Source organism: Pumilibacter intestinalis (assembly GCF_943193005.1).
Lineage (GTDB): Bacteria > Bacillota > Clostridia > Christensenellales > Pumilibacteraceae > Pumilibacter > Pumilibacter intestinalis.
This window is the reverse complement of record NZ_CALPCH010000007.1, coordinates 1-57,671: the sequence shown is the minus strand read 5'-3', so window position 1 is coordinate 57,671 and position 57,671 is coordinate 1. Positions and strand designations below refer to the sequence as shown.

Genomic DNA, 57,671 nt, shown 5'->3' with positions numbered 1-57,671 from the left:
GCACTTTTTGCACTGCTGCGCCGATTTTATATCTTTGTTTGGCGCAAAGTGGTCCATTACGAGCGCGATTTTGTCTTTGTCGAACACGCCCGATTTGCCCGCCTTATTTAGCTCGTTGATTGCCACGGGCGACGTTATATCGTTGCCGAGCACTAAGTCGAGTTTGGCGGTGACAAGCTGACCGGGCTTTACTTCTTCGAGTCCGGCTTTATCGGCAAGTATTTTTTGAGAGAGCGTCATTCCCATGATTTTTGTTTCCTTTGGCGATTTTCCTCATGTAGGAGATTGCTTCGTCGGGCTACGCCCTCCTCGCAATGACAATGTAGACGAGGTTTTACTGTCATTGCGAGCGAGCTATGCGAGCGCGGCAATCTCTTGCATGGAACAAGTTTTAATTCCGCGTCAGAATTTTTTCTTTAGCACCGCGCCTTGCGACGCGCTCGTAACGAGGTATTTGTATCTGAGCAACCACCCCGAAGGTTCGTCGTCTTTGGGTCGGTACTTTTTGGTTCGCGCCGTCATTTCTTTGGCGTTTATTTCGAGATTGAGCCTGCCGTTCGGGATATCTATGCTTATCTTGTCGCCGTCTTTAACGAGCGCGATTTTTCCGCCGTCCGCCGCCTCGGGGCAAACGTGACCTATAGCCGCGCCGCGAGTCGCGCCCGAAAATCTGCCGTCGGTAATCAGAGCCACGTCTTCGTCGAGTCCCATGCCGCACAGCGCGGAGGTGGGGGAAAGCATTTCGCGCATGCCCGGTCCGCCTTTTGGCCCTTCGTACCTGATTACTATCACGTCGCCCTTTTGAATTTTGCCGCTCATTATGGCGTGCACGCAATCTTCTTCGCTGTCGAAGCATTTTGCTTTGCCCGTAAACGAAAGCATTTTTTGCGACACCGCGCTACGCTTAACCACCGCGCCGTCTTCGCATATGTTGCCTTTGAGCACCGCAATGCCGCCGCAGGGCGAAATCGGGTTGGTTATGGGATTTATCGCGTCGCCGCATATTTCGGCGTTGGCGTACGCGCGTTTAAGCGATTTGCCCGTAACCGTGAGGCAGTCGCCCTTTATTAAGTTGCGCTCGCTAAGCTCGTGCATTACCGCCGCAACGCCGCCGCTCCGCCCGAAATCTTCCATATCGCGAGAGGTGGAGGGGCTTAATTTGCAAAGGTTGGGGGTGCGGTCGGAAATTTGTTGCACAAAATCCAAATTGAGAGTAATTCCGCATTCCGCGGCAATGGCAAAGAGGTGGAGCACCGTGTTGGTGGAAGCTCCGATTGCCATATCCACCGCGAGCGCGTTGGCAAATGCGTCGCGCGTGAGTATCATGCGGGGGCGGATATCGTTTGAAACGAGGTTCATAACCGCTTCGCCCGCGCGTTTTGCCAGCCGCAAACGCTCCGCTTTAACTGCGGGTATCGTACCGTTTCCGGGCAGAGCCATGCCGAGCGCTTCGCAAAGGCAGTTAATGGAGTTTGCCGTGTACATGCCGCAACAACTGCCGCAACCGGGGCAGGCGCAGTTTTCGAGTTCGGTTAAGTCGCTTGCCGACATTGCGCCCGATTTAACTTTTCCCACCGCTTCGAACATGGTGGAAAGGCTGACCTTTTCGCCGCGGAACACGCCGCTTTCCATAGGTCCGCCCGAAACGAGCACCGCGGGAAGATTTACCCGCGCCGCACCCATGAGCATGCCCGGCACAATCTTGTCGCAGTTGGGAACGAGCACCGCGCCGTCGAACGCGTGCCCTATGAGCATGCTTTCGACGCCGTCGGCAATTAGCTCGCGCGAGGGGAGCGAATATCGCATGCCGTCGTGACCCATGGCTATGCCGTCGCAAATTCCTATGGCAGGCACGACTACGGGAGTGCCGCCCGCGGCGTAAACGCCCGCCTTCACGGCGTCGGTTATAGCGTCGAGATGCAAGTGCCCCGGCACGATTTCGCTCTTTGCCGAGATTATGGCTATAATGGGTTTGGCTATCTCTTCGTCGGTGAGTCCGAGCGCTTTGTAAAGCGAGCGCTGAGGAGCTTTCTCTATTCCCATGCTCAATTCTTTAGACATTGCTTTGTTGTTCCTCTCTTTGAAAATGTATACTCTTATATTATAGCAAAACATAACGGCGTTTGTAAAGTCGATTTGCGTTCGCTTTGGGCTATAATTTACAATTCCGCCGCAAAAATCGCCCTAAACACTTGCTTATTGCCGCAAATTGCGATAAACTTATCTTACCGATAACGAATCGATGGGGTTTAATTATGATATATTACGACGAAAGCGGCAAGATATTTTTGCTAAGCGGCAAAAACTACTCTTACGCCATGTTTGTAAACAAATACGGTTTCTTGCAACATCTCCACTACGGAAGCAAGATATCGGAGAGCGACGCTGTTTGGCTTGCGGGCAGAATAGGCAAGGCGTATCAGCCCGACTGCGAGGGCAACAACACCGACCTCGACATAGACAACATGCCGAGCGAGTGCGGTTTTGCGTATCGCGGCGATTTCCGCGAGCCCACCGTGGTAACCGAGCGGGCGGACGGCGCGTCTATGAGCAGATATCTTTACGCGTCGCATAAAATATCGGAGGGAGTGTTCGAGCCCTCGGGGCTTCCGCACGCCCGCCGCGGCGACAAAACTCTGTACGTAACTTTGCGCGACGGATTTTCGGATACCGAAATAGTTCTTTACTACACCGTGAGCGACGACTCCGACGTGTTGGTGCGCGGCTCGGTGATAAAGAACGCGGGCAAAACCGCGCTCAAGCTCAAAAAGGCGTTTTCGTTTTGCACCGAACTTTTCGCCGCCGACTGGAAACTGCTTAAACTCGAGGGCAATTGGGTTGCCGAGCGCAGTCCCGAAATAACAGACCTCGGGCACGGCGTAACCAAAATACAGTCTTTGCGCGGCGCGTCGTCGCACCAAATGAACCCGTTTGCGGCGCTTCTGCGCGACGGCGCGGACGAGTTTTCGGGTGAGTGCTACGGCTTTCAGCTCATATACAGCGGCTCTTGGGCGATAACCGCCGAACGCAATAACATAAATCAACTGCGCATTCAGGGCGGAGTAAACGATTTCGGATTTTGTTGGAAGCTGGGCGCGGGCGAGTCGTTCCATACTCCGCAAGCCGCGCTGTGCTATTCGTCGGAAGGCATGGGAAAACTTTCGCGCGAATACGCCGATTTCATACGCGAGCGCATAATGCCGCCCGCGCACGCGTTTTCCACCCGCCCCATAGTGGTGAACAATTGGGAAGCTACGTATTTCGATTTTAACAATGAAAAACTTTTCGCCATAATAGACGAGTCGGCAAAGCTCGGCATAGATACTTTTGTGCTCGATGACGGCTGGTTCGGCGTGCGCGACTCCGACCGCTCGGGACTTGGCGACTGGGTTGTTAACGAGAAAAAACTGAAAGGCGGACTTAAAGCCGTTATAGACCGTTGCAAGAGTAAAGGCATGAAATTCGGGCTTTGGTTCGAGCCGGAAATGATATCGCCCGATAGCGACTTGTACCGCGCTCATCCCGATTACGCGATATGCAAAAAAGGCACTACTCCCGTATACGGGCGCAATCAGCTTTGTTTGGACTTAACCCGCAAAGAGGTGCGCGACTGCGTTGTGGAAGCGGTGAGCAAGGTGCTGCGCGAAAACGAAATTTCATACGTGAAATGGGATTATAATCGCGACCTTGCGGATATGTATTCGGAGAGTCTGCCCGCCGACGGAATGGGCGAGTTTACGCATCGCTACATGCTGGGCGCGTACGATTTGTTCGAGCGCATAACCTCGGCTTTTCCGAACATTTTATTCGAGGGGTGCGCGGGCGGCGGCAGGCGTTTCGACGCGGGCATGCTGTACTATTTCCCGCAGATTTGGACGAGCGACAACACCGACGCTGTGGAGCGCACTCGCATACAGTACGGCACGTCGTACTGCTATCCGCTGTCGGCTATGAGCTGTCACGTTTCCGTTTGCCCCAACCACCAAACGGGGCGCACCGTTTCTTTCGATACCCGCGGCGCGGTTGCATCTTTGGGCTCTACGGGTTACGAGTTGGATATTTCCAAACTCTCCGAGCAGGAAAAGCAAAAAGTGAAAAAGCAGGTTGAAGACTACAAAAAAATCTCCGACCTTGTACTGAGCGGAGATTTGTACAGACTTTGCGACCCGTTTGCGGGCGACCGGTTCTGTGAAATGCTTGTGTCGAAAGACAAGTCTAAAGCGTATATTGCGGGCGTTTTGACAAGTTACTTGCCGCGCCGCAATTCGTCGCATTTGCGTATTTACGGACTTGACGAAAACAAAACTTACAAAATTACGGAAACGGGCGAATGCGTGAGCGGCAAAGTTCTTGCTGCGGCGGGAATACCGTTCCGCGAGTTAAGAGAATACGAAAGTTTTGTTTACCATATAGAAGAAGTAAAGAAGAAATAAAACGGAGTTAAAACTCGCCGCGCCCGAGAGCGGTAAGACCGGTGCGCACAAGCTCTATTATGCCGTAGTGCGCAGTAAGATTTATAAACGCGTCTATCTTGTTGGGTTCGCCCGTAAGCTCGGCAATGAGCGAGGAGGGCGAAAGGTCTATTATTTTGGCTTTGTAGATATTGCACGCGCTCTCTAATTCGGGTCTTTGCTCGGGCGAAACGCGCAATTTCAATATGAGCAGTTCGCGGCAAACCGATTTGTCTTGCTCGAGCACGTTCACTTTCTTTACGTCTACGAGCTTGTCGAGTTGCAAAGTTATCTGCCTTATGGTTGCGTCGTCGGCTTCGGAGACGATTGTCATGCGCGATAACTCGGGATTTTCGGTAGACCCTACGTTTAAGCTCCCTATGTTGTAACCCCTGCGGGCGAACAGCCCCGATATGCGGGTGAGCACGCCGCTCTTGTTTGATACAAGGGCGGTTATTATATACTGTTTCATTTTTGTTCCTCCAATTCGGTTATGATATCGTCCGCGCTCTTTCCGGGCGGTATCATGGGCAGAACGAATTCGTCTGATATTATGCGGCAGTCCACTATAACCGTGCCCTCGGTTTCAAACGCCGCTTTTACCGTGCTTTCTATATCCTCGTTTCGTTCGAGCACAAATCCTTTGGCGCCGAAAGCCTTTGCGAGCATAACGTAGTCGGTGGGTAAGTTTAGAGTGGTGGAAGAATAGCGTTTGCCGTAAAACAAAGTTTGCCACTGCCGCACCATGCCGAGCACGTTGTTGTCGAGCACGAATATTTTTATATTCAGCTTGTTTTTAACCGCGGTGGGGATTTCGTTGAGGTTCATGTGAAACGAGCCGTCGCCCGTTATCATGGTTACCGTGTCGTTTGTAGCTACCGCCGCGCCTATCGCCGCGCCCAAGCCGTAGCCCATTGTGCCCAGTCCGCCGCTCGTAAGAAAGGTGCGCGGCGCGGAAAAGGGATACGACTGCGCCGTCCACATTTGGTGCTGTCCTACGTCGGTGGTTACGATGCGATTATCGGGCGACGCCGCCGCAATTCCGCGTATGAGCTTTCGCGGGCAAAGCGGCTTGTCCGAGTCGCGGAGCGTGTGAATTTTTCGCAACTCGCGGCAACGCTCCGACCACGCTTTGTTGCTTTTGCGCTTAACCGCGCCCAAAAGGTAATCGAGAGCGGGGCAAAGGTCGGATATTATGTGCGCCGCCGAGCGCACCACTTTGTCTACCTCCGCCGCGTCGGCGTCTATGTGCACTATTTTCGCGTTGTGCGCGAACTTATTCGGGTTGCCCGCAACGCGGTCGGAAAAACGCGCCCCGAGAGCTATTATCGCGTCGGCTTCGCCGAGAGCTTTGGCAACCGCCGCCGAGCCGTGCATGCCTATCATGCCCATAAACAGCGGGTGAGGAGAGGGGATTGCGCCTAATGCCATCATGGAACTTGCCACGGGGATATCGTTTTGTTCGGCAAACTCGCGCAGTTTTTCGCACGCGCCCGAAATTATCACGCCGCCGCCCGCGTATATCAAAGGACGCTTTGCGTTCGATATTATTTCCGCCGCCTTTTCGGCGTTACCGTCGGGCGTGAATTCGCGCGGCTCTCTTTTTACTTGCGGCGCGGGAGTAAACTCGTAAACCGCTTGCTGTACGTTTTTGGGAACGTCTATCAGCACCGGTCCGGGTCTGCCGCTCAAGGCGATTTTGAACGCTTCGCGTATCGTGTCGGCAAGCTCGCTCACGTCGGTAACTATAAAGTTGTGCTTTGTAACGGGCATTGTAACGCCCTTTATGTCAACCTCTTGAAAGCTGTCTTTTCCAAGCGACGAAATGGGCACGTTGCCCGTTATGGCAACGAGCGGCACGCTGTCCATATTTGCGGTTGCTATGCCCGTAACGAGGTTTGTCGCGCCCGGTCCGGAGGTGGACATAACTACGCCTACCTTGCCCGTCGCTCTCGCGTAGCCGTCGGCGGCGTGGCACGCGCCCTGTTCGTGACTGGTGAGAATTTGCTTTATTTTGTCGCGGTAGAGGTAGAGCGCGTCGAACGTGTCTATAATATAGCCGCCGGGATATCCGAATACGTGCGTAACGCCCTGTTCTATGAGCGTTTCGGCTATTATTTCCGCGCCGCGCAAAGTTTTTGTTGTGCTCTCTTGCATGTCGTTCGTTGACCTCCTCGCAAAAATTATAAAAGAAATCCCCGAAATTCTATAGCTTTCGGGGCTTCCCGATTTTCAAAAAATGCTGTACATCCGCCTTTGACGTATCATACCGTAGCGTTTTCCCGCCGGTAAACTCCTTCGAAGCTACCTTGTGGCACACATTATGGTCTACTTAGTGCTGCTGCCGTCAAGCCCTGACACGGTTCATAGTATAACATTGCACAAGACCCCGATATCAACATTCCGCGAACGGGGACCGACCTACCATACGATACGCCGGGGGCGGCTTTCTGCCTCGCTGTAGCGGATTGCGAGTATAGGGCACCGCTGGCTCCCCACATAGTACAGCATGCTAAGTATATCAAAATTCGCGGGCTTTGGCAAGTAATTTTACGCCGCATGCGGATTTTATGAAAAACTTTCAAATTTCGACCGCTTTACCTCTAATTCTCCGCTTTGCGTATGTTACAATGGAGCGGATTACAAATAAGGCGGCACTTTAGGTGATAAAACGCGCTATAATTAAGTACATATTCGTAATACTGTCGCTCGCCGCGCTGTGCGGCGCGGAGTTCTCCGGATTGCGCCCTTGCGGCGCGGGCTTTGCCGCCGCGCTCGTTTACTGCGGCATTCCCGCCGTTGCGGTTTTGCCCGCGTTCGGCGCGTTTACTCTCGCGTTCGATTTTACTCTGGCGTCGCTCGCGTACGCGCTTTCGGTGTGCGGCGGGATATTCGTAGCCGCGCTGTTTTCTTTGCGCAAGAAGAAAGCAAAAAAACCGATATTCGCGGCGGTGTTCGCGCTGTCGCAATTTTCGCTCGTTGCCCAAAGCGGAAAGCTCGGTTATCTCGGCGCGCTCGCCTGGGGTCTTATGGCTCTCGGCTTGTTTGCGGCGGCGGTGTGCTTTCTCGTGCCCGTTTTGGTGCGGCGCATGCGCTACAAATTTTTGGAAACCGAACTTGTCTGCGGCGGAATACTGCTCATTTGCGCGTCGGCGGGGCTTTCGCGCATGAGCGCGGGCGGGTTTGACGCGGCGTATCTTATTGCGCCCTTTTTCGTGTGCTTTGCCGCGGGCGCGGGCTCGCTCTCGGGCGCGGTTGCGGTTGCGATGTGTTTCGGGAGCGGCATTGCGATTACCTCGGCAACTGCCGCGCCCATAGCTTTTATGGCGTTTTCCGCACTCGTCGCGGCGGTGTTCGCCGCCGCGCCCCGTCCGCTTCCGTCTCTTTCCGCGGCGGCGGGTTACGTGCTCGCCTCGTATATGTTTTCCGCGCCGCCCTCGTGGCAACAAACGCTGTGTTTCGCGGCGGGTGCGCTCGCATTCGCCCTCGTTTCGCCCGACGCTCTCGCCAAAGTGCGAGATATGCTGTTTTCGCCCGCAACCGCCGTTGCCGCCCGCGGAGTGATAGGCAGAGCCGCGAACGAAACGGGCAACGACCTGTTGAGCGCGTCGCGCATATTCGACGATATGAAAATCGCCATGGAGCAAGTCCCCGAAACCGTAGAGCCGAGCGTGCTCGAACGACGCGTTTGCGCCGACTGCGACAGATATCGCGAGTGCGCCGCGGGGAGCGGCTTTAAGGACGCTCTCGCCAAAATGGAACGCAGTTCGGCGGCTAAGGGCAGGGCGAGCGTGTCCGAAGTGCCCGCTCTACTGTCGGCGTGCAAAAATCTGCCCGCGCTCGTATCGTGCGCAACCGAGGCGGCGCAGTCGCGACACGAGCAAATGATAGTGAGCGAGGCTCGCAAAGAAGGGCGCAAGATTGTGGCGCAACAGCTCGGGCTAATGTCGAACGTGCTCAAAAGCATGGGCGAACGGGTGAAAACTCCCGCGCATTTCGACACGGCGAGCGAAAAAAAGATAGCGGTGGAACTTTCGTATCGCGGCGCGGCGGTGCCCGAAGTTATCGTTACCGCGGATACCGTTTCGGTGGTGCTTCAGAGCGATTCGCTAAGGCGCGAAGACGTTGCCGCCGTGATAGGCAAGATAATGAAAACGCCGTACAAGTTCGTGCGCGGCGGGGCTGACGTGCTTCCCGGCTACACGCTCATGCTGTTTACGCGCGCCCCGCGTTACGACGTGGCGTTTTCTGTTGCGGCGAGCGCGAAAGAGGGAGTGAGCGGCGACAACCACTCGTTTGTGCACCTCGGCGGCGACCGCTTTATGATGGCGCTGTGCGACGGCATGGGGAGCGGGGAAGCGGCGGAAAAGGCGAGCGAAACGGCTATAGAGCTTGTGGAAAGTTTCTTCAAGGCGGGTCTTGACTCCATGAGCGCGGTGGAGTGCGTGAACAGGTTCTTGGCTCTAAACGAGTGCGAACGCTTTTCCACTTTGGATATAACGGTTATAGACTTAAACAGCGGCAACGCCGAGATTATAAAACTGTCGAGTCCCGCAACGGTGATAAAATCGCGCGACGGCGTGAGCGCGGTGTCGGGCGCGTCGCTTCCCATGGGGGTGTTCGAAAAGGTGAACTGCGGGCACGTTTCCCGCAAGCTCGCGGCGGGCGACGAAATTGTTATGGCTACCGACGGCATAACCGACGCGCTCGGCTCTACCGAAAGGTTTGTGGCGGCGGTGTCGGCGCAAAAGACAGCCGACCCGCACGTGGAGGCTCAAAACCTTTTGGAGTGCGCGGTTGCGTCGTCGCGCGGCAGACTGAGAGACGACGCTACGGTGCTTTGCGCCCGTATTTTCGAGAAAATCGGTTGACGGCACGCGGTTTATCTTGACAAACACACGCGCCTATCGTATAATTATTGTGATGTCAGCGGTGAAATTTACGGCGAATATTGTGTTTTATACGGTTGCGGCGGCTATCGCGCTATTGTTCGCAGTCGTGTTTTTGACGTCGCTGTTTAGAAGAAAGCGCAAGCGCAACGCTTTTGACGTGATTGTGATTATATTCGGAACGCTCGTGTTGCTCGGCTCTCTCGCAGTGTGCGCGTTCGCCGTGATAAACGCATACGCTCCGTTCGGACTGTCGGCGAGCGGCGAGAGCGGCAAGCTCGAAATACTGTATAACGGTAACGCGCTGTTTGCCGTTCCGTATATAAGCGGCGCGGCGGGCTTGTTTGCCGAGCTTGGACTTATAAGCGTAGTCGCGCCCGCGGCAATATTCGTAATGTGCCTAATATCGCTAATCACGCTCGGTGCGAAAACGTACAGGCTCAAAAAGATTAAAGACGGCATCGCGGATAATATAGACCTTCCTTTGAAAGCGGACGAGTCTGCGGAGAACGACTCTGTAAAAGAGGAGAGCAAAGCCGATATAGAGGAAACCGCCGAAAACAATCCGCTCGAGCTCGCCATGCGAGAGGAAGAGCTTTTGCCCGCGCCCGAGCAGTCGGAAATAGAGCCGAGAGCGGTTCGCAACATTTTCGACGAGATAGACAAGCTCGTTACCGGTTCGGAGGGTGGAAGCGAGAGCAGGCGCATAGACGACCAACTGAAAAAGGCTATAGAAGAGGGGTATGCGCTTCGCGACGCGTTGGAAAACGCCGCCGAAGAAGAGCCGCCTAAAGAGGAAGAACCCGAAGAGGAAGAAGAACCCGAAACGGAAGAAAAATTTCAAGAAGAAGAGCGCGAAGAGGAAGAAATTACCGAAGAGCCGTTGCCCGAAATCGTGCCGGAGAGCGGCAGAGTTACCGCCCGCCGCCGTATAGCCGCAAACACGGTTATAGCGGTGGACGAACCCGAAGCGATATCCGAAGATACGGAGCGGCATGTTGCGCCCTCCTCGCAAGAACTGCCGGCGGCTCGAGTTCGCACCATAATCCGCCACACCGATAAGAAAGAGGAGCAAAAGAAAGCTCCCGACAAAACTGTGGAAGCGCAAAGCGGCGGACTTCCGCTAACGCGAAAATACATAATACTGAACAGGCGCAACGCCGCCGCGGTGTTTAACGACTATCTCAACAGCAAGCGCGAAAGCGAAAAAGCGGAATTGAAAGACTCGCTGAACACTATTATAATGAAGTAGGTACTAACGCACGTAAGACAAACAAAAGCGTGCGTTTTATCTTATAAATATAAGTAAAGGAGAATTGCTTAAATGAAGACTTTGAAAGGAACTAAAACCGAAGCCAATCTTATGGAGGCGTTTGCGGGCGAGAGCATGGCTCGCAACAAGTACGACTACTACGCGTCTAAGGCGCAAAAAGACGGATACGAGCAGATAGCCGCGTTTTTCCGCGAAACCGCTCTCAACGAAAAGGAGCACGCCAAAATATGGTTCAAACTGTTGCACAACGGCGTAGCCGATACCGAGGTTAACCTTACCGACGCCGCCAACGGCGAAAATTTCGAATGGACGGATATGTACAAGAAATTCGCCGCCGACGCCGAAGCGGAGGGTTTTTCGGATATAGCCAAACTTTTCTCGCTTGTGGCGGAAATAGAAAAGAGCCACGAAGAGCGTTATTTGCAACTCGTGGCAAACATAAAGAGCGGCGACGTGTTCGAACGCAAGGAAACCGTTGTGTGGGTGTGCCGCAACTGCGGGCATTTGCACACAGGCGTTGCCGCGCCCGACGTTTGCCCCGTATGCAATCACCCCAAGAGCTATTTCATGCTCGAACAGGAGAATTACTGAACGGTATCACACGGACACCCTGTCATTGCGAGGGCGCTTGTGCCCGAAGCAATCCCATTCATTAGAAACTAAATCAAATCGAAAAAATCGTGTTGGCGTAACGCCTCGTATAATACGAGCGCAACGCTGTTAGACAAATTGAGCGAGCGCAAATTTCTTCCCATGGGAATACGCAACGCTTTGTCGGGGTTGCCGAAAACAAGGTTTTCGGGCAACCCTTTTGTTTCTTTCCCGAAAATCAGATAGCAACCGTCGGGAAACTTTTCGTCGGTATAACGCTTTTTGGCTTTGGTGGAGAAATAGTAAAATTCGCCGCCCTTGTTGCGAACGAAGAAATCTTCAATACTATCGTATTCGGTAACGTCGAGCTTGTCCCAGTAATCCAGCCCGGCGCGTTTTACAGTGCGGTCGCTCAGTTCGAAACCGTAGGGGCGCACGAGGTGAAGCCGCGTTTCGGTGCACGCGCAAGTGCGCGATATGTTTCCCGTGTTTTGCGGTATTTCGGGTTCTATCAAAACTATATTGAACATAACGCAATGAGTATAACACACAATGCTCGCAAAATCAAGCCGCGCGAAAAATTTTTCCGATTTTATATGCGAAAACCGTTGACAAATTCGTTTTACGGGTATATACTGATATCACAGTTGAACAATTGTTCAAGTGTAATACACAACAAGGAGAAACACATGGACGAGTTGAGAGAAGAATGCGAAGCGAGGGTAGTGCATCTCGACGCGCTCGACAGGGTGAGGGAGAAAATGCCCGACGAAGACACGCTGCTCAATATCGCCGAGCTTTTCAAAGTGTTCGGCGACTCCACCCGAACGCGCATACTTTCGGCACTTAGCATAGAGGAGTTGTGCGTGTGCGATATATCCGCTCTTTTGAACATGAGTATGTCGGCGGTGTCGCACCAACTGCGCATACTTCGGCAAACAAAGATAGTTAAATCGCGCAGAAACGGAAAGGAAATAGTTTACTCGCTCGACGACGAGCACATAAGCAAGTTATACGCTCTCGCGCTCGCTCACCTCAGCGAAGAAGAATAGAGAGCAAATCAAAAAGGAGAAAAACAATGAAAAAAACTTACAAAACAGTAGACCTCGACTGCGCCAACTGCGCGGCGAAAATGGAAGAAGCAATCAAAAATATTAACGGCGTAACTTTTGCGTCGGTGAGTTTCGTTGCAAGCAAGATAGTGCTGGAGGCGGCGGACGAAGACTTTGCGGAAATCGAAAAAAAGATGATAAAGGTGTGCCGCAAAATCGAACCGGATTGCCGTATAATACTATGAGTGCGCGGGTAAAACGCAGGCTGTGGCGCGTGATTGCCGCCATAGTGCTGTTTGTTGCGGCGTTCGTAACTTTTCGCGCAATCACCTTGCCGCAAAACCTGTGGTACATAGAGCTTATAGTGTACGCGTGCGTTTACGCCGTTGCGGCTTACGACGTGCTTATAAAAGCGTTTCGCGGAATTTTCGGCGGGCAGGTTTTCGACGAAAATCTTTTGATGACGATTGCCACCGTGGGCGCGTTTTGCGTGCGCGAATATCCCGAAGCGGCGGCTGTAATGCTGTTTTATCAGGTGGGCGAACTGTTCCAATCCATAGCGGTGGGGCGTTCGCGCAAGTCTATATCCGAACTCATGGATATCCGTCCCGACACCGCCGTAGCGATACGCGACGGCGAACGCGTAACTGTATCGCCCTACGAGGTTGCCGTGGGCGAAATTATAGAGGTGCGGGCGGGCGAGCGCGTGGCTCTCGACGGCGTTGTGGTTAAAGGGAGCGGAAGTATAGATACCGCCGCGCTCACGGGCGAGTCTATGCCCGTAAGCGTTTGCGAGGGCAGTCCGGTGCTGAGCGGCAGTATAAATCTTTCGGGCGTTTTGGAAATAGAGGTGCAAAAGGAGTTTTCGGAGTCTACGGCGAGCAAGATACTCGACCTCGTGGAAAACGCCGCGAGTAAGAAAGCCAAGGCGGAAAATTTCATTACCGCGTTTGCTAAAATTTACACGCCGGTAGTGGTTGCGCTCGCGGTACTGCTCGCAGTCGTGCCCTCGGTAATAACGGGCAATTTCGGCGAGTGGATACACCGCGCTCTCATGTTCCTCGTTGTGTCGTGCCCCTGTGCGCTCGTAATAAGCGTGCCGCTCGCATTCTTCGGCGGCATAGGCGCGGCGTCCGCCCGAGGCGTGCTCATTAAGGGCGGCAATTATCTCGAACTGCTCGGAAAGCTCGACGCCGTGGTGTTCGATAAAACGGGCACTCTCACGCTCGGGAAATTCTCGGTTGCGGGCGTGTATCCCGAAAGCCGCCGCAACGAAATACTTTCCGCCGCCGCTATCGCCGAAAGCGGAAGCAATCACCCCATAGCGTTATCCATAGTCGCCGCCGCGAACGACAACGGCTTAAACGTCAATGCGAGCGACAACGGCTTAAATGTCATTGCGAACGACAAAGAGTTATCCGTCATTGCGAACGACAACGGCTTAAATGTCATTGCGAGCGAGCGAAGCGAGCGCGGCAATCCCCTCCATGAGAACATAACGCTTACCGAAATCGCGGGCAAGGGCGTGGAGGCGCGAGCGGACGGCAAAGTAATACTTGCGGGCAACGCCGAACTTATGGCGGAGCGCGGCATAGAGTTTACCGAGTGCGCTCAATTCGGCACTCTCGTGTACGTTGCCGTAAACGGCGAGTATCTCGGCGTAATAGTTATCGCCGATACGGTAAAGGAAGACGCGCCGCAGGTGATAGCGTCGCTCAAGCGCGACGGCATTCGCACCGTAATGCTCACGGGCGACAATTTCCAAACGGCTTCGGCGGTGGCGGAAAAGGTGGGAATAGACGAGTTTTCCGCGTCGCTTTTACCCGCCGACAAAGTGGAAAAACTGGAAGAAATCATTGCCCGAAAGTCGGCGAAATCGGTGGTTGCGTTCGTGGGCGACGGCATAAACGACGCGCCCGTGCTCTCGCGGGCGGACGTGGGCATAGCCATGGGTGCGCTCGGGAGCGACTCCGCCATAGAGGCTGCCGACGTGGTTCTCATGCACGACGGTTTGGGCGCGATATCCGAGGCAAAGACCGTTGCAAAAAAAACAATGAGCATAGCCGCGCAAAACATAGCGTTCGCGCTGATTGTAAAAGTCGCGGTGCTCGTGCTGTCCGCTCTCGGCGTAACCGATATGTGGCTTGCCATATTCGCCGACGTGGGCGTTACCGTGCTTGCCGTTCTCAACTCGGTGCGCATAATAGCTTTCGGCAAAAAGAACAAAAAGGGAGATTTTGCAAAAAACTTTCCCAAAACGCAAGACAAATCGGCTGTATAGTGGTATACTTACCGAGAAGCATAAAAATTTCGGAGGTAATGTATGGCTGAATGCAGTCACAACTGTGAAAGTTGCTCGAGTAAGTGCGACGAGCGCGAATCGGAAAGTTTGAAAGCCAAACCGCACGAGGGCAGTAAAGTAGGCAAGGTGATAGCCGTGGTGAGCGGCAAGGGCGGAGTAGGCAAATCTCTCGTTACGGGTTTGTGCGCCGTTGCGAGCGAGCGGCTCGGTTATCGCACCGCAGTGCTCGACGCCGACGTTACCGGTCCGTCCGTTCCCAAAATGTTCGGCATTACCGATAAAGCGATGGGGAGCGAACTCGGACTGTTTCCCGCGGTGAGCCGCGGCGGGGCGCGAGTGATGTCGCTTAACCTGTTGCTCGACGACGAAACCAGCCCCGTGGTGTGGCGCGGTCCTATAATATCGGGCGCGGTAAAACAGTTTTGGACTGACGTTATCTGGGACGACGTGGACTACATGTTTATAGACATGCCGCCGGGAACGGGCGACGTTCCTCTCACCGTATTTCAAAGTTTGCCGATAGACGGCATAATAATAGTTACGTCGCCGCAGGAACTTGTTTCCATGATTGTGGAAAAAGCGGTGAACATGGCTAAAATGATGAAAGTGCCCGTGCTCGGCATGGTGGAGAACATGAGCTACTACACTTGCCCGGACTGCGGCAAGAAGATAGAAATATTCGGAAAGAGCAATTTCGAAGCTACCGCGGCGCGGCTTAATATAAAGCCTATAATGCGCGTGCCCATAGATTCGCGACTTGCCGAACTTGCCGACTCGGGGCGCATAGAGGAACTCGACTCGCTCGACCTCTCGCCGCTTCAAAATCTCATGAATTAAAACCGAACTTAAAAACGCGTAAGGAAAAAATTTTTTCCTTACGCATATAAAAACATTTGATTTTTATTCCGCTATAGTGTATAATTAATTCTGCTGTGTTAAAGTAGCATAGCAAACGCACTCATCGTTTGCTGTTGTGGCTCAGCAGGTAGAGCACGTCCTTGGTAAGGACGAGGTCACGGGTTCAAATCCCGTCAACAGCTCCATAGCGAAAAACCGCCGAATACGGTGGTTTTTTCTTTATTTTACCCCATATTTAGTATGTTTTTATGAATTTTCGTTTTTGGATTTCGTGTGCCGCCGAACATAAAAATGTGTCATTATGTGCCAAAGGGTATTTTTAAGTGTTTTTTACCTTATTAGTATTGTATCAAATCGAATAAAAAAAAGCAACCGCCGAAAGGCGGTTTAAATCGTTCTAAATGTGCCAAATTCTGCCCTCGTGGCACACGCGTGGCACATAACCGCGCTTGTGGCACACACCATTACACTATAATAACGGTAGAATGTTTTGAAATAAAAAATGGGCGGTTAAACCAACCGCCCATTTTTTAGAGTTTTAGTTTGCTTTAAGACAAGAACTCGGCATATCGATTAAGAAGATATTCGATTTTTTCGTAACTAAGTAATCCTTTACCGATAGCAACTTTCAAGTATTGCGCTTGGAAAGCGTCAAAAACTTCTATGGACACGGGGAAGCGTGCGTTGAATTCTTCGTAAGTAAATAATCCATACTCTTCAATATCGGCTAAAAATGCTTCGTTATTGATTGTGAGAGTTTCTGAATCTACATCGAAGATATTGAATAGTCCTGCAATGCCACCGGGCATGGAAAGCATTCCGTTTACATAATAACACAAATGTCCATATGTTACGGGACTCCAAGTACTTATATAATCCTTGCTGCTCGTTACATCAACTAATTGGACTTTAGTCCATGCTAGGCTTCCATCTGAATTTACGACCTGCTTATTAAACCAATGCCCTATATAGTTTGAGGCATTTTTATCTAAGTACACGAATTGATTAAGATCAAAGTCCCAGAAGCCATGTTCGAATATTACTTTTATGTTAGTGCCATCAGAAAATTGTAAATTAATCACATTATTTATTTGTTCAAGTTCGCTATCTATGAATACAATCGGCGCAGTATCAAAAGTACCAGTATATAAATTCCAAACAAGTAACTGTTCATTGCCTGTTAGTTGTTCTACGAGTTTTTGACTACCATCAGATAAAGTTATTAAAGTTCCGTTAGCCACACATCCCCCTGTAGGACGATATAATGCTCCGATATATATTGTTTTACCTATTAGGTCGGAACTTTTTGTAAGAGTTATAGTGCGATCATTTATAGAGTAATATGTTTTTGATAAAGAATCGCCCTGAGATGACAAAAAGCTATCCTTGCGAACATCAAATATACCCTGAAAATCAACTGGCTCAGTTGCGAGTGTGGAATTGGAAAACAAATGTGTGGCTGAGTATGTAAATGAGAATCCTTCATCCCATTTTACAGTAAACTGTTCTTGGTCTTGTCCCCATATGTATTGGTCAAATCGCGCATCATCATAGCCATAGTGTATGACTACATTATATGTTTTAGCTATCCAATATGCATATAATACTGTGTCGCTTGAAATGTGCCAATCTTTAACGCTACTCATTGTGTTAGAATAATATTGTGTGCCTGTACCATTCGAGCCTGTCCAATAACCCCCAAAGTCATATCCTGTGCGAGTAGGTGCAGTTGCGTACGGCATGGACTCATTGTATTTGACCGTGACTGAATCTGTGCCGCCAGTTCCGTTTTGCTTATTAAATCCGACTCTATATTCTTTGGGAGTCCAATGCGCATATAATGTTGTTGAATAAGCAATGTTCCATTTACTGTTGAATACTTGCCGCGCTATTTTGTCAAAGAAACCTTGTTTGCTTTTGCCAATTTCGGCGAATATGAAGAAAAAATCCTTAAATCGATTGATTTGGAAGGCGATGATATTTATTCAAATTTGATACGTACGGTTACATTTGACGAGAATGGTTTTATTGCGTCAAAAATGTTTTTAATAGACAAGGAACAGAGCGATATTGACGGAGTTTATTTAGAGAGCGGGAAATGCTTGCACACTGTTTTGTATACCGATGACCATGATGAATTGATAATGAACAAGTTGTTGGATGCTTGCAAAAAATGGGCGAAAGAAAATGATGCTGAGTTCCGTGGTGTATTATATATATTCATTAAGTTCGTTGTACCTAATGCTAAAAGTTCTATGTTCTATTACGATGTATGGTTACCGTTAAGATGAAAAAAATTTTTTGAAAGAAGTATTCAATCTCTTGACTTGGGTGTTACCCCCAACCTTATATTTACTATGTATGATGGATGCAGAAGCTCGCGCCTGTCATATCAGTAATAATTTTCAGAATGGAGCAATAATATGTCATACAAATTTAATAGCGTAACAATACGCACAGACAATTCCGAAATAGGAATGGCAAAAATCAAAGAACTTTGGGCGGATATTATGCAAGGAAAAATTTCGCTTGAATTTGTTGAAAACGGGAAACCCGTTAATGGTCTTTTTCCCATATCGTCTTATAGCGATTATGAAAACAATGAGAACGGAAAATACAATCTCTCGATTATAAGCGTTACCGCCGATTTCTTTGCAAAAATGGAAAGTCTGGTTGAACAAGGAAAGTATACCAAAATCGACGAAAGCGGCAAGACCATTGCCGAATGCGCCGACAAAGCGTGGTCGAAAGTTTGGGAACTCTCGTTAAACGGCGAACTTAAACGTGCTTTTACTATCGACTACGAAAGCACAGTGCCCTCCGAATATACGAAAGACGGCAAAACACATTGCTGTTTGTACATTGCGGTAAAGTGAGAACTTAAAATGGCGTTCGATTATAAGAAAGAATACAAAGAATTTTATATGCCGGCAAGCAAACCGACAATAATAACCGTACCGAAAATGAATTACATAGCGGTACGCGGCAAGGGTAATCCCAACGATGAGAACGGCGAGTATAAAAAATCTATCGGGTTTTTATATGCCATAGCCTTTACTATCAAAATGAGTTACAAGGGTAGTCACAAAATCGACGGATATTTCGAATACGTCGTGCCGCCGCTCGAAGGTTTTTGGTGGCAAGACGGCGGTGAAATAGACTACGCGAATAAGGAAGGCTTTAACTTTATATCGCTTATACGCTTGCCCGATTTCGTTGCGAAAGCCGACTTCGATTGGGCGATAGAGCAAGCTACAAAAAAGAAAAAAGACGACTTTTCAAGGGTGGAGTTTTTAACTTACGACGAAGGCGTTTGCGTACAGTGTATGCACATAGGCAGTTATGACGATGAACCGAAGACAGTTGCACTAATGCACGAATATATGAAAGTAAACGGTTATGACTTGGATATAACCGAAAGTCGCTATCATCACGAAATTTACTTATCCGACCCGCGTAAATGCGCCGTTGATAAACTGAAAACCGTTGTAAGACATCCTATAAAGAGGATATAAAGGAATACATATTATGAAAAAACTAATTGCATATTGCGGACTTGATTGCGAAAAGTGCGACGCACGAAAAGCAACTCTAAACGACGATAACGCTTTGCGTGAAAAAGTCGCAAAAGAATGGTCGGAATTGAACGGCGTTGAAATTACGCCCGAAATGATAAACTGCGAAGGTTGCCGTTCGGACGGACTGAAAACGCCCTATTGCGACAGTCTATGCCCTATACGGCAATGCGCGCTCGGTAAGTCTGTCGAAACCTGCGGCGACTGTACGGCAATGGGCTGCTGTCAAACCATCGGTATGATAATATCCAATAACGCCGAAGCGTTGAATAATTTGAAACCCAATAAAAAGTAAACTTTTTTAAGGTATAAATATGATAGGTATTTATTTTAGTGGCACAGGGAACACAAAACATTGCTCGGAATATTTGTTGCGGTTGCTTGATGAAAATGCACCGTCGTATTCTATCGAAAACGGAAACGCAATAGACGCTATACGGTCGAGCGACGAGATAATTTTTGCTTATCCCGTGTACTATTCCTATCTGCCCAAAATCGTTTATGACTTTATCGTAAATAACTCTGCGGCTTGGAAAGACAAAAATATTTTCGTTGTAGCGACTATGGGCTTGTTCAGCGGCGACGGCGCGGGTTGTGCGGCAAGACTTTTCAAAAAGTACGGCGCAAAAATCTTAGGCGGCTTGCACATAAAAATGCCCGACTGTATCGGCGACGTTAAATTACTGAAAAAGTCGTTCGAAGAAAACAAAGAACTCGTTAAGCGAGCCGATGTAAAAATCGAAAATTGGGCAACGAAAATCAATGTCGGTAAATATCCGCAAGACGGATTGAATTTAATTGATAGAATAGTCGGGTGTATCGGTCAACGATTATGGTTTCGAGGAAAAACAAAAAACTATTCCGACAAATTAAAAATAAGTAATAATTGCATAGGTTGCGGGCTATGTGCAAAACAATGCCCTATGGGAAATATCATTTTGAAAAATAATAAAGCTTTTGCCGGTAATCGCTGTACTATGTGTTATCGTTGTATCGGTTTATGCCCTAAACAAGCAATTACATTATTGGGTAATAGCGTAATTGAGCAATGTCGTTTTGACAAATATAAAAACGAGTAAATTATGGCAATACATAAAGAAGAACATAAAAGCGTCATAATCGGTTATTTTTATGAAATATATTAACTCAGGGCAAGTTGCGGATTGTGTTTTTCCGCGCTCCAAGTAAAGGGATTTACGCCCGAGTCTATGAACGAGTGCAACTCGGGAAATACGAACGTGCGCTCGAAATTTATAACGAGTCGGTCGTAAGCCGAGTCGGAATTTTCGAGAGCTATGTAATAATCGACGTTTGGTGCTCTTTCATGGCTATATTATATCATTGCACAAATCCGCTTTACCGCAAAATGCGCGAGCTTGTAAAGGACGGCGTTGTGGGCGATATCAAGCGCGTAAACTGGCTCATAACCGACTGGTACCGTTCGCAAAATTATTACGACTCGGGCTCGTGGCACGCCACCTGGGCGGGCGAGGGCGGCGGAGTGCTTTTCAATCAGTGCCCGCACCAACTCGACCTTTTGCAGCGGTACGCCGTTTTTACAGAGGTTTGTTGTCGCTAAGGCGTTTTTTGTATTCGTTGGGCGAGTATAAGCGGTACTTTTTGAAAACCTTTCCGAAATAGAGAGGGTCGGAGAAGCCGACGGCAAAGCCTATGTTTTTGATGTAGAGGTTGGAGGTTTCCATTAGTTCGGTGGCTTTTTTCACGCGCTCGTAGTTCACGTAGGATTTGAACGATACGTTCATGTGCTTTTTGAACAGTCGGGAAAAATATGCGGGGCTGATGAAAAAGAGGGCGGCGGTGTCGTTTGCCGACAGGTCTTTGTCGCACAGGTGAACGGTTACGTATTCGAGTATTTGCGAAAACAGCAGTTTTTCGTTGTTTGCCGTTTTGGGCGGGATTTTGCGGTTGGTTTCGGCTATTAGCGCGAACACGCCGAACAAACAGCTTTGCACGGTGAATACGCGCGAGGCGAGGTTGTTTTGGGCTTGCATTGCCGCTGCGAAGTATTTTTTTGCCGCGGGCAAACCTTTGGAAACGTAATATACGGTATCGTCTATACCGAGTTGAGAGAGAATGTTTTTGGCAACCGCGCCGTTGAAATTTATCCAGTAGTTTTCCCACGGGTCGACGGGGTCTGGATAATAAGTTATATCCGTATTGGGCGGAAGCACGAACACGTCGTTTTTTGCAAACGCGTGTTTTTTGCCGTTAATCTCTATTCCGCCTTTTCCTTTAGCCACGAAATGCAGCAAATAATAGGGATATTTGTTGGAGAAAGGCTTGTGATTTACGGTAAAAGCCTGATGCCCCACGTCTACGGGAAACACGTCGGTGGTGACGGTTGCGTTTATGTGGTAGTAGTCGTAATCGTAATCGGGAGTTTCCGCATGCGGAGCGGAGTGTTTCTTTTCCATACCCGAATTGTAACGCCGATTGAGCGAGTTGTCAAGCGATTGTGCAAAAAATTCCATGTTTGAGTAAAAAAAATCTATTTACATTTACGGGCTTGTGTGTTATGCTTTAAGCGTAAACGATAACTCTGACGAAAAAGGCGGAACTATGAGAAAGACGGAAGCGGTTGCGGTAGGATGCGGCGACAGAACCACGGTGTATTGCGAAGAAGGCGCACACAATTTGGGTTTAATGAAAATAGTGGCTGCGGTAGACCCCGACGAGGTAAGACTGAAATATATGCGCGACCGTTTCGGCGTGCCGCCGCAAATGTGTTTTAAACACATAGACGACGTATTGAAGATGGGCAAAATCGCCGATTGCGTGATTAACGGCACAATGGACGAATTGCACAAGCAAACCGCAATACCGTTTTTGCGCCGAGGCTACGACATGCTGCTCGAAAAGCCCATAGTGAACAACAGGCAAGACCTCGCCGAAATTTTGGCGGAGTCGGAGCGGAACAAAAGCAAGCTGATGATATGCCATGTTTTAAGGTACGCGCCATTTTACAAGAAAATAAAACGGCTCATATCCGACGGCGAGATAGGCGAAATAGTGAATATCAACACGAGCGAGCGGGTGGGCGTGTTCCACTCTTCGGTGTCTTACATACGCGGCAAGTGGAACAGCGAGGAGAAATGCGGTTCGTCGCTGTTGCTCGCAAAATGTTGCCATGACATAGACTTGCTGTGTTGGTTGAATAATAATACGGTGCCCGAATACGTGTACAGCGAGGGCGGCAGAAACTTTATAGTGCCCGAAAAAGCGCCCGAGGGCGCGGGCACGCGCTGTTTGGTGGACTGCCCCGAAGAGGTGCGCCGCAACTGCATTTTCGACGTGCAGTCTATGTATCTCGATAATTGCAAGTTGCCCTGGTATCCGTGGCAGTGCACTGGAAAGGATTGGCGCGAGGTTACTCACGAGGAAAAAGTGGACTCGCTCAAAACCTACAATCCGCACGGCGCGTGCGCTTATAAGATAGAGAGCGACCTTGCAGACCACCAGCAAGTAACGATACGTTTTGCAAACGGCTCTACGGCAAACCACACGCTGTTGCTCGCTTGCATGAAAGCGGGGCGGCGCATTTGGGTAACGGGCACGCGCGGCGAACTCGAGGGCAACGCCGACGACGGCAAACTGTATTTGCGAAAGTACGACAAAGCCACTTCGGGTTATACCGAGCAAGTATTCGATTTCGCCGATACTCGCGGCGAAACGGGCGGGCATTTCGGCGGCGACAAAGGACTCGTGCAAGACTTTTGCGCACTGCTTCGCGGCGAGAAACCGAGCGTGTCTTGCACGGCTATAAGCGACTCGGTGAACGGTCACCTCGCGGTGTATTGCGCCGACGAGTCGCTCAAAACCAAACGGCCGGTAGTTTTCAGGAAATTGGAGGAAATATGAGAAAATCAAACCGTTTGATATCCGTTATAACGCTGTTGCTCGCTTTGTTCGCATGCGCGGGCGCGGCTACGGTTTTTGCCGACGGCGGCGCGACGGAAGAAAACAAAACCCGTCCGCTTACCTTTTCCGCCGTAAATAAGTGGGAGTATGAAAACGATTTGTATTACTACTGCGAATTTGTTTTCGACGAAAACGTATTTTTGGGCGGCGACGGCAATCCGCTCGGATACGGCATTATAGACAAAAAAGAGTTCGAATATTTGCAAGAATATATTTCCGTGGGGCTTGACGGCGGAGAGCATAAAACTCTCGCCGAGCTTTACGCGCAAGCCGACAGGAGCTTGTATACGGGCGGCGAAAATAAAGTTTGGCCGTTCGGAATAGGGGAAACTTATCAAGTGCCCGTTGCTACCTATTGTCACAAAGGCAACATATTGCGGCTCATCATGCACAAAAACTTTTTGGGCGACGCGCAAAAAGCGTCGGTGAAATTGCACGAGGGCATGCATATCTCGGGGGGGGGTACTGATTACGTATTACCCGAAACGGTAAGCGCGGAACATACCTCGAGCGGTTGGAAAGTGCTCTTCGACGAAAGAGAGGAGCAAGTCGGATTTTCCGCGGTGCAAAACTGGGCAACCGACGGCACCGGCATGTACAAGGTGTTTTCGGTGTGTTTCTCTAGGCCCATACTCAGGCTTGCGGGCGGCGAGAGCATAGGCTGGAAGGTGCTCGACGACTACGGCACCGACTATCCGCAGATACAAAATTACGTTTCCTTTAACGGAAAAACGGTAAAAGAAATAAATCAAAACACCTCGGTTAAGGGGTGGGATTTCGGCAACGACGCAACCAACTTTCCGCTCGGCATTCGCGACGGCGACGACTACAAAAAGTACGACGGCGAGCATTACGTATACCGTGTGCCTATTATGGTGTATTCGCCCGACGGCAATCAATTGCAGTTCCGCGTGCACTCCGAGTGGCTCGCAAGTCAGCCGCGCACGCTCACCGTTAAATTCGATTCCGCGGTGTACGCCGTAAGGCTGCAAAGCAAGCCCGAGGGCGGGCGGGAATCGGTGAGCTACAAACTCGGCGAGGCAGTGACTTTCACCAAGGGGAGCGACAACGCGTGGCACTCGTCGGCGCCGTTTGAAAAGTACGAAGACCCCGACGACGTGATAGACCGCAAGGATATAGACTTTTCGGCGATAGATTACGAACCGATATACGTGCAAACGGTAACGCCCATAACAGAGTACGGCAACTACAAGCTGTACGAGGGACTTGCGGTGAAAGATTGCTACTTTATGGTGTATTTCGATAAGCCGATATGCAATCAGTATATACCTTACGCGTCGGGTCGAAAAAACAAACTGCTCGCCATGGCGAAAGACCCTAATTCCGAGGTTAAGCTCACGCAAGAGCAAGTTGACGCGCATTACGACTACCGCATAGACGAGTCGCTCAACAACAATATAAAGATAGACGGCAAAACCATAGCCGAACACAAAGAAGGAGAGGTGCTCGACGCCGACTCCAAGATACGCGTCGCGCTCTCGGGCGTGTCCGCCGCGCCCAACGGACTCACCGTTTATATAGACGGCGATACTTTGGCTCGGCTGGATAAATACGTTTCGCACACGCTCGAAATAACTGCGGGTTTCCGCACTCCGCTTATGGGCGAGCTTAAACGCTCGATAACCTATTATTACGACCCCGTTACGCTCGGTTGGTCGGTTACCGACTACGGGGCTTCGCAGGAGTGGGAATATATAGACTCGGCGCAAAACGAAACCGACTCGGGCTGCGGATGCGGCTCGGCGACGGACGGCGCGAGCTACGCGGCGGCGCTCATAATAGGCGCGGCGGCAATCGCGCTGTATGTGCGCGGCAAAAAGAGGGGAACGGGGGAGAAAAGATGAAAAACACGATACGCAAAATTTTACTCGCGGCACTGTGCCTTACGCTTTCGGTTTATACGTTTGCGGCGTGCGGCTATTCCGACAAGGGCTATACGCCCCCTCGCGCCGAACGCTCCGACTTGCTTACGTTTTCGTCGTCGGACAGCGGGTTCGATAATTTTATAAACGACTATGCGCACAGGCATTTGCGCTATGACGAGGACTCCGTGGCGGATATAAACTTTCCGGGCTTTCCGCTCGGCTCGGGGTCGGGCTTTGCGAAAAACTGGGAAACCATGGGGCTTGTGTGGCATAACTCGGTGGGCGCGGCTCTCGGCTCGGATAAGCAAGCCGCCATACGCGAGTTTTTGGCAACGATAACGCAAGACGGGCTGGGCATGGTATATAACTCGCACAACATATTTTTGGGTGCGCGCAGTACCGTGGGCGACGGAATTTCGCAGGGCTGGCCCATTCCCAACTCGCGCTTCAGCGGCGGCAAATCCACCTCGTTCGAATTCAACGATACGCAAGAGAGCGTTATGTGGAGTGCGTCGAACGGCGTGCAATTCAAAATCCACGATAAAAACGAACGCAACAGCGGATACGCGAGTTTCTCTTATGCGGGGCAAGAACCTTTGCGCATTTACACGGTGAAACCCTTTGCGATAGACTCCGAGCACGCGCCCGTGGTGGAAATGGAGCTGTGCTACGACGACGCCCGCCACGCCATAGGAAGCGGCACGGACGTAGCGGATATTTCGATAATATGGCAGACCAAAGAGGGCGGCAACGAATGGTATAACGCGCCGCAGAGTTTGTATTGCACCTCGCCGCATAAGCTCGGATATTCGTATGCCGAACGCTCTTACTACTCCATGTATCTTCACGAGAATTGGAACGGCAAGACGGTAACGGCGATAGGCATAGAGATTACGCCCAAAGAAAACGCGACTTTGGATATTCGCAACGGCAGAATAAATTACATTCGCCCCGACTACGACACGCGGCAGAGCAATCCCACTTATCAGTGGCTACTCGCGCTCGGCAACTATATAGCCGCCACGAACGACGCTTCGTTTTTGGAAGATATGTTGCCCAAAGCCCGCCGCGCGACTCTCTTTCTCACGCACGCGCTCGAGGGCGAAAGCGGACTTTTGAGCGTGGAATACCTGTACGGTCACGACGGCATAGGCTACGATATGTCGGGCGGCAAAAAGACTCGCAGCGCGGCGAACGGAATAGGGAACGGGTACTGGGATATACTTTGTACTCCCGATAAAAACTTGGAAGCGAATATATATTTTTATCAGGCTTTGAAAGTAATGGCGGACCTTGAAAAGAGAGCCGCCGACGCGGGGATAGAGAGCGAGCCGCCCAAAGTTAAAAATCGAGCGGTGGGCGAGCGGGAAATAACCTACGACTACACCGAAGCCAAATTGCGCGAGCTTGCGGCGACGGTGAAGAGCAGTATAGAGAAAAACATTCGCCCCGTGCTTCGCGCCGACGGCACTTACGGCAACGACGGCGGGTTTTACAATCCGCTCACTGCGCGGTTTGCGAGCGGAGTCGCGCGCGACAGCGGGGAAATACTCGACTACGGATACGTTATGTGGAACGAAGAGGCGTTGGCGGCGGGCATAGGCAACGCCACTCAGCGCAAACGCATAATGGAGTGGATAAACGGCGACCGCACTGTGGCGGGCGACGACTCGAGCGGCGGCGATATTTACGTTTACGAGTTCGGACCTCGCACCTCCACAAAGCAAAATTCGAGGCACTACGCGGGATTTTACGACGGCACTACCGAGTGGGCGCACTCGGTGCAAAACGGCGGCTCGGTAATGTGCTGGTCATATTACGACCTGATATCGCGCAAGGACTACTACGGCGCGGACGATATGTTTGCTCGTTTTAAGGGCATACAAAGCTGGTACGAAAAAGTGCTCGAGGCGGGCGGAAGCGGCGAAAATTTCTACAACGATTACTACTTGCAGTTGCGCATGTACAATCTTCCCGAAGGGAAATTTCCCGAAGAATTCATGCTTCAGCAAACCACGGGCACAAACGGCTCTATAGGGCTTGACGCGGAGTTTTTGGAAAGCATAATGCTTGTCGCGGCAATGCCTTACGGATTTTTCGGATTTGACGGCAACACGCACAACACGCTCGGATTTACGCCCTGTCTGCCGTCTGCTCTCGAGTTCATGCAGATAGACAACATGGTGTACGGCGGCACGTTCAAGTATTCGGTGCGCATGGAAAACGGTTCGCTCGAAATACTCAACGCGCAGGGCACAATTCCCGCGGGCGCGAGTTTGCGCGTAACCCTTCCCAAAACGGGCAAAGTTACGGTAAACGGCAAAGCCGCGGAGAACGCAGTGGAGCATGACGGCAAAGTTACCGTCACCGTTCCGCTCGGCAACGTGCGCGTTTCGGTTAGATGAGGAGAAAGGATATGAAAAGGACGGGTACGGTTATTTTGGCGATTTTCATGGCTTTGAGCGCGGGGTGTCTTATGGGTTGCGGTGCGAGCGATAAAGTGGCGGTGCAGTGTCCTGCGGGCACGGTGTGGCTTTGCGACGACGGCATAGCCGAGTATCTCCGCGCGGACGCGGGCGTTGACGTGAGCGGTTACTACGTAAACGGCGAAACCGCGGGCAAGCCTGTGGAAATACTGTGGGGCAGTACGCTGAAGGGGCTGCTCGGCTACACGCTCGAATACGCCACTGACAAAGATTATAAAAATTCGGTAAAGATAGAATTGCCCAAAGAGCAAACTTGGTACGACCTTACCAACTTATACAAAGACACTACGTATTACGTGCGGGTGTGGGCGCACAACGGCGACAAAAAGTATTACAACGAAGGCTCGTTTACCACCTCGGCGGTAGGGCCGCGGGTGATGACGATTGACGGCATATACAACACCCGCGATATAGGCGGCTCTAAAACTGCGGGCGGCAAACGGTTCAAGCAAGGCATGGTGTATCGCGGGAGTGCGCTCAACGACGAGGAGTTCGGCATTTATATAACCCGCGCGGGCAAAAAGTATATGAAAGAAACGCTCGGAATACGTTCCGAACTCAGCTTGCTCGGCGGACCCGACGGCGTGAGCGCGATTGACTCTTCCGTGCCCATGTACAGTTTTACGGTGAGCGGATACGCCGACGCGTTCGTGCCAAAAGAGGACGGCAAGCAAGACTTTACCTCGGAATACCGCGCGTTGTTCTCGCGGCTCGCAAAGCCCGAAACGTATCCCACGTATATACACTGCCAAGGCGGGGCGGACCGCACGGGCACGGCGTGCTACCTTTTGGCGGCGTTGCTCGGCGTCGGAGAACGCGACCTTGTGCACGACTACGAGTTTACCACGTTTTCCATGATTTCCATGGTGGGCGCGCGCAGTACGGTGAGCGGACTGTACGCCGACTACTACAAGTCGCTCGTGGATAACCTGCAAGCGTTCGAGGGCGACTCGCTCATGAAAAAGACGGAAAACTATCTTTTGAGCATAGGCGTTACGGCGGAAGAAATAGCTTCCATACGTTCGATATTGCTTGCGTAACTTTGCGCAAATAAACAAAACAAGGAGAAAGAAAATGAAAGCGTTCGGAAAGATTGCGGCTATTATGCTCGCGGCGGTAATGGCGACCGTGATATTCATGGCGGCGGGTTGCGGCGGCGCAACGGTGGGAGTGCGCGGCGACAACGCCAAAGACGACGTGCTCACCGTTGGCATAGCGGGCGACAGCGGAGAAAGCGTTATAATAGAAACTCTGCGCCGTCCGTTCGAAAAAATGTATAAAGAAAAGACGGGCAAAACAATAACCGTTTCGTCTACGCGTATCAACGGCGAGTATATAAACGGCATACAAACGCGCAAAAACGCCAATAACTTGCCTAACATAGTACAGGTTTACGACTACGCGGCGGAGTTTTTGACCTATCGCGAAGTGCTCGAGCCTATATCCGGCTTTATGGAGCGCGACGGCGTGAACGATACCGACTTCGTGCCGAGCGTTGTTTCGTTTATGAAGAGCGGCGGCACGACCGACGACAAAGTGTATTGGGCGGCTCGCGACTACAACCGCGTAGTGGTGATGTACAACAAGGATATCTTCGACGCGGCGGGCGTTTCCTATCCGCAAAACGGCTGGACGTGGGACGAATTCACTGCGGCGTGCAAGAACCTTTCCGACGCGTCGGAAACCATAAAGGCGGCGACAAATCGCAGCGTGTTTTATCCCGTTGACGCAAACCTGAATTTCGAGGCGGTGTATTATCCCGCGATACGCTCGTTCGGCGGCGATATATACGATACGGCGGCGGGCAGTGCGTTTAAGAACGAGCAGGGAGTAAAGCGCGGACTCACCGAATTATACAACCTCGTAGACAAGGGCTATTCGGTTGCGCCCGGTCAGAGCGGCACGGCGTTTTCGGTAAAGGAAGCGGCAATGTATTTCTGCGTTCGCCCCAACATAGTTTCGGCGGCAACGCACCTACGTAAACCCGACGGAACAAGTCCCATAGATTTCGTAACTATGCCTACTTTTACCGATAACGAAAAGTCTTACGTGGGCATGGGGTGCACCGGCTACGGCATTACGGTGTCTTGCCCCGAGAACAAGCGCGAGCTTGCGTGGGAGTTTTTGAAATTCGTTATGTCGGAAGAGGGGCAAACGCTTCTCAGCTCGTCGGGCTCGGGCTTTCCCATGAGAAAGGATATGCTCAACGAAGAGGCGGCGTTTAACGACTTTTTGCCGGAAGCCGACCACAGCGCGTTTTATACCGACCCTTCGGGGAGCAAAAACGTAGACGTGGCGATGAATTTTTTGAAAGGGTTCAGGGTGCAAAAGCACAACGCGATATATTCGGTAATTAAGGATAATCTCATGACCTCGCTGTGCAATCAAAACAATTCCGACTCGTATTACAACACGCTCAAGAGCAGATTTAACGGCGCGATAGCGTAGCCGCACAAGGAGATATATGACCGTATCGGGGCGCAAAACAAAAATAGTCAAAGAGCTTAAAACGAACCTTATAGGCTACGTTCTCATTTTGCCGTTGCTCGTGGGGCTTGTGGTGTTTACTCTCTATCCGCTCATTGTTTCGCTCGTGAACAGCTTTTATCTCGGCTACGACGGATTTGCGCCGCGGAGCGAGTTCACGTTCGGGTGGGGAAATTATTTGCGGGCGTTTACCGAGGAATACGAAAGCACCGTGTTCGCGAAATCGGTGACTATCACCTTTACTTACGCCGCCGTTATGGTGCCGCTCGGCATGATACTGTCGTTTGCGCTGTCGCTCTTTCTCAACCGAAAGAGCAAATCGGTGGGCGCGTTCCGCTTGCTCTATTATCTGCCTTGCCTTATTCCCGGCATAGTAAACACAATTGTGTGGCGTTACGCGTTTAACGGGAGCTACGGGCTTTTTAACCTGATGCGGCAGTGGTTCGGACTTGCTCCCTCGCAGTTCTTCGACGAGCCGAACGCCAAAGCGGTGGTTACGTTTGCCGTTATGAACCTGTTCGGAACGGGCGGGAGCATGCTTATGTGGCTCGCGGGATTGAAATCCATTCCGTCCGCCTACTACGAAGCGGCAAGGCTGGAGGGGAGCGGATATTTCCGCACGCTTATAAAGATTACCGTGCCGCTCATGACTCCGTATATTTTTTATCAGCTAATCACGAACGTGATAGGCACGCTCCAGATTTGCGACGCCGCGTATATGATATCGTCTACGGGCGGCGTGGAAAACAACCTTATGTTTTACGGACTGTATATTTTCCGCAATTTCCAAAGCTCCAATTACGGCTACGCCGCGGCTCTCGCTTACATGCTGTTTGTGGTGATAGCACTGCTTTCGGCGGCGTTGTTCCGCTTTAACAAATACGTTTATTACGAGGGGGACGATTGATATGGCGTTGAACGTTGCGGCAAAGCCCCCGCTCAAAAAGAAAAAGATAATAATAGCTATAGTTACGTGGATAGTTGCAATCGCGCTTGCGGCGTTTTTCCTGTTCCCGTTCGTGATAATGCTGTGCCGAAGCGTGTTTACCACGGCGGAGAGCCTGAGCATGAGCGCGGGACTCATTCCGCGCGACGGGTTTTATTTCCGTTCGTATATAGAGGCTCTCGACGCGGAGTTTTTGCGATACCTCGGCAACACCGTAATAGTTATAGGCGCGAATATCATAGGCAAGCCGCTTACCGCGGCAATGGCGGCGTACGCGTTCGTAAAGGTGAAATTCCGCGGGCGCAAGCTCATATTCAACGTGGCTATGTGCACGATTATGCTTCCCGCCATTCTCACAATGATACCGGTGTATAAGATATTCGTAGACCTCGGCTGGAACAACACTCTTTTGCCGCTTACCGTACCCGCGTTTTTCGGCGGCGGATTTATAAACATATTCTTGATAATGCAGTTTATTCGCAGTCTGCCCAAAGATATGGACGAAGCGGCTATAATAGACGGCGCGAACGTGTTCCAACTCATGTTTCGCATTACGTTCCCGCTCATTTTGCCCGTTATCTCGCTTGTTGCCGTGCAGTCCTTTTTCCTTGCATGGAACGACTTTATAGGTCCACTCATGTATCTCGACAACAACGAACTGTTTACTCTCTCGGTGGGCATATACAACAAGTTTTTCACTTTCGCCTCGGCGGCGGACACTCAGCCCAACGTGCAAATGGCAACTGGCGTGCTCGTGATGATACCGCCCATGTGCGTGTTTATGCTGTTTCAAAAGCAACTCATAGAGGGAGTTGCGTTCACAGGCGTTAAAGCCTGATATCAAATTGCAAAATCAGGGGTGGCATATCCCGAATAAGTGCCGAATTTCAGGAGGAAATTATGAGAACGAAAAACAAACCGATTTTTGCGGCGGCAGGACTTATATTAAGCCTGTTGCTCGCGCCGGTTGCGGCTCTTTGCGCAAACGAGTATACGGTTGCGAGAGCCGAGGGCGAAGAAAGTATCGATATCGCGCCGTATGTGAGGATGGTTGATTTCGAAGATAAGTGGAGTGCGGATACAACGCAGATAATTATAACGATAGGGCAAGATACTATTGTGGACGGCTTAACGAGCAATGCGATTTTCGGTTCGGGATATTTGAACGATAATCAAGGCGAGAAAAACAATTATTTGGAAGATTACATACTTATCGACGGGAAACCGCTAAAAGAGATAATCGGCACAAGCGATTTGATGGGGATTGAGTTTCCTATGAAAGCGGGAAAGATTTACAATCCCGTTTGCGTGTATCTTGCCAATCACGATATAAATATTTATATCTTAAAAGAGTGGAAAGCGCACGGTACGTTCGAGGTGCGATTTAAGAAAGGTTTTACTTTGCAGGCGGAGGGCAAAACCGTTACTCTCGGCAAAGATATAGTTTACGGATATGCGAGTAACGGGGCATGGACGCGCAAACACGACGTTACTTTTATGTGCGACGGCGAGGTTTTGGAAACTCAAACCGTTGTGGACGGATTGCAACCTACCGCGCCCGCAAACGTAACAAAAGAGTCTACCGCAACTACCGATTATACTTTTATAGGTTGGGATAAAGCCATATCGGCAACCAAAGACCATACCGTATATACCGCGCAATTTACCGAGAGTGCGAGAGAGTATGCGGTTACGTATTACGGCGAGGACGGCGAAACCGAGATTAAAAGCGAGAGAGTGGCAAACGGCGCAAAACTTACTAAGCCCGCAAATCCGACTAAAGAGCCTACGAACGAGTACGAATACGAGTTCGACGGGTGGTATAACGGCGAAACGAAATGGGATTTCGAACAAAACGTAATGCCGGCGGCGGATTTGACTTTAACCGCAAAGTTTACTGCGAGCGAACGCAAATACCGCGTGCATTTCCTCGACGACGAGGGCAACGCGTATGCGGACGAAGCGTTTGCTACGTTGGCTCTTTCATACAACGCCGTGGCAACCGAGCCGAATAAAACGCCCGTAAAGCAGGCAACGGCGGCGCAAACATTTGAGTTTATAGGTTGGTTCAACGGCGAAACAAAGTTCGATTTCGCTACGCCCGTAACGCAGGATATCAGCTTGCGAGCCAAGTTCGAGGCTTCGCCGCGCGAATACACTGTTACTTTCGAGATAGAGGGCGACCTCGAACTTCGTCCCGACGGTTTGCCCGAAAAAGTTACGGTGCATATCGGCGAAAAACTCACGCTCGGCGATTATTCGGTGCTCGACTACACGTACAAAATTTTCAGCGGCGAAACCGAGATTACCGAAACCGAACTTACCGTAACGCACGATATTACTTTGCGGGTGGTGTACACCGCCGTTCCCGAAGAGCCGCCTCAGCCTACGCCCACGCCCGAAGTTCCCGCCGAGAACGACGACGGCAAAGGGTGCGGAAGTTTCGCGGGGCAAGATTATGCCGCAGTGGGCGCGGTGTTACTGCTCGCATTAGCCGCGGTATTGTTGCGCAGAGCGAGTTGCGCCCGTCGTTAGAAAAATAATTTGCAATCTAAAATATAATTTGCAATATGCCGCCGTTTTGCTTGACTGCAAAGCGGCGGTTGTGATATCATTATTCGTGGAGTCGTTTGGAGAAGGCTTGCAAACGGAAACTTTTTGTTCCTGCCTTGCTACAACGGATACTAACTTGAGGAGGTACCGAAAAACAATGTATGCTGTGATTTTGACCGGAGGTAAGCAGTACCGCGTGTCGGAAGGCGACGTGTTGGACGTTGAGAAACTTGCGGGCAACGTGGGCGACAAGGTGGAATTCCCCGTGCTCATGACTTGCGACAACGGAGCAGTGGTTGCCGGAGCGGACATTAAAGCCGTTGCTACCGCCGAAATCGTATCGTTCGTGCGCGCAAAGAAAGTGGTTGTGTTCAAATACAAGCCCAAGAAAAACGAGCGCAAGAAGAACGGACACAGACAGGGTTATACCCGCGTTAAGATTGTAAAGATAGCGTAAGCCGTGACCGTAATACGCATAGGCAAAAAGAACGGAAAAATCGTTTCGGTGGAGTGCGACGGGCACACCGGTTACGGGGTGGAGGGCGAAGACGTTGTTTGCGCGGCTCTGAGCAGTATAGTGCAAACGGCGGTGCTCGGCTTAATGGGAGTTGCGGGATTGAACGTAAATCTCAAGCGCAACGACAAAGACGGCTATCTTTCGTTTACCGTTCCCGAGAGCGCGAGCGAGCGCGAGCGGCACGACGCCGACGTAATACTCGAAACGATGCTTATGGGAGTAGCCGACCTATACGAAGGCTATTCGGACTTTATAGAATTGGAGGTTAAGTGAAAATGTTTATAAATATTCAGCTTTTCGCGCACAAGAAAGGAATGGGCTCGTCCAAAAACGGGCGCGACAGCGCGGCGCAAAGACTCGGAGTTAAGCGCAGCGACGGTCAGTTCGTGCTCGCGGGCAATATCCTCGTTCGTCAGCGCGGCACTGCGGTGCATCCCGGCGTAAACGTGGGCATCGGTAGCGACGACACGTTGTTCGCCCTTTCGGACGGCAAAGTGAAATTCGAGAAGAAGAATAACAAGAAACAGGTAAGCGTATATCCTGCCTGAAATATTGTAACGTAAAAGAGCAAAAAGGGTTGCGTGTCGCAGCCCTTTTGTTGTAAAATAGAAACATGGAAATAAACGAAAGAGGAATTTTGTGCAGTCGCGGCGAGCTGGATATAGCCCGCACGCTCTGTTGCGGACAGCTGTTTCGCTACTTTCCCGAAGCCGACGGGTCGTATACGGTGATGAGCGGCAACAAGAGTTGCAAACTCCGTTACGAGGGCGATTTCGCGGTAATAGAAACGGACAGCCCCGAATATTTCGCCGAATATTTCGACTTGAGCACCGACTACTCGGCAATCGTGAAAGAGCTTTCTCGGTTCGACGAATTGCACAACGCGCTCACTGTGAGCGGCGGCTTGCGAATACTAAGGCAGGACAGGTTCGAAACGGCGGTAAGTTTCATAATCTCGGCGAACAACAACATAAAGCGCATTCAGGGCATTGTGGAACGGCTGTGTTCGAGGTTCGGCGGCGGGGCGGCGCGTTCGGCGTTTCCCACGCGCGAGCAAATGCTTACGCTCACGCCCCAAGATTACCGTGCGCTCGGATGCGGATTTAGGAGCGAATATTTGTATAAAACCGTTCCCGTGCTCACAAACGAATATTTGGACTCCATAGGCAACATGGCGCACGACGAAGCCAAAAAAGAGCTGTGCAAACTTTGCGGAGTGGGTCCCAAAGTGGCGGAGTGTATACTGCTCTTTGCTTACAAGATGACCGACAGTTATCCCGTTGATACGTGGATATTCAAGGCGAACGCCATAGCGGAACTCGACACGCCCGAAAAGGTAAACAAATACTACTCGGAGCGTTACGGCAAAAACGCGGGCTACGCTCAACAGTACATATTCGAATACATGAGAAACGCAACATAACGTCATTGCGAGGCGTGTAATGCCGAAGCAATCTCAGCCGAGAGGAAATATGTTCCATGCGGGGGATTGCCGCGCGGCTACGCCGCTCGCAATGACAGTGCAACAAAACGTCATGGCTCGCTCGCAATGACAGTGCAACTCAACCCGTCATTGCGAGGAGGGCGAAGCCCGACGCGGCAATCCCAAACATGAGAAAAATATGACAAAATCGCAGGAGGTATAGGCGAGTGAAAAAAGTCGTTTTCAACGATAAACTGTGCAAGGGGTGCGGACTGTGCGTAGCCGCATGTCCTAAAAAAATACTTGCAATAAGCGAGCGCGTAAACGCAATGGGTTACGCCGTTGCGGAGTGCGTAAACGAGCGGGAGTGCATAAGTTGCGCGTTTTGCGCCACAATGTGTCCCGACACGGTAATTACCGTAAGAAAGGAGGTTTCGGAGACAAAATGAAAAAGCTCATGAAAGGAAACGAAGCCGTAGCCGAAGCCGCGATTGCGGCGGGTTGCCGTTGCTTTTTCGGATATCCCATAACGCCGCAAAACGAAGTGCCCGAATACATGTCGTGGCGGCTCAAAGAGGTGGGCGGCAGTTTCGTGCAGGCGGAGTCAGAGGTGTCGGCTATAAACATGGTATACGGTGCGGCGGGCGCGGGAGTGCGCTCCATGACGAGTTCGTCAAGCCCCGGCATAAGCCTTAAGCAAGAGGGCATAAGCTACATTGCGGGTGCGCAAGTGCCCTGCGTAATCGTAAATATGATGCGGGCGGGTCCCGGACTCGGCGGCATACAGCCAAGCCAAAGCGACTATTTCCAAGCCACCAAAGGAGGCGGACACGGCGACTACCACATGCTCGTGTACGCGCCCTCGTCGGTGCAAGAGGCGGTAGACCTCACATATAAAGCGTTTTTCCGCGCAGACTATTACCGCACGCCGGTAATGATACTCGGCGACGGCATGCTCGGGCAGATGATGGAGCCCGCCGAAATTCCCGAGGCGGTAGACCTATCTTCGCTCGAGCCCAAACCGTGGGCGGCGAGCGGCAACAACGGCGGCACGCAAAGGGTGATAAACTCCATATATATGAGTCCCGACGCGCTCGAAGAACACAACGCCATGCTCACGCGCAGATACGAAGAAATGGCGAAAGTCGACGTGATGAGCGAAAGCTATCGCACCGACGACGCCGAGGTGGTGCTCGTGGCTTACGGCATAGTGGCGCGTATATGCAAGGCGGCTGTTGATATGTTGCGCGAAAGCGGCGTAAAGGCGGGACTGTTCCGTCCCGTAACGGTGTATCCGTTCCCGTATGAAGAAATAAAGAAACTTGCCGACGGCAAAGCCCGAAAGTTCATATCGGTAGAGCTGAGTTGCGGACAGCTCATAGAGGACGTAAAGCTGGGACTTTACGACAGCAAGAACCGCCCCGAGGTGGGAATATTCGCGAGAGTGGGCGGCAACGTAATGAGTCCCGAGGAGATTGCGGACTACGTGAAATCGGGGAGGTTGAGTAAATCATGGATAAAATAGTTTTTTCTAAACCCGCTCTGCTTACCGATACCCCCATGCACTACTGCCCGGGGTGTACGCACGGCATAGTGCACCGCCTTATAGCCGAAGCTCTCGGCGAGATAGGGGAATTCGATAACGTAATAGGCATAGCGCCCGTGGGTTGCGCGGTGTTTGCATACAACTACTTTAAGTGCGATATGTTCCAAGCGGCACACGGCAGAGCGCCGAGCGTGGCTACGGGCGTTAAACGCGCCCGACCCGACAGCACGGTGTTTGTTTATCAGGGCGACGGAGACCTTGCGAGCATAGGCATGGCGGAAATCGTGCACGCGGCAACCCGCGGCGAAAACATGACCGTAATATTCATCAACAACGGCATTTACGGCATGACGGGCGGGCAGATGGCGCCCACCACTTTGGAGGGGCAGAAAACCACGACTTCGCAGTTCGGCAGAAATCCGCTCGAGCACGGCAATCCCATAAAAATATGCGAAATGCTTTCCACGCTTACCGGACCCGCTTATATAGCTCGCACGTCGGTGCACGACGTTAAAAACGTGCGGGCAACGCGCGACGCGCTTGTGCGCGGCTTTAAGATGCAAAAGCAAAAGCGCGGATTTTCTCTTATAGAAATACTTTCCACGTGCCCCACGAATTTCCATATGACTCCTATTGCCGCGCTCGAATACGTAAAAACTACGGGCGTAAAGGCGTATCCGCTCGGCGTGTATAAAGACGTGGGACTGAATGAGGAGGAAGCAAAATGAAGCGCATTATAGTAAGCGGCTTCGGCGGGCAGGGCGTGATAAGTCTGGGGCTTATGCTCTCTTACGCCGCAATGAAAGAAAATCTCAACACCTCGTTTTTGCCCTCTTACGGACCTGAAATGCGCGGCGGTACGGCAAATTGCAGCGTGGTTATTTCCGAGTCGGAAGTGGCTTCGCCGGTGATAAGCCGCCCCGATATTTTGGTTGCGTTCAACGAGCCGAGTTTGGCGCGGTTTTTGCCCAAGCTCGCCGAGGGCGGCAGGGTGTTCGCCGCGTCGTCGGCAAAAGAAGAGTATCTTGCGGGCGGCAACGTTTGCGTTGTGCCCGTGCACGAACTGTGCGGCAATAATCAAAAGGGGCAGAACATAGTTATGCTCGGCGCGGTTTTGTCGCAAGCCTCGCTTTCCTACAAATCCGCGGAAGAAGCGGTGCGCGAGGTGTTCAAGCGCAAGCCGCAGTTTGTGGAAGCAAACCTTAGCTGCCTTAAAGCGGGCTACGAGTTTGCGAAAGGCTTGAAATGATAAGCGGCGCGTTATACAAAAATCTGCAAGACCTGTTCGGCGGCATGAGCGCGGTTACCTTTATTTCGGTTATGCTCGGGCTTATGCTTATAGTGGTGGAATTTTTTCAACCGGCGTATAAGTATCCCACGTATTGCGGCGTTGCGCTCATAGCTCTCGGCATAGTGGTGCGCATGCTCGGCGGCGGAAATTTCATCATGCTGTTTTACATGGTGTCGTTTTGCGTTACGGTGCTTATCGGCGTGCACATGATTATGCTTGCGGTCCACAAAAAAGCGTGGCTGTCGCATTCGCTCGCGCTCAAGTTGCGCCGCTCCATGCAAGACGACGGTTACTCTTATCTGCTCGGGCGCGAGGGAGTGGCAACCACCGATATAAACGGCACGGGTCACATGTCGCTCGACGACGTGAACTTTTTCGTATCGGGCGACGAGTTCATAGAAAAAGGGTGCATGGTGCGCGTTGTGCGCGTAGACGGCGAGAGCATAAAGGTTGTGGGCATATACGAAGAGGAAGACTGACCGCTCTCGCAAAATCATAAAAGAAAACCCGCCGCGGATTACCGTAATTCCCATAGGGAATTTAATAAGACGCAAATAATAAAGATTTAGGCATAGCGTTAGGCTATGCCTTTTCTGTACTTTTTTTTGTGGACGAACTAGGCTACTCGTAGCCTAGTGAGATATAGATATGTTTTATATTTCCCGCAAAATTCAATCAATCGGTTGCGCATTTTCATTTTTCGTGATATAATAGCTGAACGATAAACAGTAATTTAGCGTAAGGATACTATGATTGATAGCGAATATAATGAAACAATAAAATCCGATGTTTTGAACTTCGGAAATAGAATTGTAAACTGTTGGGGGGACCGAATTGATAACGGATATGTCATTATAGATACAGGCTATGAAAATAGTTATAGGAATTTCAAAAAGAAACTGAAAGCAAATAATATTAAAATCAATCAAATTAAATATTGCTTTATGACACACGCACACGACGACCACGCCGGATTTATAAATCAGCTTTTGTTCGATAATCAAGAAGTGAAAGTCATTATGAGCGATAAAGGGATTGACACTTTACGCAAAGGGCAAAACTCTTTTGTCGGCGGTTGTACAAGTAAACTTGCACTTGCATTTTGCAATGTGATGAAGTTGTTCGGGATGGGACAACACAAATTTCCGCCTATACAAGCCGAATATGAAAGTAGGCTAATCATTATATCAAATGACAATAGGGCTTATTTGGAACAAGAGCTAAACGGCAAAATCGTAGAAACAGCAGGACATACTTCTGATTCTATTTCGTTGCTTTTGAATAATGGCTATCTGTTTTGCGGTGATGCGGCAATGAACGGATTTCCAAGCAAACACAACATAACGATTTGGGCGGAAGATAAGGTAGCATTTTTGCAGTCGTGGCAAAAGATTATTACATTACAGCCTACCAAAATTTTTTCGGGGCACGGAAAACCTTTTAATGTTCAAATTCTAAAAAGGAATATCGGATTTGTCGAAAACATAAAATTGCACGCTCTAAAACACAAATAAATTTCAATTTATCTTTCTAAATAGTTTGTAGTAAAACGCTCTCGAACATTTCGTTCGAGAGCGTTTGTCATCGCTTGAAAATACAACTCTTAAAAATCTAGTTTTTTAATTCCCTATGGGAAGTGCGCTTTGCGACGGGGTTTTGTTTTTAAGCCGAGTTTAAGAGAAAAGATTTTTGAACCACCCTACAACGGTGTTCCAGGCTTTGGTTATGCCGAACTTGTCGAACAAGTCCTTTATAACCACCCAGAGATTGAAAGTTTCTTTATCGAGCAGTAAGTAACAGCAAAGTATCACTATTGCCACGGTGAGCACTACGAGTATTAAAATATTCAGAAGGCAACCTTTTACCGAAAGGGGACTGCGGAGTTTTTTAAGCCGCGACGACGGGTCTTGACTCTCTTTTATGGCTTCTTCGATTTGCGCCTGAGTCATTTGGTCGGCGGTCATTTTGCTGCGGTCGAGCTGAATATCGCTGATTTTTTGTTTCGCGCCTTTTTTCTTTTTCTTGCCTTTTTGCGCGTCGGCTTGCGAAGATTGCGCGGAAGCGCCGCCTGCGGCCGCTGCTCTTTCCGCCGCTGCGTTCTGAAGTTCTTTTAATTTTTTCTTCGTTGCCTTTTTTGCCATACTTCTCACCTGTACGCTTATACTCTTTATTATATATCACTTTCGGTATTAAATCAAGCACTTTTCCGAAAATTTTTACTTTTTCACAAGAAAGGTGTAAAAAAACACCGAAAAAATATTGATAATTTTGAAAATAAAGTGTATAATTTAATTGTAGACTATGTTTTAACCGTATGCAGAGGCGTAGCTGTGGAAAAATTCGTCGAAAACTTAAAATATCAAATCCTCAACCGTCCGGTGCAATCCGCGGCGGACGTTGTGCTGTTCGCGTTTTTGCTTTATGCCGTTTTCGTATTTCTCAAAAAGAACGACGCCGTAAAACTTTACAAATACGTGGTGTTGTTCTTGCTCCTTTCGGTGGTGCTCACAAGCAAAACGCTCGACCTACCGTTACTGTCGCGCACGTTCACATACTCGTTCTTGATAGTTATTATAGGTATAGCGGCTTTGTTCCCGCAGGAAACGCGCCGCGGCTTTTGGAAGATATCTTCGCCACGCGATATGCAACAGGCGTTCACCACCGAATACGATTGCAGCGACGAGGAACTGAACGCCGCAATTTCGGAGATAGTGCGGGCGTCGCTTAACATGGCTAAAAAGGACGTGGGCGCGCTTATAGTGATTACTCCCGAGCACATACCCGTGCACATAAAAGAGAGCGGCACAAAGCTCGACGCCGTAGTGTCGGGCGGGCTTTTGGAGTCTATATTCAACACCAAAGCTCCGCTTCACGACGGGGCGGTGCTCGTGCGCGGCAACCGCATAATGGCGGCGGGTTGCTTTTTGCCCCTTACGCAGAGTTTGGAGGTAGACAAAGAGCTGGGCACCCGTCACCGCGCGGCTATAGGCGTAACGGAAACCAACAACGTGCTCACAATCATAGTATCCGAAGAAACGGGCGTAATATCCGTGGCTCGCAGGGGCGAAATAAAGAGATATTACGACTCCGAAATGCTCACCGACGAGCTGAAAGAGTTTTACGGATTGAAAGCCATAGCGGGCGCGGGCGCAAAGAAAATAAAGCGCGTTCGCAAAACCGACAAATAGGAGAACGGAATGGAAAACTTAAACGGACACAAGGAAGATAACGCAAAGAACGGCAATCCCGTAGGGCGTTTTTTCAAAGCGGTTTTCGTTCATAATTTCTTGGCTAAATTTTCCGCTTTGGTGATAAGCGCGGCAATGTGGGCGCTTGCGGTGGGTCTTGCATGAGTAACGATACAAAACGTAATAATGTTGCGGCGCGGCAAAGCACGGTGTGTGTGCCGCGCGTTTTATTACCCGCAAACGCGGATATGCGCAAATGGTCGGTTGTGGCGTGCGACCAGTTCACATCCGACAAAGCCTACTGGGACAAATTGTACGAATATACGGGAAACGCTCCGAGCACTCTCAACATGATTTTGCCCGAGTGCTATCTCGGCTGTTGCGACGAAGCCGAGCGCAGCGCGGGCATTGAAAAAACTATGCGCGAGTACCTTTCTTCCGAACTTTTTTACGAGGTGAACTCGTTTGTTTCGGTTAGCAGAAAATTTGCTTCGGGCAAGGTGCGCCGCGGACTTGTTTGCGCCATAGACCTAACCGACTACGAATACGCGGCGGGCAACAAAGCTCTTATACGCGCCACCGAAGGCACCGTGGAAGAACGGCTTCCGCCGCGCGTGAAAATACGCGAGCGATGCCCGCTCGAACTGCCGCACGTAATGCTGCTTGCCGACGACCCGAAAAACATTTTGTTTTCGGCGGTGTGCGGGCACGAGGGTAAAACGCTGTACGATTTCGAGTTGAACGCGGGCGGCGGGCACATAACGGGCAAAGAGGTTGCCGACTCGCAAGCGGTTATAAACGCCTTTGCCGCGCTTAAAGAAGATACCGAAGCGCGTTGCGGAGAAGACCTCTTGCTTTTGGTGGGCGACGGCAACCATTCGCTCGCCGCGGCTAAAAAGTGCTACGAAAAAGCCAAAGCCGAAAACGACGAAACCGCCGAACTTAAGCGTTACGCGCTGTGCGAGATAGTGAATTTGTACGATAGCGGCATAGAGTTCGAGCCGATACACCGCGCTCTTTTCGGCGTAAATCCCGAGAGCGTGGCGAAAGAGTTGAAAGAACTTTCGGCGGGCTTTCCTTTGCCCGCGGTAATGCGCGGCGGCGGCAGGGAATACGAATACGCCTTGCCCGCAGAGCCTATAAGTGCCGTGGCGTTTGTGCAAGACTTTGCGGCAAAGTACGCGGAGAAAACGGGTTGCGCAATAGATTACATACACGGCGAGAATGCGCTGAATAAACTCGGCGACAAACCCGACTGCGCGGCTATACCGTTGCCGCCCATAGACAAATCGGGCTTTACGGAGTACATATTGCGCAACGGCGTTTTGCCCAAAAAGACTTTTTCCATGGGGCACGCGGAAGAAAAGAGATACTACCTCGAGGCTCGGCGCATAGGTAAGTGAGCGGCGGGGTTACACCGTGTCATTGCGAGGAGGGCGTAGCCCGACGCGGCAATCTCATGCGGCATTCCCGTATTATTGCGTAGCGAAGCAATCCCCTGCATGAGAAAGAAAACCCACAACAAGGAGAACAATCTATGAAAGTGCTGAAATTCGGCGGTACGAGCATGGCAAACGCGGCGTCTATACGCAAAGTGGCGCATATTATAAATTCCGACCCGAGCGCGCGCTATATAGTGGTGTCCGCGCCCGGCAAACGCGAAAGTTCGGACGTGAAAGTTACCGACCTGCTTTACGAGTGCATAGACGAACGCGACCGCTCTGGCGTTTGCGACGCCGCACTTGCCAAAGTGATAAGCCGTTTCGGCGATATAATAGAGGGGTTGGGGCTCGAACTCGACCTCACTCCCGAGTTCAACGTGATACGAGACCAAATAAACGGCGGCGCGGGCAAGGACTACGCTTCGAGCCGCGGCGAATTTCTCTCGGGCATAGTTACGGCAAAGTTGCTCGGCGCGAGATTTGTAGACGCGGGCGACGTGATACGCTTCGATATGGAAGGCAATTTCGACAGCGAAACAACCAACTGTTTGGTTGCGGAAAGAGTTTTGGGCAATGAGCGCGTGGTTGTGCCCGGATTTTACGGCAAAATGCCCAACGGCAGAATTAAGACTTTTTCGCGCGGCGGCTCCGACGTAACGGGCGCGATAATCGCTCGCGGCGTAAACGCCGAGGTGTACGAGAATTGGACGGACGTTGACGGGTTTATGACGGTAGACCCGAGAATACAAAAAAATCCGCAAATAATAGAAATGCTCACGTATAAAGAGTTGCGCGAGTTGAGCTATATGGGCGCGAACGTGTTGCACCCCGAAAGCATATTTCCCGTGCGCAAAGCGGATATTCCCATAAACATACGAAACACTTTCAATCCTTCCGCGCCCGGCACAATGATAGTGCCCACCAAAAAGTTTATGCGCGGCGAGTACAAACGCACCGACCGCACCATCACGGGCATAGCGGGCAAGACCGATTTTGCCGCGGTGTACGTTGAAAAGAGCCTTATGAACTCCGAGCTCGGGTTTGCCCGCCGTCTGCTCAAAATACTCGAGCGGCACAATATCTTGCTCGAACATCTTCCGAGCGGCATAGACACCATGACTGTTGTTATAGACGCGGCGGCACAGCGCAAAGAGGAAATAAGCGCGGTACTGCGCGAAATAAAAGAGGAACTTTCGCCGAGCAGTATCGAGTTTTACGAGGGCATTGCGCTTATAGCGGTGGTGGGGCACGGCATGAACCGCAAAACGGGTACTTCGGCGCGGGTTTTCGGCGCACTCGCCGCCGCGAACGTAAACATTCGCATGATAGACCAAGGCTCGAGCGAGTTGAATATTATTATCGGCGTAGAAAACGCGGACTACCAAAAGGCAATAAGAGCCATATACGCCGAGTTCGAGGGCGGCAATGGTAACTAAGAAAGAGGTTGCCGAATATGCGGGCGTGTCTACCGCCACGGTATCGCGAGTTATAAACGGAGTGGGCTACATTTCGAGCGAAACCGAGCGCAAGGTGCGCAAAGCCATAGAGGAACTCAACTATATACCCAACAAACTCGCGGGCAACCTTGCGAGAAACAAAAGCAATCTCATAGCCGTTTTGGTGGAGGACCTCATAAACCCGTACTATATGGCTCTCGTAGACGCCATGGTGGAGCGTGCGAGCGCGGAGAACTACGTGGTTGCGGTGTTTGCCATTAAGAACAGAGACGTCCGCCATGTGCTCGCCGACCTCGCCGCAAACAGGGTGTGCGGAATAGTGAACCTCGCAATGTTCACTTGCGATTTTTCGTGCTACGATATTTTTACCGAGGCGGGCACTAAGCTCATTAACTGCACCGCCGACAGTTCGATGGTGATGATAAACTACCGTAGCGGCATGGAAGAGGCAATGAGCTATCTTCGCGACAACGGGCACAAAAACGTGGCGTTTATAAGCGGACTCGAGGAGTGGCTCACCTACAAAGACGCCCGCGTAAAATATTTTATAGACAACCGTTCGCGGTTCGGATTTTCGGAAGATACGGCTGTGCTTTCGGCGGATTATCCCATGTCTAAAGCCTACGACGTAGGATACGCGCTTGCCGGAGAGCTTATAGACTCCGGCAAAAAAACAGACGCGGTGATTTGCCTTACCGATATGATGGCTCTCGGAGCAACGAAAGCCTTCTTCGACCGCGGCTACTCCGTTCCGAACGACGTTTCGTTTATAGGGTGCGACGATTTGGAATTTACCGAGTATTTCAATCCCGCGCTCACCACCATAAGCGTGGACAAGCGCGCCGAGGGATTTGCCTATATAGACTACATTTTGGGCAAAACAAGCGAAGTAACCGAAATAAGCACGCACTTAAAGGTGCGGGAGAGCGTAAAGAATATCTCCGAGTAACGCGGTGCGCACATTTTTTTGAAAAAGTTTTGAAAAACATAGCAAAAATTTTCTTAAAGGGTATTGACAAGCCGCGCATATTGTGGTATATTATATACGATATGTGTACGCGCGTACATATTGCGCGAATAAGTGCACGTGTACAAAGCTACGATAAGTAAGGAGGATAATTATGAAGACCGAAAAGACAACGATTAAGTTGGGAATTATCGCAACCGTGATACTCTCATGTTGTCTTGCGCTGAGCGCAGTTGCGTTTTTCGGGGGGGGGAGCTTTAATTCCTTAGCCGCGAATGCGGAAAACGAAAAGGAAATAAAAATTTCCGCATGCTCGGGCGTAACGTATGAGGGCAGTAAGATAAGTTTTACAGTCGGGTTCGATAAGTCCGTGGAAATGTTCGACAACAACTATAATTATGTGGGAGTTGGCGGGCTTGATGAGTACGATAACCCAGCTATGTGCTGGGCTGATGATTGGTTTAGTGCTTCTTGCGGCGTAAGCCTTACTAAAGGAGGCAATGCCGATACAGTCGGAACTACGCAATATGTGCGAAGACATCTTAACGACGTTATAGGCAAATACGTTTATATTAACGGAGTAAGCGTGCGCGACATTATGCTTTCGGCAGTGGCTCATAAAGGAAACATAAATCCAAAGGGTTCGGGATTAACCGGTATAGGCGGAGTATATACGCAGGTATGGCAAAATATAGTTGATATTCGTGTTAATAAAAATGAGAATAATCTTATTTTTTACGGAATACAAACCGAAACGCCGTTTATTTCTTCATTACTCGGTTGCGACGAAACTACCAAAACTCTTAAAAGACCGTTAACGTTGACAATACGAGAAGGGTATACGGCTATGGACGGCACTGTGCTCAACAAGTCTGTAACCAAAAAGTTCGAAAACGAAGCGTGGAGCGACGTTGCCGACGAGAACGCGCCCGACCCTACCAATAACGTAACGGTTGCGGCTTTGTCCGCTCCCAACTACGAAAAGGCAATAACAAACGACGTATTTTGGGGTGGCGAAGGCGTGTTTTTCAATGCGTATTTCGGCGAAAAATCTTGGTACGACTCCCAAATAACCCCACGGTTTGTTACGGATAGAAATTGGTATTGGGGGCTTACCGCACCCGAGAGCGAACTTAATTGGTTTGCCACAAGTTGGAATACAAATACAGGAGCAACAACCCCGAAAGAACCTGCGCAAGCCGTAATGCAACGGCTCAATTCGCAGGTGCGCGATAAAATAGTTATAGCAAACGCCGACGGAACGAACGAGCGCACATTGGGTTCTATAGCAGACGGACTGAGCGCGACGGGTTCGGAAAAATACGAAAAGTTCGACGTGCTTGCCAATATTCAAGCGGATACTTTGATATTCGTTATGAATAAGGAAATCACGCAAGACCTGCTCGGGTGGAACAACGGCGAAATAGGCAAAGAGTTCAAAATAATATTCAAGCAGGGCTTTACCGCCATGACGGGCAAAACCATAGCCGAGGATATCGGTTTTACCTATAAACTCGCTTCCAAAGCGTTCGAGCGCGACGGCATAGAGATACCGCCCGAATTGCCCGAAGAGGATATAACCACGCCCGTTACTTTCTCCATGAGCAACTTTCATCCGTCGGCCGGCAGGCGCGGTATAAGCATAGAGTTCAGCGAAAATATTCGCCCGCGCGATGTTGCGAACAACGCCGACGTGGCAACCGAAGAATGGGTGCGCAACGGGTTTATGCTCAACGGCAAAACTTTCGGCGAAATATACGATTACGCCAAAGCCAACGAACTCAATTTCAGCGTGAATTTCGAGACGAGAAACAAAATAACTTTTTGGATGCCCGAGGCGATACCCGAGAGCGAGGGCGGACTCAAGCGTAGCGGCGAGGCGATTTCGGAAAAGGGCAACATAGTTACCGTGCTTAAAACGATAGAGCTTCCGCGCAACGCGCCGTTCGGATACGAAAGCGACGTTTCGTTTGTGAACTCGGGTGCGAACTGGACTATGCAGTACACCTTCCCCGAAATAACCGAGTGGGAAGCGGTTGACGTGCTCGGCATAGCAAATCCCGAGTCGGTAGAGGGCGGCAAAGTGCGTTACGAAATACAGTTTTCGCAAAACGTGGCGGACAAGCCTTATCACCACGTTAACGCGGGCGTAGACTGGATACGCGCGGGCAATCCCAACAAACTCACCGAAGAAGAAATTGAAAAGCTCAACTTTTACGGCGTGTTCGATTCCGTGCTCGATAAAATTCAAATAACCGTTAACGGCGTGACAAAAACGGTGCGCGGCTGGCAAAACACAGACGAAAACCCGTCGAACTTTACGCAAGGCGTTTTGCAGATACACTACTTTCAGCAAACGGGACTCAACACCATGCAAATTTTGTGGTCGGCTATGCGCCAAAGCGCGGGCAGTACGGTGCAAGACCAACCGCAACCGCTCAATCCGGGCGTGAACGCTCAAATTTCCATAACCTTTAAGGCGGGCTTTCACACGCCCTCTTTGCAGGAAATAAAAGAGGACGTTACGTTTACCTATTCGGGCGAAGAGGGCGCAACGTTCGTAAAAGAAAAACAGGATATAGTAGTTGATACCGTAACTTTCCAAAAGGTATTTTACAACGGCGAAAAGATAACCGAGGGCGGCACGCTTACCCTTCCCGCGGGCGTGTTCGAAATGAAAAAAGAGCTGTTCACGGTTATATTCGCAGAGGGCGAAATTCCCTTCGAGGTGAGCGGCATAACCGATATGAAAGCGGGCGACAACGCTGTTACGATTACGGCTACGGCGGGCGACAAGACCGAAACGTATGCTTTCACAGTTGTGTGCTCTCAAAAGACCGACTCGGATGCGGAGCAAAAAGAGGAAGAGGGGTGCGGCGGCTTTGCGAGCGGCGCGAGCGCGTTTGCGGGCGGCGTAATGATTGCAATGAGTTTGATTGCCGCGGTTGCGGTACTCGCAAAGAGGAGGAAAGCGTAACATGAAAAAGATATTATCGGTAATACTCGCCATAGCCTGCATGTTTTCGTTCGCCGCATGCGATAACGGCAACAACGGCGGCAATAACGGCGCAAGCGGCAAAGATTACGAATACGTGCGAGAGTCCGAAAACAATATACTCAAATTCAGCTCGTCGGACGAGGGCTTGGACAACTTTCTAAACGACTATTTCCACCGCCACGCGCGTTACGACTCCAAGCGCATAGACAGCCGCGACCTCGGCTCGGCGGTTACGTTCGGCAAAGAGTGGGAAGCGTACAGCCTTATGTTTTTCGATTCCACCGAAAGCGCGTTCGGCATAAGCCGTCAAAACATGATAAAGAACTATATAGACGGCGTGCCCGTGGACCGTTTCGGCTATGTGTGGAACGCTTATCACGCCGTGCAGGAAAACGATACCGACGGCAACGTGTACTTTCATCAGGGTTGGCCGTTCCCCGCATACTCCACGGTGGGCAACGCGGGAGCGAAGGGCTGGGAGTTCGCAAACGGGCAGACGGGCGGATGGACCGTTACGCTCAACGGCGCGGACTATGCCGCGAGCGTGGAAACCAACGCTTCGGGCGACGGCAAACTCGTAGTGCAGAGCGATAACATAAGCGAGATTGTGTTTGTTTCGCCCGAAAACGCGAATATAAATTGCGCCCGCGCGCCTTTCCTCGAGTTCGATATCCGCTTTACCGATACCGGCACTACCGACAGGGAAAACAGCTTTATAGAAGATTTGGAGGTGCGGTTTATCCGCGAGGGCGAAAGCTGGGATAACGCGCACTCGGTAAGCTACGGCGAGTTTTGCACCACGGGCGATATGAACATAACGCCGAGTTTCAACCGCCATATATATTTCCCCATGTATCTCAACGAAGACTGGGGCAAAAGCGGCACAATAAAGCAATTTAAGCTCGTAGTGAAAACCAAAGATACGGGCAAAGCGCGCAAAGGCAACTTTAAGCTCAATTTCGTTCGCGCACAGTTCGACACTCGACAAACAAACAACATAGGCATATTTCTTTCGGCGGCTCAAAAGTATCTCGAGTTCAGCGGCGACTCCGCTGCTCTCGAAAGAAATCTTTCGCGTTTCCGCAGTGCGGCGCAGTTCCTTATAGGATACTGCAACGGCGAGAGCGGACTTATAGACCGCGGCGGGTTCGTGGGGCACGAGGGCTCTAAGAGCGGAATAGGCACGAGCATAGGCAACGGCTACTGGGATATGCTTTCCACGCCCACGGTGAGTTTGTACGCAAATCTTTTCTTCTACCGCGCCATACAGTCTATGCTGTATATAGAGCGCATGGCGCAAACGCTCGGCATAACGCAGGATATGCCCGAGGTTTGGAACAAGACGGCAAGCGGCTACGTGTCGTATAACGAACAAATGACGGTAACCGCGCTCGAAGAACTGCTTGAAAAAATCCGCAAAAAAATTCAAGAGCCCGTAAATACCGCCGCCGAAACGGGATTTTGGGACGAGAGCAAGGGGCGGTTTATAGAGGGCTTCGACTCCGACGGCGACGCGGTGGACTACGGATACGTTATGTATAATCTCGAGGCGATAGAAACGGGCGTTGCCACCGCCGAGCAGGCAAAGAAAATACTCGATTGGGTTAACGGCGACCGCATAGTAGAGGCGGATAAAGTAACCGACGGAGATTACCCGCAAGACGACGAGCAAAGCTACGCTACGGGTAAAAAGGGCAGTGCGGTGCAAGCCGACGGATACGTTGACTCGGAGGGCACGCTTGGTATATACGACTACGAGTTTGCGCCCCGCACCTCCACGGTAAAAAATCACAAACATTACTATTGGGATTGGACTACGGGCGAAAGCGCAATGTATGCCGAACAGCTTCAAGACGGCGGCGCGACTATGTACGTGAGCTACTACGATATTATGTCGCGCATAGATACCCGCGGGGCGGACGACGCGTTCGCGCGGCTCAAAGAGATACAGGCGTGGTACGAAAAAGTGCGGGAGGCGGCAAAGGCGGCGCACGAGGCCATGCCCGACGGCGGCTACGACGGAGTGAATTTTTACCGCGCATATTACGACCAAAAGGCAAATCTACAGGGCAACGGCGAAGCCGGCACGCTCGGACTCGATTGCGAGTTCCTCGAGTCGTCTATGCTTTACGCAACCGTGCCTTACGGATTTTTCGGGATATCGGGAAGCGAGAACAACGCGCTTTCTATCGAGCCTAAAGTACCCGCAAATCTCGACTGGTGGAAGATGGAAAATCTTTTGTATCGCGGCGTTAGGTACGACCTTACCGTAATGAAAAACTCGGCGCAGATAGACTACGTGCGCGGCGACACCGACGGGCTTTACGTTTCGGTAACGCTTGCGGGCGGCGCGAATTCCAAAATATACATGAACGGAACGGAGCAAGAAACCGCGTATGATAAAGACTCGGGAACGGTTACCGCCAAAGTGCCGTTTAAGGCTTGCAAACTTACCGTAAAATAAGGAGTAGATATGAAACTTTGCAAAAGACTTACGAATTTTGCGTGCTGTGTGGCGGCGGCGATATTTTGCGCGTTCGCTCTCTCGGGTTGCGGACTTTTGCCCGCAGGCTCGGGCGGCGGCGCGGGAAACGGCGACAAAGCGGTTATCACCGTTGCCATGCTCAGCTCGGAAAAGAAATCGTTCGAGCGGCTCGAAAAGGCGTTTGAGGAAACGCACTCTGACGTGGACGTGCGCATAAACGTGTACACGAGCTACGAAACGGCAATGACCAACTATGTTCGCAACGATAACTGGGCGGATATAGTATGGACGGCGGGCGACCAACACGCGGGATATTCGGGCGCGGGGCACTTTTTGAACCTGAAAGATTTCGACGAAGCCGACGATACGTTCGATTTCGCAACGAGCGGCATTTATCCCGTTTTGCTCGAATCGACTCATCACTCTTTTGACGACGACGGCTACTGGTTCATGCCGCGCGACTACAATATTCCCATTATTTTTGTGAATAAGTCGCACTTGTCGAGGGCGGGAATAGACTACGAAGAGTTAAAGGCAAATTGGAACTACGAAAAGTTTTTGCAAACGTGCAACGCGCTCAAGAGCGCGTACGCCACATCTACCGAAACCGACGAAGACGTGCGCATAGGATTTTTGCGTTCCGCTTTCCCGCTCGAGCTCGACGCGGTGAAAATGTCTAACTTTACGGGCATACTTAAATCTTTCGGCGGCGAAATGTTCGATACCTCGGCGAGCGACATGGAAGCCATATGCGCGTACAGGAGCGCGGAGTCGGTGAGCGCGTATAAGAGATTTTATCAAACTTTTTACGAGAGCGGTTTGGTAGACCCGTCCGACACCAATTCCAGCCTGTTCAATAAGAAGATGGCGGGCATGTGGCTTGCCGTTCGTCCCGAGGTTGCGAATATTCCCGCCTCGGTGGATTACGACTTTTTGCCTTCGCCGTTCGAGGTGTCGGGCGTGGGGTGCGGCGGCTATGCCATAACCAAACGCGCGGCGGAAAAGGAGTTTAAGGGCAAGAAGATAAGCGAATACTGTTGGGAGCTATTAAAGTTTATCGTGAGCGAAGCGGGACAAAACGCGCTCAGCGAATCGGGACTTTTGGTGCCCGCCATATCGCAACTTAAAAACAGCGGCGTGTGGACTACGTACGGAAACACAGGCTCGGTGACTCGCAATCACACGGCTTTCACCGATTTCGGCGGCGATATAGTGGGGCTTAACGACTCCAAACTGTTTGCGCCCGCGTACAACATTTCGGTGGATAAGGAACTTGTTTCGCTCGTTACGTATTGCATACAGTACGGCGGCGGCAATTTCGAAACCGATTTCGCTGCTAAGGCGAACGAGGTGTTCGGGCGCATGAAAAACTACAAACTTGCGGGAGCGAACGCGTAAAAATGGCTCTCAACGCAAAAGAACGCCGCAAGTTCAAGGTTGCGGACAACTTAACGAGCTTTTTGTTCGTTGTGCCGTGCGTGCTCGGAATTATACTGTTTACCTTGATGCCCATGGTTTCCAGCCTTTACTACTCTTTCACCGAATACAACACTATGGTTTCGTCGTCGCCGCAGGCTTTCGTGGGGCTTGACAACTACGTTGCCGTATTCACTACCGAGTGGGCTAAAGCGGGGCACGCGCTCAAAGTAACCGTGCTTTACTCGCTCGTTACGATTCCGCTATATATGGTGCTCGGCTTTATGCTCGCGTTGCCGCTCGCTCGCGAGTTTAAGGGGGTGCGCGTGTTTCGCACTCTCATATATCTGCCCGTGCTTATTCCCATGATTATAAGCGGATATTTGTGGAACGACCTAACGCAGAGTTACGGTCATATAAATCAGATACTCGAAACGATAGGCGTGGGCAAGTACGCGTTTTTCAACAGCGAGGACACGGCAATGCTGTCGTTCGTGTTGATGGGGTTGTTCACGCTCGGCGGCAATATGGTGCTGTGGATAGCGCAGATTAAAGCCATACCGAACGCAATGTTCGAGGCGGCGGAGATAGAGGGCGCGAAATACCGTACCGTGCTTTTCCGCATAATAATCCCCATGTGCACGCCCATGATATTTTACAACCTCGTATTATCGGTGGTAAATTCGTTGCAAACGTATGCTTCGGCGATAGTGGTGCGAACGCATCTCAACGCAGACGCGCTCGACTTTTACGTGGGGCAGGTGTATTCCAAAATAGTGGAAATGGGCAACCTCGGAATGGGCAGCGCAATGAGTTGGATACTTTTCGTAATCATAGCGGTTATAGCGGGAATTACGTTTAAGTTCAACAAGTGGGTTTACTACGAGGAGGACGTGTAGCATGACGGCTTCCGCAAAAAAGCGCGTGACTTTGACCGCGAAATATATAGTAACTTCCGTTGTTGCGGCACTGTTTTTGTTCCCCGTGTTCGTAATGGTGTTGCGCGCCTTTACCGCCGACGACTTTGTGTTCGCTCCGAGGTTCTTTCCCGTGGAGTGGGGCGTAAGCGGCTTTGTAAACGCGGTAGACGGCGGCATTGTGCAACTTGTTATAAACACTCTTATAGTTGCGGGGCTTACCATAGCGGGCACTGCCGTAAGCTCTACGCTTTGCGCCTACGGGTTCAGCAAAGTAAAGTTCAAGGGGCAGAGCGTTGTGTTCGGCATAGTTATAGCCACGCTCATGCTACCCGCGGTGTGCATGCAGTTGCAACTGTTTTCGCAGTACTATAATTGGGGCTGGATAGGCAGTTGGTTGCCGCTCATCGTGCCCGCCTTTTTCGGCGGCGGCGCAACCAACATATTTTTGGTGCGGCAGTACATGAAAGGCGTTCCCAACTCCGTGTGCGAAGCGGCTAAGATAGACGGCGCGAACAAGTTCACTATATATTGGCGCATAGTGCTTCCCATGTGCATGCCCATAGTAACTTACGTAATGGTTATAACCTTTCTCGGCTGTTGGAACGACCTAATGGGTCCTTTGATGTATTTGCAGATGTCGGGTAGGGAGAGCTACTATACGCTGTCGCTCGGCATATACATGAAGAGCTTAGACCCCGAATTTTGGCAATGGCAGTTCCCCAACGTGCAGATGGCGGTAGGGCTGTTGATGATGTTGCCGTGCGTACTGCTCTTCTTCCTGTTCCAAAAAAGTCTTATAGAAGGCGTAACCATGGGGAGCGTGAAAGGCTGAAAAAACAACGCGAAAAGGCGGAGCGACAACGCGCCGTCTTTTTTATTGCGCGTTATATTTCGCAGAGGCGAAAAGCAAGCGTATAGTACTTGACAAAGATGTGCGGCGAGGGGTATAATAATTAGTAAAGGAGTTTTCAATGGGCAAAAAAATATCCAAAAGCGTAAAAAAGCAGTTACTCAATATTGCTTTTCTCGTATTGCTTGTGGGTATCACGCTCGTAATACTTTGCCTGAGCAACCGAGAACTCGATTTTAAGAGCATTGCCGACTTTCTCGTTTCGAGCAATCCTTGGTTTTTGGCTGTGGCTTTCGGCTGTATGCTCGCCTATATTTTGTTCGAAGCTCTCAGCTTGCACGTTATATGCCGCACCTTGGGGCATAAGTGCAAATTCCGTTCTTCGGTGGTGTATTCGGCGTCCGACGTGTACTATTCCGCCATTACGCCCAGCGCGGCTGGCGGGCAACCCGCTTCTGCGTATTACATGGTGCAAGACGGCATGCCCGGCGGTTCGGCGACTTTCGCTCTCGTGTTCAATCTCATAGCTTATACGGGAGCTATAATAGTGCTCGGACTTGCGGCGTTTATAATAAATCCCGTAATGTTCGTGGGGTTCGGCGCGTTCGTGAAATTTTTGGTGCTCGCGGGACTCGTATTCCAAAGTTTGTTGCTTGCGTTTTGCATAATGTGCATGTTTTGCCCCGGCTTTATTTACAAGTGCGGAAGCGGAATAATTACGCTGTTGCATAAAATCCGCATAATCAAAAAGGCGGAGAAATGGCGCGGCAGATTGCAGGGCGTAATAGACAAGTACAAAGGTTGCCTGTCGGCGTTGAGAGAGCATCGCGCTCTCTTTGCGATTGTGCTCCTGTTCAATATAATTCAACGCGCTTCCCAAATGCTCGTTACATGCTTTGTGTGCATGGCGGGGCGCAACGACGTGCCGTTTTTGGAAATACTCGTAATGCAGGCGTACGTTACGCTCGGATACAACTTTATCCCGCTTCCCGGCGGCGTGGGCGCGTTCGAGTTTTTGTATTTGCATATTTTTATCTTGCGATACGACAAAGCGTTTATTTTGGTAGCCATGATGATTACGCGCGTTATATCTTACTATATAAGCATGGCGTTGAGCGGCGTTATCACGCTTACCTATCACGGCATGCTCATGCGCAGAAAACGGTTGCGGCTCGCCGCGGATATCGCCGAGCAAAACGAGTTGCCGGCAGAACAAACCGAATTGTCTGCCGAGCAAGCGGAGATTGCAAATCCCGAGCAAGCGGGCGATACTCTTGCGAGCGAACAGCCCTTGCCCGAGCTCGAGGACAAGCCCGCACAACAAAAAGAGCAGAGTGAACCCGAGCAAAAAGAGCAAATCTTGTCGGAAAATGACGAAACAACGAAATAAAAACGAGAAAATACGCAAAATAAGATGAGAAGCCTATGAAAAAGCAAGGAAAAATAATAGGATATTGGCATTACGGAGTAGTGCTCACTTATATTTCGGTTATTGCCGCGATTGTAGGCATGTGCTTTTCCGCTGTTCAGCACACTTGGATTGCCGTGATTTGTTTGCTTGTGTCGGGCGTGTGCGACGCGTTTGACGGAACTGTTGCCCGCACCCGCAAAAACCGCACCGCGGAAGAGTGTATGTTCGGCGAGCAAATAGACTCGCTTTCGGATTTGATAGCGTTCGGAGTCGCGCCCGCCATGATAGGCTACGGCATGGGCATGGACAGATGGTACTACATACCCGTATTCGTTATATTCATACTGTGCGCACTCATTCGTCTTGCCTATTTCAACGTAACCGAGGAGATGCGCCGAAACAGCGAACAGCTTGGGGGGGGAGTGCGAAAAGAATACGAAGGACTCCCCGTAACGGCGGTTGCCATAGCGTACCCCATATTTTGGATGGTGGCGAGCTTCTTTTGGCACAGCGAAAAGCTGTATTTCGTGTCGGGACTCATTATGGCGTTTGCGCTTTTGCTCATTGCGGTGCTGTTCGTGCTCCGTTTCCGCGTTCCCAAACTCAAGCCGCGCGGCATACTCGTTGCCATAACCATTGTTGCGGTTCTGCTCGCCGTTCTCCTTACCGTAAAGGGGCTTGTGTTCCACCAGTTAAAGCCGCCTCACCCGAGCGATATACCCATTTTCAAAAAGTAGGTTTGTTATGAGAGAGATACACAAAGAGGGGACTCCGCCCAAAAGTCTGCGCTTTATGTATAGGAGCAAATGGGGATTGCCGCTACTGAGAATACTCAGCGGCAGGTTTGTTTCCAAACTCGTCGGCAAATACATGGACGGCAGGCTTAGCAAGCACCGCATTAAAAAGTACGTAAAAAAGAACGGCATAGATATGTCGGAGTATATAGAAGAGGATTACAAGAGTTTCAACGCGTTTTTCACCCGCAGGATTAAGCCCGAGCTTCGCCCCTTCGATATGAACCCCCACTCGTTTATATCCCCGTGCGATTCCAAAGTGAGCGCATACCGCATAACTCCGCACTCCACGTTCGAAATAAAAGGCTACGTTTACAACACCCAAACGCTGTTGCGTAGTGCCGAGCTTGCGGCAAAATACGAGGGCGGACTGTGTATAGTGTTCCGCCTTGCCGTAACCGATTATCACAGATATTTTTATTTAGACAATTGCGAAAAGGAAGATAACGTATTTATTAAGGGCAGACTCCATACGGTTCAGCCCGTCGCGCTCGACGCCCGCAAAGTTTTTGCGGAGAACTGCCGAGAATACACGGTTATGCACACCGAAAATTTCGGTGACGTAACGCAGGTAGAGGTGGGCGCAATGATGGTGGGAAGAATTTCCAACAATCACGGAAAGGGGAGTTTTTCCCGAGGAGAGGAGAAAGGAAAGTTCGAGTTCGGCGGTTCTACGATTGTGTTGCTTATAGAGAAAGATAAACTCGAGCTTGACGAAGAATTTTTCGCAAACACGCAGGACGGCAACGAAACCGTTGTTAAGTGCGGAGAGAGAATAGGTCAAAAAAAGACGACGAAACAATAAAGCGTATATAAAACGAAAGGAGCAAGATAAATGAAGAAGTTCAGGGTTTTTGTTTTTACGTTCGTATTTATTATTTTTGCCGTTGCAAGTTTTTCAGCTTGCGAACTTACGCATGTTAAAATGCCGAGTACGGACGTAGAAAATCCCGAAACTCCCAACCCCGACAATCTCGAGCCGAATAATCCCGACGACCCGCCCGTAAATTCCGACGGCGAAATTCCTCCCGATAATTCCGTATTAAAGGAAATAACGGGCATAGAATTTCCTTCCGTAACCGCGGAATACGACGGGAAAGAACACGTAGCCGAAATAGCGGGCGAGTTGCCCGAAGGCGTTACGGTTTCGTATTTCAATAACGTGGGCGTAGACGCATATATTTATGTTGCCGAAGCAACGCTTTCGGGCGAGGGTTACAGAACGCTCACGCTCAAAACAATGATAAACATTAAAAGAGCCGATTTCAAGGGCGTTATTTTCGAAAACGCAACTTTCGCTTACGACGGCGACCCGCACTGCGTGCTCGTAAGCGGTAATCTGCCCGAGGGAACAACTATTCAGTATTTGGTGCGCGAGTCGCCGAGAATTGTAGCGGAAGAGTTCCCGTATTTCGTGGTGGACCGCGGCAAATACAAAGTTACCGCCGTTCTCAAAAACAAGAATTACAACACCAAAGTTTATAACGCCGAAATATGCGTAATATAATTTGCAAAAATTTTTTTGTCAATTACATAAAAACGGTTGACTTATTTCGCCGCATATGATAGAATAATCAAGCTGTGAACGAAAAGGCACAGTACCATTGCGGTGACGATATCGTGAGGGACCCACCCGTTCCCATACCGAACACGGAAGTTAAGCCTCATGGAGCCGAGG

Annotated in this window: 54 protein-coding genes, 1 tRNA gene, 1 rRNA gene and 1 other RNA gene (1 of these 57 running past the window's edge); 48 read left to right on the top strand and 9 right to left on the bottom strand. The window is 50.6% G+C overall.

Going from position 1 to position 57,671, the window contains the following annotated elements:
• Positions 1-246 carry the 5' portion of a 3-isopropylmalate dehydratase large subunit gene (gene leuC / locus NFR55_RS04870; protein WP_251546865.1) on the bottom strand. It extends 1,005 nt beyond the left edge of the window, so 246 of the gene's 1,251 nt are visible here — the first part of the coding sequence; it begins with the start codon at positions 244-246; the stop codon falls past the left edge of the window.
• Positions 247-402: 156 nt separating this feature from the next.
• Positions 403-2,061 carry a dihydroxy-acid dehydratase gene (gene ilvD, locus NFR55_RS04865; RefSeq protein ID WP_251546864.1) on the bottom strand — a complete coding sequence of 553 codons (1,659 nt, stop codon included), beginning with the start codon at positions 2,059-2,061 and terminating at the stop codon, positions 403-405.
• A gap of 194 nt (positions 2,062-2,255) precedes the next feature.
• Between ilvD and NFR55_RS04860 the strand changes: the two genes are divergently transcribed.
• Complete coding sequence (locus tag NFR55_RS04860; protein ID WP_251546862.1) at positions 2,256-4,433, top strand: alpha-galactosidase; 2,178 nt, start codon at positions 2,256-2,258, stop codon at positions 4,431-4,433.
• A gap of 7 nt (positions 4,434-4,440) precedes the next feature.
• Here the strand turns inward: NFR55_RS04860 and ilvN are convergent, their stop codons facing one another.
• The 3 genes from ilvN to ffs form a co-directional block, all read right to left on the bottom strand.
• Complete coding sequence (gene ilvN / locus NFR55_RS04855; RefSeq protein ID WP_251546860.1) at positions 4,441-4,923, bottom strand: acetolactate synthase small subunit; 483 nt, start codon at positions 4,921-4,923, stop codon at positions 4,441-4,443.
• Positions 4,920-6,608: a biosynthetic-type acetolactate synthase large subunit gene (ilvB, locus tag NFR55_RS04850; protein WP_251546858.1), complete on the bottom strand. Its 1,689-nt coding sequence runs from the start codon at positions 6,606-6,608 to the stop codon at positions 4,920-4,922. Before ilvB ends, ilvN begins: the two co-directional genes overlap by 4 nt.
• An 85-nt stretch (positions 6,609-6,693) precedes the next feature.
• Positions 6,694-6,959: signal recognition particle sRNA large type (gene ffs, locus NFR55_RS04845), an RNA gene on the bottom strand.
• Between the two features lie 155 nt (positions 6,960-7,114).
• On the opposite strand from ffs, the gene NFR55_RS04840 reads away from it, so the two are divergent.
• The 3 genes from NFR55_RS04840 to rbr all read left to right on the top strand — a co-directional run bounded on the left by NFR55_RS04840 (position 7,115) and on the right by rbr (position 11,204).
• Positions 7,115-9,322, top strand: coding sequence for a SpoIIE family protein phosphatase (locus NFR55_RS04840; protein ID WP_251546856.1), 2,208 nt, complete (start codon positions 7,115-7,117; stop codon positions 9,320-9,322).
• A 52-nt stretch (positions 9,323-9,374) separates the two neighbouring features.
• Entirely contained in the window at positions 9,375-10,592 is a 1,218-nt protein-coding gene (locus NFR55_RS04835; protein WP_251546854.1) for a hypothetical protein, read from the top strand.
• 72 nt (positions 10,593-10,664) lie between these two features.
• Positions 10,665-11,204: a rubrerythrin gene (rbr, locus tag NFR55_RS04830; protein WP_251546852.1), complete on the top strand. Its 540-nt coding sequence runs from the start codon at positions 10,665-10,667 to the stop codon at positions 11,202-11,204.
• Positions 11,205-11,272: 68 nt separating this feature from the next.
• On the opposite strand, the gene NFR55_RS04825 is transcribed toward rbr, so the two are convergent.
• Positions 11,273-11,734, bottom strand: coding sequence for a tRNA (cytidine(34)-2'-O)-methyltransferase (locus NFR55_RS04825; protein ID WP_251546850.1), 462 nt, complete (start codon positions 11,732-11,734; stop codon positions 11,273-11,275).
• A gap of 159 nt (positions 11,735-11,893) precedes the next feature.
• On the opposite strand from NFR55_RS04825, the gene NFR55_RS04820 reads away from it, so the two are divergent.
• The 5 genes from NFR55_RS04820 to NFR55_RS04800 all read left to right on the top strand — a co-directional run bounded on the left by NFR55_RS04820 (position 11,894) and on the right by NFR55_RS04800 (position 15,601).
• A complete protein-coding gene (locus tag NFR55_RS04820) occupies positions 11,894-12,256 on the top strand; it encodes an ArsR/SmtB family transcription factor (RefSeq protein ID WP_275556909.1) in 363 nt (120 codons plus the stop codon).
• Between the two features lie 26 nt (positions 12,257-12,282).
• Positions 12,283-12,501, top strand: a complete 219-nt coding sequence (locus tag NFR55_RS04815) for a cation transporter (protein ID WP_251546848.1) — start codon at positions 12,283-12,285, stop codon at positions 12,499-12,501.
• Complete coding sequence (locus NFR55_RS04810; RefSeq protein ID WP_251546846.1) at positions 12,498-14,537, top strand: heavy metal translocating P-type ATPase; 2,040 nt, start codon at positions 12,498-12,500, stop codon at positions 14,535-14,537. The genes NFR55_RS04815 and NFR55_RS04810 overlap by 4 nt, the downstream gene beginning before the upstream one ends.
• A 42-nt stretch (positions 14,538-14,579) precedes the next feature.
• A complete protein-coding gene (locus NFR55_RS04805) occupies positions 14,580-15,395 on the top strand; it encodes an Mrp/NBP35 family ATP-binding protein (RefSeq protein ID WP_251546844.1) in 816 nt (271 codons plus the stop codon).
• Positions 15,396-15,525: 130 nt separating this feature from the next.
• Positions 15,526-15,601: transfer RNA gene (locus tag NFR55_RS04800), tRNA-Thr, on the top strand.
• A gap of 363 nt (positions 15,602-15,964) precedes the next feature.
• On the opposite strand, the gene NFR55_RS04795 is transcribed toward NFR55_RS04800, so the two are convergent.
• Positions 15,965-17,275, bottom strand: a complete 1,311-nt coding sequence (locus NFR55_RS04795) for an InlB B-repeat-containing protein (RefSeq protein ID WP_251546967.1) — start codon at positions 17,273-17,275, stop codon at positions 15,965-15,967.
• Between the two features lie 21 nt (positions 17,276-17,296).
• Here NFR55_RS04795 and NFR55_RS04790 point away from each other — a divergent pair, with 21 nt between their 5' ends.
• The 6 genes from NFR55_RS04790 to NFR55_RS10555 all read left to right on the top strand — a co-directional run bounded on the left by NFR55_RS04790 (position 17,297) and on the right by NFR55_RS10555 (position 20,570).
• Positions 17,297-17,707, top strand: a complete 411-nt coding sequence (locus tag NFR55_RS04790) for a hypothetical protein (RefSeq protein ID WP_251546842.1) — start codon at positions 17,297-17,299, stop codon at positions 17,705-17,707.
• Between the two features lie 132 nt (positions 17,708-17,839).
• A complete protein-coding gene (locus tag NFR55_RS04785; protein ID WP_251546840.1) occupies positions 17,840-18,292 on the top strand; it encodes an AraC family transcriptional regulator in 453 nt (150 codons plus the stop codon).
• A 9-nt stretch (positions 18,293-18,301) separates the two neighbouring features.
• Positions 18,302-18,931, top strand: coding sequence for a GyrI-like domain-containing protein (locus NFR55_RS04780; protein WP_251546838.1), 630 nt, complete (start codon positions 18,302-18,304; stop codon positions 18,929-18,931).
• A 13-nt stretch (positions 18,932-18,944) separates the two neighbouring features.
• Entirely contained in the window at positions 18,945-19,286 is a 342-nt protein-coding gene (locus NFR55_RS04775; RefSeq protein ID WP_251546836.1) for a DUF3795 domain-containing protein, read from the top strand.
• A 19-nt stretch (positions 19,287-19,305) separates the two neighbouring features.
• A complete protein-coding gene (locus NFR55_RS04770; RefSeq protein ID WP_251546834.1) occupies positions 19,306-20,070 on the top strand; it encodes an EFR1 family ferrodoxin in 765 nt (254 codons plus the stop codon).
• A 137-nt stretch (positions 20,071-20,207) separates the two neighbouring features.
• The gene (locus NFR55_RS10555) at positions 20,208-20,570 is read left to right on the top strand and encodes a Gfo/Idh/MocA family protein (RefSeq protein ID WP_338052316.1); all 363 of its coding nucleotides are present in this window, start codon (positions 20,208-20,210) and stop codon (positions 20,568-20,570) included.
• Here the strand turns inward: NFR55_RS10555 and NFR55_RS04760 are convergent.
• Complete coding sequence (locus NFR55_RS04760) at positions 20,548-21,426, bottom strand: AraC family transcriptional regulator (RefSeq protein WP_251546832.1); 879 nt, start codon at positions 21,424-21,426, stop codon at positions 20,548-20,550. The genes NFR55_RS10555 and NFR55_RS04760 overlap by 23 nt on opposite strands.
• A gap of 145 nt (positions 21,427-21,571) precedes the next feature.
• On the opposite strand from NFR55_RS04760, the gene NFR55_RS04755 reads away from it, so the two are divergent.
• The 18 genes from NFR55_RS04755 to NFR55_RS04670 all read left to right on the top strand — a co-directional run bounded on the left by NFR55_RS04755 (position 21,572) and on the right by NFR55_RS04670 (position 39,579).
• On the top strand, positions 21,572-22,870 hold the full coding sequence (locus tag NFR55_RS04755; protein ID WP_251546830.1) for a Gfo/Idh/MocA family protein: 1,299 nt from the start codon (positions 21,572-21,574) through the stop codon (positions 22,868-22,870).
• Complete coding sequence (locus NFR55_RS04750) at positions 22,867-24,795, top strand: hypothetical protein (RefSeq protein ID WP_251546828.1); 1,929 nt, start codon at positions 22,867-22,869, stop codon at positions 24,793-24,795. The genes NFR55_RS04755 and NFR55_RS04750 overlap by 4 nt, the downstream gene beginning before the upstream one ends.
• Positions 24,792-27,221 (top strand): glucosidase family protein, encoded by a 2,430-nt coding sequence (locus NFR55_RS04745; RefSeq protein ID WP_251546825.1) that lies wholly within the window; start codon positions 24,792-24,794, stop codon positions 27,219-27,221. The genes NFR55_RS04750 and NFR55_RS04745 overlap by 4 nt, the downstream gene beginning before the upstream one ends.
• Before the next feature lie 11 nt (positions 27,222-27,232).
• The gene (locus tag NFR55_RS04740; RefSeq protein ID WP_251546823.1) at positions 27,233-28,342 is read left to right on the top strand and encodes a tyrosine-protein phosphatase; all 1,110 of its coding nucleotides are present in this window, start codon (positions 27,233-27,235) and stop codon (positions 28,340-28,342) included.
• Between the two features lie 34 nt (positions 28,343-28,376).
• Positions 28,377-29,750 (top strand): ABC transporter substrate-binding protein, encoded by a 1,374-nt coding sequence (locus NFR55_RS04735; protein WP_251546821.1) that lies wholly within the window; start codon positions 28,377-28,379, stop codon positions 29,748-29,750.
• A gap of 16 nt (positions 29,751-29,766) precedes the next feature.
• Positions 29,767-30,696 (top strand): carbohydrate ABC transporter permease, encoded by a 930-nt coding sequence (locus NFR55_RS04730; RefSeq protein WP_251546819.1) that lies wholly within the window; start codon positions 29,767-29,769, stop codon positions 30,694-30,696.
• A gap of 1 nt (position 30,697) precedes the next feature.
• Positions 30,698-31,573: a carbohydrate ABC transporter permease gene (locus NFR55_RS04725; protein WP_251546817.1), complete on the top strand. Its 876-nt coding sequence runs from the start codon at positions 30,698-30,700 to the stop codon at positions 31,571-31,573.
• A 62-nt stretch (positions 31,574-31,635) separates the two neighbouring features.
• On the top strand, positions 31,636-33,270 hold the full coding sequence (locus NFR55_RS04720) for an InlB B-repeat-containing protein (protein ID WP_251546815.1): 1,635 nt from the start codon (positions 31,636-31,638) through the stop codon (positions 33,268-33,270).
• Between the two features lie 175 nt (positions 33,271-33,445).
• Positions 33,446-33,745, top strand: a complete 300-nt coding sequence (rplU, locus tag NFR55_RS04715; protein ID WP_251546813.1) for a 50S ribosomal protein L21 — start codon at positions 33,446-33,448, stop codon at positions 33,743-33,745.
• Between the two features lie 3 nt (positions 33,746-33,748).
• Positions 33,749-34,078, top strand: a complete 330-nt coding sequence (locus tag NFR55_RS04710; RefSeq protein WP_251546812.1) for a ribosomal-processing cysteine protease Prp — start codon at positions 33,749-33,751, stop codon at positions 34,076-34,078.
• Between the two features lie 2 nt (positions 34,079-34,080).
• Positions 34,081-34,353: a 50S ribosomal protein L27 gene (rpmA, locus tag NFR55_RS04705; RefSeq protein WP_251546965.1), complete on the top strand. Its 273-nt coding sequence runs from the start codon at positions 34,081-34,083 to the stop codon at positions 34,351-34,353.
• A 65-nt stretch (positions 34,354-34,418) separates the two neighbouring features.
• The gene (locus tag NFR55_RS04700) at positions 34,419-35,228 is read left to right on the top strand and encodes a DNA-3-methyladenine glycosylase family protein (RefSeq protein WP_251546811.1); all 810 of its coding nucleotides are present in this window, start codon (positions 34,419-34,421) and stop codon (positions 35,226-35,228) included.
• 227 nt (positions 35,229-35,455) lie between these two features.
• Entirely contained in the window at positions 35,456-35,677 is a 222-nt protein-coding gene (locus NFR55_RS04695) for a 4Fe-4S dicluster domain-containing protein (RefSeq protein ID WP_251546810.1), read from the top strand.
• A complete protein-coding gene (gene vorB, locus NFR55_RS04690) occupies positions 35,674-36,753 on the top strand; it encodes a 3-methyl-2-oxobutanoate dehydrogenase subunit VorB (protein WP_251546809.1) in 1,080 nt (359 codons plus the stop codon). Before NFR55_RS04695 ends, vorB begins: the two co-directional genes overlap by 4 nt.
• A complete protein-coding gene (locus tag NFR55_RS04685) occupies positions 36,741-37,502 on the top strand; it encodes a thiamine pyrophosphate-dependent enzyme (protein ID WP_251546808.1) in 762 nt (253 codons plus the stop codon). Before vorB ends, NFR55_RS04685 begins: the two co-directional genes overlap by 13 nt.
• Positions 37,499-38,023 (top strand): 2-oxoacid:acceptor oxidoreductase family protein, encoded by a 525-nt coding sequence (locus tag NFR55_RS04680; protein ID WP_251546807.1) that lies wholly within the window; start codon positions 37,499-37,501, stop codon positions 38,021-38,023. Before NFR55_RS04685 ends, NFR55_RS04680 begins: the two co-directional genes overlap by 4 nt.
• Positions 38,020-38,544: an NfeD family protein gene (locus tag NFR55_RS04675; RefSeq protein ID WP_251546806.1), complete on the top strand. Its 525-nt coding sequence runs from the start codon at positions 38,020-38,022 to the stop codon at positions 38,542-38,544. Before NFR55_RS04680 ends, NFR55_RS04675 begins: the two co-directional genes overlap by 4 nt.
• A 270-nt stretch (positions 38,545-38,814) precedes the next feature.
• On the top strand, positions 38,815-39,579 hold the full coding sequence (locus NFR55_RS04670) for an MBL fold metallo-hydrolase (protein ID WP_251546804.1): 765 nt from the start codon (positions 38,815-38,817) through the stop codon (positions 39,577-39,579).
• 159 nt (positions 39,580-39,738) lie between these two features.
• Here the strand turns inward: NFR55_RS04670 and NFR55_RS04665 are convergent, their stop codons facing one another.
• Positions 39,739-40,206, bottom strand: coding sequence for a hypothetical protein (locus tag NFR55_RS04665; RefSeq protein ID WP_251546802.1), 468 nt, complete (start codon positions 40,204-40,206; stop codon positions 39,739-39,741).
• Positions 40,207-40,395: 189 nt separating this feature from the next.
• On the opposite strand from NFR55_RS04665, the gene NFR55_RS04660 reads away from it, so the two are divergent.
• The 15 genes from NFR55_RS04660 to rrf form a co-directional block, all read left to right on the top strand.
• On the top strand, positions 40,396-41,253 hold the full coding sequence (locus tag NFR55_RS04660; RefSeq protein ID WP_251546800.1) for a diadenylate cyclase: 858 nt from the start codon (positions 40,396-40,398) through the stop codon (positions 41,251-41,253).
• 9 nt (positions 41,254-41,262) lie between these two features.
• Positions 41,263-41,418: a hypothetical protein gene (locus NFR55_RS04655; RefSeq protein ID WP_251546798.1), complete on the top strand. Its 156-nt coding sequence runs from the start codon at positions 41,263-41,265 to the stop codon at positions 41,416-41,418.
• Positions 41,415-42,656, top strand: a complete 1,242-nt coding sequence (locus NFR55_RS04650; RefSeq protein WP_251546797.1) for a DUF1015 domain-containing protein — start codon at positions 41,415-41,417, stop codon at positions 42,654-42,656. The genes NFR55_RS04655 and NFR55_RS04650 overlap by 4 nt, the downstream gene beginning before the upstream one ends.
• A gap of 134 nt (positions 42,657-42,790) precedes the next feature.
• On the top strand, positions 42,791-44,131 hold the full coding sequence (locus NFR55_RS04645; protein ID WP_251546795.1) for an aspartate kinase: 1,341 nt from the start codon (positions 42,791-42,793) through the stop codon (positions 44,129-44,131).
• Complete coding sequence (locus NFR55_RS04640) at positions 44,121-45,101, top strand: LacI family DNA-binding transcriptional regulator (protein ID WP_251546793.1); 981 nt, start codon at positions 44,121-44,123, stop codon at positions 45,099-45,101. The genes NFR55_RS04645 and NFR55_RS04640 overlap by 11 nt, the downstream gene beginning before the upstream one ends.
• Positions 45,102-45,273: 172 nt before the next feature.
• Entirely contained in the window at positions 45,274-48,096 is a 2,823-nt protein-coding gene (locus NFR55_RS04635; protein WP_251546791.1) for a hypothetical protein, read from the top strand.
• A gap of 1 nt (position 48,097) precedes the next feature.
• Positions 48,098-50,581, top strand: a complete 2,484-nt coding sequence (locus NFR55_RS04630) for a glucosidase family protein (RefSeq protein WP_251546790.1) — start codon at positions 48,098-48,100, stop codon at positions 50,579-50,581.
• Positions 50,582-50,590: 9 nt separating this feature from the next.
• On the top strand, positions 50,591-52,000 hold the full coding sequence (locus tag NFR55_RS04625; protein WP_251546788.1) for an ABC transporter substrate-binding protein: 1,410 nt from the start codon (positions 50,591-50,593) through the stop codon (positions 51,998-52,000).
• A 2-nt stretch (positions 52,001-52,002) separates the two neighbouring features.
• Positions 52,003-52,917 (top strand): carbohydrate ABC transporter permease, encoded by a 915-nt coding sequence (locus NFR55_RS04620; protein ID WP_251546786.1) that lies wholly within the window; start codon positions 52,003-52,005, stop codon positions 52,915-52,917.
• A gap of 1 nt (position 52,918) precedes the next feature.
• Positions 52,919-53,770, top strand: a complete 852-nt coding sequence (locus NFR55_RS04615; RefSeq protein ID WP_251546784.1) for a carbohydrate ABC transporter permease — start codon at positions 52,919-52,921, stop codon at positions 53,768-53,770.
• Between the two features lie 139 nt (positions 53,771-53,909).
• The gene (locus NFR55_RS04610; RefSeq protein WP_251546782.1) at positions 53,910-55,178 is read left to right on the top strand and encodes a lysylphosphatidylglycerol synthase transmembrane domain-containing protein; all 1,269 of its coding nucleotides are present in this window, start codon (positions 53,910-53,912) and stop codon (positions 55,176-55,178) included.
• A 35-nt stretch (positions 55,179-55,213) separates the two neighbouring features.
• Positions 55,214-55,936 carry a CDP-alcohol phosphatidyltransferase family protein gene (locus NFR55_RS04605; RefSeq protein ID WP_251546780.1) on the top strand — a complete coding sequence of 241 codons (723 nt, stop codon included), beginning with the start codon at positions 55,214-55,216 and terminating at the stop codon, positions 55,934-55,936.
• A 7-nt stretch (positions 55,937-55,943) separates the two neighbouring features.
• Positions 55,944-56,798 (top strand): phosphatidylserine decarboxylase, encoded by an 855-nt coding sequence (locus tag NFR55_RS04600; protein WP_251546778.1) that lies wholly within the window; start codon positions 55,944-55,946, stop codon positions 56,796-56,798.
• A gap of 120 nt (positions 56,799-56,918) precedes the next feature.
• Complete coding sequence (locus tag NFR55_RS04595; protein WP_251546776.1) at positions 56,919-57,500, top strand: hypothetical protein; 582 nt, start codon at positions 56,919-56,921, stop codon at positions 57,498-57,500.
• A gap of 98 nt (positions 57,501-57,598) precedes the next feature.
• Positions 57,599-57,671 (top strand): 5S ribosomal RNA (rrf, locus tag NFR55_RS04590); the annotation flags it as partial.

Coding starts and splice junctions, on each gene's coding strand:
- NFR55_RS04805 (WP_251546844.1), top strand. CDS start 14,580: ATGGCTGAATGCAGTCACAACTGTGAAAGTTGCTCGAGTAAGTGCGAC.
- NFR55_RS04670 (WP_251546804.1), top strand. CDS start 38,815: ATGATTGATAGCGAATATAATGAAACAATAAAATCCGATGTTTTGAAC.
- NFR55_RS04610 (WP_251546782.1), top strand. CDS start 53,910: ATGGGCAAAAAAATATCCAAAAGCGTAAAAAAGCAGTTACTCAATATT.
- NFR55_RS04810 (WP_251546846.1), top strand. CDS start 12,498: ATGAGTGCGCGGGTAAAACGCAGGCTGTGGCGCGTGATTGCCGCCATA.
- NFR55_RS04775 (WP_251546836.1), top strand. CDS start 18,945: ATGAAAAAACTAATTGCATATTGCGGACTTGATTGCGAAAAGTGCGAC.
- NFR55_RS04780 (WP_251546838.1), top strand. CDS start 18,302: ATGGCGTTCGATTATAAGAAAGAATACAAAGAATTTTATATGCCGGCA.
- NFR55_RS04685 (WP_251546808.1), top strand. CDS start 36,741: ATGGATAAAATAGTTTTTTCTAAACCCGCTCTGCTTACCGATACCCCC.
- NFR55_RS04730 (WP_251546819.1), top strand. CDS start 29,767: ATGACCGTATCGGGGCGCAAAACAAAAATAGTCAAAGAGCTTAAAACG.
- NFR55_RS04665 (WP_251546802.1), bottom strand. CDS start 40,206: ATGGCAAAAAAGGCAACGAAGAAAAAATTAAAAGAACTTCAGAACGCA.
- rplU (WP_251546813.1), top strand. CDS start 33,446: ATGTATGCTGTGATTTTGACCGGAGGTAAGCAGTACCGCGTGTCGGAA.
- NFR55_RS04835 (WP_251546854.1), top strand. CDS start 9,375: ATGTCAGCGGTGAAATTTACGGCGAATATTGTGTTTTATACGGTTGCG.
- NFR55_RS04735 (WP_251546821.1), top strand. CDS start 28,377: ATGAAAGCGTTCGGAAAGATTGCGGCTATTATGCTCGCGGCGGTAATG.
- rpmA (WP_251546965.1), top strand. CDS start 34,081: ATGTTTATAAATATTCAGCTTTTCGCGCACAAGAAAGGAATGGGCTCG.
- NFR55_RS04605 (WP_251546780.1), top strand. CDS start 55,214: ATGAAAAAGCAAGGAAAAATAATAGGATATTGGCATTACGGAGTAGTG.
- NFR55_RS04680 (WP_251546807.1), top strand. CDS start 37,499: ATGAAGCGCATTATAGTAAGCGGCTTCGGCGGGCAGGGCGTGATAAGT.
- ilvD (WP_251546864.1), bottom strand. CDS start 2,061: ATGTCTAAAGAATTGAGCATGGGAATAGAGAAAGCTCCTCAGCGCTCG.
- NFR55_RS04675 (WP_251546806.1), top strand. CDS start 38,020: ATGATAAGCGGCGCGTTATACAAAAATCTGCAAGACCTGTTCGGCGGC.
- NFR55_RS04630 (WP_251546790.1), top strand. CDS start 48,098: ATGAAAAAGATATTATCGGTAATACTCGCCATAGCCTGCATGTTTTCG.
- NFR55_RS04745 (WP_251546825.1), top strand. CDS start 24,792: ATGAAAAACACGATACGCAAAATTTTACTCGCGGCACTGTGCCTTACG.
- NFR55_RS04770 (WP_251546834.1), top strand. CDS start 19,306: ATGATAGGTATTTATTTTAGTGGCACAGGGAACACAAAACATTGCTCG.
- NFR55_RS04785 (WP_251546840.1), top strand. CDS start 17,840: ATGTCATACAAATTTAATAGCGTAACAATACGCACAGACAATTCCGAA.
- NFR55_RS04650 (WP_251546797.1), top strand. CDS start 41,415: ATGAGTAACGATACAAAACGTAATAATGTTGCGGCGCGGCAAAGCACG.
- NFR55_RS04615 (WP_251546784.1), top strand. CDS start 52,919: ATGACGGCTTCCGCAAAAAAGCGCGTGACTTTGACCGCGAAATATATA.
- NFR55_RS04720 (WP_251546815.1), top strand. CDS start 31,636: ATGAGAACGAAAAACAAACCGATTTTTGCGGCGGCAGGACTTATATTA.
- NFR55_RS04755 (WP_251546830.1), top strand. CDS start 21,572: ATGAGAAAGACGGAAGCGGTTGCGGTAGGATGCGGCGACAGAACCACG.
- NFR55_RS04820 (WP_275556909.1), top strand. CDS start 11,894: ATGGACGAGTTGAGAGAAGAATGCGAAGCGAGGGTAGTGCATCTCGAC.
- NFR55_RS04815 (WP_251546848.1), top strand. CDS start 12,283: ATGAAAAAAACTTACAAAACAGTAGACCTCGACTGCGCCAACTGCGCG.
- NFR55_RS04620 (WP_251546786.1), top strand. CDS start 52,003: ATGGCTCTCAACGCAAAAGAACGCCGCAAGTTCAAGGTTGCGGACAAC.
- NFR55_RS04760 (WP_251546832.1), bottom strand. CDS start 21,426: ATGGAAAAGAAACACTCCGCTCCGCATGCGGAAACTCCCGATTACGAT.
- NFR55_RS04635 (WP_251546791.1), top strand. CDS start 45,274: ATGAAGACCGAAAAGACAACGATTAAGTTGGGAATTATCGCAACCGTG.
- ilvN (WP_251546860.1), bottom strand. CDS start 4,923: ATGAAACAGTATATAATAACCGCCCTTGTATCAAACAAGAGCGGCGTG.
- ilvB (WP_251546858.1), bottom strand. CDS start 6,608: ATGCAAGAGAGCACAACAAAAACTTTGCGCGGCGCGGAAATAATAGCC.
- rbr (WP_251546852.1), top strand. CDS start 10,665: ATGAAGACTTTGAAAGGAACTAAAACCGAAGCCAATCTTATGGAGGCG.
- NFR55_RS04640 (WP_251546793.1), top strand. CDS start 44,121: ATGGTAACTAAGAAAGAGGTTGCCGAATATGCGGGCGTGTCTACCGCC.
- NFR55_RS04740 (WP_251546823.1), top strand. CDS start 27,233: ATGAAAAGGACGGGTACGGTTATTTTGGCGATTTTCATGGCTTTGAGC.
- NFR55_RS04860 (WP_251546862.1), top strand. CDS start 2,256: ATGATATATTACGACGAAAGCGGCAAGATATTTTTGCTAAGCGGCAAA.
- NFR55_RS04725 (WP_251546817.1), top strand. CDS start 30,698: ATGGCGTTGAACGTTGCGGCAAAGCCCCCGCTCAAAAAGAAAAAGATA.
- NFR55_RS04825 (WP_251546850.1), bottom strand. CDS start 11,734: ATGTTCAATATAGTTTTGATAGAACCCGAAATACCGCAAAACACGGGA.
- NFR55_RS04645 (WP_251546795.1), top strand. CDS start 42,791: ATGAAAGTGCTGAAATTCGGCGGTACGAGCATGGCAAACGCGGCGTCT.
- NFR55_RS04595 (WP_251546776.1), top strand. CDS start 56,919: ATGCCGAGTACGGACGTAGAAAATCCCGAAACTCCCAACCCCGACAAT.
- NFR55_RS04600 (WP_251546778.1), top strand. CDS start 55,944: ATGAGAGAGATACACAAAGAGGGGACTCCGCCCAAAAGTCTGCGCTTT.
- NFR55_RS04700 (WP_251546811.1), top strand. CDS start 34,419: ATGGAAATAAACGAAAGAGGAATTTTGTGCAGTCGCGGCGAGCTGGAT.
- NFR55_RS04625 (WP_251546788.1), top strand. CDS start 50,591: ATGAAACTTTGCAAAAGACTTACGAATTTTGCGTGCTGTGTGGCGGCG.
- NFR55_RS04750 (WP_251546828.1), top strand. CDS start 22,867: ATGAGAAAATCAAACCGTTTGATATCCGTTATAACGCTGTTGCTCGCT.
- NFR55_RS04655 (WP_251546798.1), top strand. CDS start 41,263: ATGGAAAACTTAAACGGACACAAGGAAGATAACGCAAAGAACGGCAAT.
- vorB (WP_251546809.1), top strand. CDS start 35,674: ATGAAAAAGCTCATGAAAGGAAACGAAGCCGTAGCCGAAGCCGCGATT.